This window comes from Martinezella sp. CNPSo 3890 (assembly GCF_057784455.1).
In genome coordinates this window covers 1-54,207 of sequence record NZ_JBXSOR010000016.1, presented here as the reverse complement: position 1 = coordinate 54,207, position 54,207 = coordinate 1, and the positions used below count along the sequence as shown (strand labels likewise).

General features: G+C 60.0%; 58 protein-coding genes and 5 pseudogenes (1 of these 63 only partly in view). 40 read left to right on the top strand and 23 right to left on the bottom strand.

All coding sequences use genetic code 11. The annotated features are described in order from the left end of the window. From AC13RC_RS27265 to AC13RC_RS27250, 4 genes and pseudogenes are all read left to right on the top strand, one after another. Positions 1-23, top strand: the final stretch of a protein-coding gene (locus AC13RC_RS27265; protein ID WP_488559095.1) for a type II toxin-antitoxin system Phd/YefM family antitoxin. Its footprint begins 268 nt before the window's first position; only the last 23 of its 291 coding nucleotides appear in the window; the start codon falls outside the window, past its left edge; it ends in the stop codon at positions 21-23. Then, a complete protein-coding gene (locus AC13RC_RS27260; RefSeq protein ID WP_069610762.1) occupies positions 20-397 on the top strand; it encodes a type II toxin-antitoxin system VapC family toxin in 378 nt (125 codons plus the stop codon). Before AC13RC_RS27265 ends, AC13RC_RS27260 begins: the two co-directional genes overlap by 4 nt. Positions 398-409: 12 nt before the next feature. Further along, positions 410-658, top strand: coding sequence for a type II toxin-antitoxin system Phd/YefM family antitoxin (locus tag AC13RC_RS27255; protein ID WP_113396292.1), 249 nt, complete (start codon positions 410-412; stop codon positions 656-658). Then, positions 655-1,163: pseudogene (locus AC13RC_RS27250) on the top strand (site-specific integrase). The gene AC13RC_RS27255 and the pseudogene AC13RC_RS27250 overlap by 4 nt, the downstream one beginning before the upstream one ends. 161 nt (positions 1,164-1,324) lie before the next feature. Here the strand turns inward: AC13RC_RS27250 and AC13RC_RS27245 are convergent. Beyond that, positions 1,325-2,230, bottom strand: a complete 906-nt coding sequence (locus AC13RC_RS27245; protein ID WP_488559146.1) for a LysR family transcriptional regulator — start codon at positions 2,228-2,230, stop codon at positions 1,325-1,327. 95 nt (positions 2,231-2,325) lie between these two features. On the opposite strand from AC13RC_RS27245, the gene AC13RC_RS27240 reads away from it, so the two are divergent. Then, positions 2,326-2,802, top strand: coding sequence for a nuclear transport factor 2 family protein (locus tag AC13RC_RS27240; protein WP_488559094.1), 477 nt, complete (start codon positions 2,326-2,328; stop codon positions 2,800-2,802). Then, on the top strand, positions 2,700-3,440 hold the full coding sequence (locus AC13RC_RS27235) for an SDR family oxidoreductase (protein WP_488559145.1): 741 nt from the start codon (positions 2,700-2,702) through the stop codon (positions 3,438-3,440). The genes AC13RC_RS27240 and AC13RC_RS27235 overlap by 103 nt, the downstream gene beginning before the upstream one ends. 22 nt (positions 3,441-3,462) lie before the next feature. Here the strand turns inward: AC13RC_RS27235 and AC13RC_RS27230 are convergent, their stop codons facing one another. After that, a complete protein-coding gene (locus tag AC13RC_RS27230) occupies positions 3,463-4,272 on the bottom strand; it encodes an SDR family NAD(P)-dependent oxidoreductase (RefSeq protein WP_488559093.1) in 810 nt (269 codons plus the stop codon). 47 nt (positions 4,273-4,319) lie between these two features. On the opposite strand from AC13RC_RS27230, the gene AC13RC_RS27225 reads away from it, so the two are divergent. Further along, positions 4,320-4,718, top strand: coding sequence for a winged helix-turn-helix transcriptional regulator (locus tag AC13RC_RS27225; RefSeq protein ID WP_488559092.1), 399 nt, complete (start codon positions 4,320-4,322; stop codon positions 4,716-4,718). 122 nt (positions 4,719-4,840) lie between these two features. Continuing rightward, a pseudogene (locus AC13RC_RS27220) lies at positions 4,841-5,026 on the top strand (hypothetical protein); the annotation flags it as partial. A 114-nt stretch (positions 5,027-5,140) separates the two neighbouring features. Here AC13RC_RS27220 and AC13RC_RS27215 read toward each other — a convergent pair. Then, the gene (locus AC13RC_RS27215; RefSeq protein WP_488559091.1) at positions 5,141-5,971 is read right to left on the bottom strand and encodes an alpha/beta fold hydrolase; all 831 of its coding nucleotides are present in this window, start codon (positions 5,969-5,971) and stop codon (positions 5,141-5,143) included. A 141-nt stretch (positions 5,972-6,112) separates the two neighbouring features. Between AC13RC_RS27215 and AC13RC_RS27210 the strand changes: the two genes are divergently transcribed. Together AC13RC_RS27210 and AC13RC_RS27205 are read left to right on the top strand one after the other, a co-directional pair. Continuing rightward, on the top strand, positions 6,113-7,129 hold the full coding sequence (locus tag AC13RC_RS27210; RefSeq protein ID WP_488559090.1) for a GlxA family transcriptional regulator: 1,017 nt from the start codon (positions 6,113-6,115) through the stop codon (positions 7,127-7,129). A 182-nt stretch (positions 7,130-7,311) separates the two neighbouring features. Then, positions 7,312-8,583 carry a cation:proton antiporter gene (locus AC13RC_RS27205; RefSeq protein ID WP_145651042.1) on the top strand — a complete coding sequence of 424 codons (1,272 nt, stop codon included), beginning with the start codon at positions 7,312-7,314 and terminating at the stop codon, positions 8,581-8,583. A gap of 127 nt (positions 8,584-8,710) precedes the next feature. Here AC13RC_RS27205 and repC read toward each other — a convergent pair. Next, a pseudogene (gene repC / locus AC13RC_RS27200) lies at positions 8,711-8,902 on the bottom strand (replication initiation protein RepC); the annotation flags it as partial. A 33-nt stretch (positions 8,903-8,935) separates the two neighbouring features. Here repC and AC13RC_RS27195 point away from each other — a divergent pair. From AC13RC_RS27195 to AC13RC_RS27170, 6 genes are all read left to right on the top strand, one after another. Then, positions 8,936-9,403: a hypothetical protein gene (locus AC13RC_RS27195; protein WP_488559089.1), complete on the top strand. Its 468-nt coding sequence runs from the start codon at positions 8,936-8,938 to the stop codon at positions 9,401-9,403. Positions 9,404-9,607: 204 nt separating this feature from the next. Then, positions 9,608-9,928 carry a hypothetical protein gene (locus AC13RC_RS27190; protein ID WP_488559088.1) on the top strand — a complete coding sequence of 107 codons (321 nt, stop codon included), beginning with the start codon at positions 9,608-9,610 and terminating at the stop codon, positions 9,926-9,928. Between the two features lie 118 nt (positions 9,929-10,046). Next, positions 10,047-10,358, top strand: a complete 312-nt coding sequence (locus AC13RC_RS27185) for an addiction module antidote protein (protein WP_069610771.1) — start codon at positions 10,047-10,049, stop codon at positions 10,356-10,358. Positions 10,359-10,502: 144 nt separating this feature from the next. Next, positions 10,503-10,979 carry a toxin-antitoxin system TumE family protein gene (locus tag AC13RC_RS27180; RefSeq protein ID WP_488559087.1) on the top strand — a complete coding sequence of 159 codons (477 nt, stop codon included), beginning with the start codon at positions 10,503-10,505 and terminating at the stop codon, positions 10,977-10,979. Then, complete coding sequence (locus AC13RC_RS27175; RefSeq protein WP_113354768.1) at positions 10,976-11,344, top strand: HVO_A0114 family putative DNA-binding protein; 369 nt, start codon at positions 10,976-10,978, stop codon at positions 11,342-11,344. The genes AC13RC_RS27180 and AC13RC_RS27175 overlap by 4 nt, the downstream gene beginning before the upstream one ends. A 683-nt stretch (positions 11,345-12,027) precedes the next feature. Continuing rightward, positions 12,028-12,348, top strand: a complete 321-nt coding sequence (locus AC13RC_RS27170) for a DUF736 domain-containing protein (RefSeq protein ID WP_069610847.1) — start codon at positions 12,028-12,030, stop codon at positions 12,346-12,348. Positions 12,349-12,428: 80 nt separating this feature from the next. Here AC13RC_RS27170 and AC13RC_RS27165 read toward each other — a convergent pair. Next, a pseudogene (locus AC13RC_RS27165) lies at positions 12,429-12,554 on the bottom strand (WGR domain-containing protein); the annotation flags it as partial. 118 nt (positions 12,555-12,672) lie between these two features. Between AC13RC_RS27165 and AC13RC_RS27160 the strand changes: the two are divergent. The 3 genes from AC13RC_RS27160 to AC13RC_RS27150 are packed head-to-tail and all read left to right on the top strand — an operon-like array spanning position 12,673 to position 14,503. Further along, a complete protein-coding gene (locus AC13RC_RS27160) occupies positions 12,673-12,930 on the top strand; it encodes a type II toxin-antitoxin system VapB family antitoxin (protein ID WP_113354767.1) in 258 nt (85 codons plus the stop codon). Next, the gene (locus tag AC13RC_RS27155) at positions 12,927-13,331 is read left to right on the top strand and encodes a type II toxin-antitoxin system VapC family toxin (RefSeq protein ID WP_488559086.1); all 405 of its coding nucleotides are present in this window, start codon (positions 12,927-12,929) and stop codon (positions 13,329-13,331) included. The genes AC13RC_RS27160 and AC13RC_RS27155 overlap by 4 nt, the downstream gene beginning before the upstream one ends. Beyond that, on the top strand, positions 13,328-14,503 hold the full coding sequence (locus AC13RC_RS27150; RefSeq protein ID WP_488559085.1) for a site-specific integrase: 1,176 nt from the start codon (positions 13,328-13,330) through the stop codon (positions 14,501-14,503). Before AC13RC_RS27155 ends, AC13RC_RS27150 begins: the two co-directional genes overlap by 4 nt. Positions 14,504-14,709: 206 nt before the next feature. Here AC13RC_RS27150 and AC13RC_RS27145 read toward each other — a convergent pair whose 3' ends face one another. Next, entirely contained in the window at positions 14,710-14,946 is a 237-nt protein-coding gene (locus AC13RC_RS27145; RefSeq protein WP_113354827.1) for a hypothetical protein, read from the bottom strand. Between the two features lie 443 nt (positions 14,947-15,389). On the opposite strand from AC13RC_RS27145, the gene traI reads away from it, so the two are divergent. The 12 genes from traI to trbI are packed head-to-tail and all read left to right on the top strand — an operon-like array spanning position 15,390 to position 25,529. Next, positions 15,390-16,013 carry an acyl-homoserine-lactone synthase gene (gene traI / locus AC13RC_RS27140; RefSeq protein ID WP_488559084.1) on the top strand — a complete coding sequence of 208 codons (624 nt, stop codon included), beginning with the start codon at positions 15,390-15,392 and terminating at the stop codon, positions 16,011-16,013. A 10-nt stretch (positions 16,014-16,023) separates the two neighbouring features. Beyond that, positions 16,024-17,004, top strand: coding sequence for a P-type conjugative transfer ATPase TrbB (gene trbB, locus AC13RC_RS27135; protein ID WP_145635157.1), 981 nt, complete (start codon positions 16,024-16,026; stop codon positions 17,002-17,004). Then, positions 16,994-17,377 (top strand): TrbC/VirB2 family protein, encoded by a 384-nt coding sequence (locus tag AC13RC_RS27130; protein ID WP_488559083.1) that lies wholly within the window; start codon positions 16,994-16,996, stop codon positions 17,375-17,377. Before trbB ends, AC13RC_RS27130 begins: the two co-directional genes overlap by 11 nt. Then, a complete protein-coding gene (locus tag AC13RC_RS27125; RefSeq protein WP_069610839.1) occupies positions 17,370-17,669 on the top strand; it encodes a conjugal transfer protein TrbD in 300 nt (99 codons plus the stop codon). The genes AC13RC_RS27130 and AC13RC_RS27125 overlap by 8 nt, the downstream gene beginning before the upstream one ends. A 10-nt stretch (positions 17,670-17,679) precedes the next feature. Then, positions 17,680-20,136, top strand: coding sequence for a conjugal transfer protein TrbE (locus tag AC13RC_RS27120; protein WP_488559082.1), 2,457 nt, complete (start codon positions 17,680-17,682; stop codon positions 20,134-20,136). Further along, a complete protein-coding gene (gene trbJ / locus AC13RC_RS27115; RefSeq protein WP_113396284.1) occupies positions 20,108-20,911 on the top strand; it encodes a P-type conjugative transfer protein TrbJ in 804 nt (267 codons plus the stop codon). The genes AC13RC_RS27120 and trbJ overlap by 29 nt, the downstream gene beginning before the upstream one ends. Then, positions 20,908-21,096 (top strand): entry exclusion protein TrbK, encoded by a 189-nt coding sequence (gene trbK / locus AC13RC_RS27110; RefSeq protein WP_145323691.1) that lies wholly within the window; start codon positions 20,908-20,910, stop codon positions 21,094-21,096. The genes trbJ and trbK overlap by 4 nt, the downstream gene beginning before the upstream one ends. Further along, positions 21,090-22,271 carry a P-type conjugative transfer protein TrbL gene (gene trbL, locus AC13RC_RS27105; RefSeq protein WP_113396282.1) on the top strand — a complete coding sequence of 394 codons (1,182 nt, stop codon included), beginning with the start codon at positions 21,090-21,092 and terminating at the stop codon, positions 22,269-22,271. The genes trbK and trbL overlap by 7 nt, the downstream gene beginning before the upstream one ends. Before the next feature lie 18 nt (positions 22,272-22,289). Next, positions 22,290-22,952, top strand: coding sequence for a conjugal transfer protein TrbF (locus AC13RC_RS27100; RefSeq protein WP_069610834.1), 663 nt, complete (start codon positions 22,290-22,292; stop codon positions 22,950-22,952). 16 nt (positions 22,953-22,968) lie between these two features. Then, positions 22,969-23,781 carry a P-type conjugative transfer protein TrbG gene (trbG, locus tag AC13RC_RS27095; protein WP_113396281.1) on the top strand — a complete coding sequence of 271 codons (813 nt, stop codon included), beginning with the start codon at positions 22,969-22,971 and terminating at the stop codon, positions 23,779-23,781. Between the two features lie 3 nt (positions 23,782-23,784). Further along, on the top strand, positions 23,785-24,222 hold the full coding sequence (gene trbH / locus AC13RC_RS27090) for a conjugal transfer protein TrbH (protein WP_152094498.1): 438 nt from the start codon (positions 23,785-23,787) through the stop codon (positions 24,220-24,222). Positions 24,223-24,233: 11 nt separating this feature from the next. Then, positions 24,234-25,529, top strand: coding sequence for an IncP-type conjugal transfer protein TrbI (gene trbI, locus AC13RC_RS27085; RefSeq protein WP_488559081.1), 1,296 nt, complete (start codon positions 24,234-24,236; stop codon positions 25,527-25,529). A 125-nt stretch (positions 25,530-25,654) separates the two neighbouring features. On the opposite strand, the gene pepT is transcribed toward trbI, so the two are convergent. The 7 genes from pepT to AC13RC_RS27050 form a co-directional block, all read right to left on the bottom strand. Next, entirely contained in the window at positions 25,655-26,899 is a 1,245-nt protein-coding gene (gene pepT / locus AC13RC_RS27080; protein WP_488559080.1) for a peptidase T, read from the bottom strand. Between the two features lie 96 nt (positions 26,900-26,995). Beyond that, positions 26,996-28,279 carry a CapA family protein gene (locus AC13RC_RS27075; protein WP_488559079.1) on the bottom strand — a complete coding sequence of 428 codons (1,284 nt, stop codon included), beginning with the start codon at positions 28,277-28,279 and terminating at the stop codon, positions 26,996-26,998. Between the two features lie 90 nt (positions 28,280-28,369). Then, positions 28,370-30,043 carry a dipeptide ABC transporter ATP-binding protein gene (locus tag AC13RC_RS27070; RefSeq protein WP_488559078.1) on the bottom strand — a complete coding sequence of 558 codons (1,674 nt, stop codon included), beginning with the start codon at positions 30,041-30,043 and terminating at the stop codon, positions 28,370-28,372. Further along, positions 30,040-30,915 (bottom strand): ABC transporter permease, encoded by an 876-nt coding sequence (locus AC13RC_RS27065; RefSeq protein ID WP_488559077.1) that lies wholly within the window; start codon positions 30,913-30,915, stop codon positions 30,040-30,042. Before AC13RC_RS27065 ends, AC13RC_RS27070 begins: the two co-directional genes overlap by 4 nt. An 11-nt stretch (positions 30,916-30,926) precedes the next feature. Then, positions 30,927-31,904, bottom strand: coding sequence for an ABC transporter permease (locus tag AC13RC_RS27060; protein WP_488559076.1), 978 nt, complete (start codon positions 31,902-31,904; stop codon positions 30,927-30,929). Between the two features lie 5 nt (positions 31,905-31,909). Next, a complete protein-coding gene (locus AC13RC_RS27055) occupies positions 31,910-33,499 on the bottom strand; it encodes an ABC transporter substrate-binding protein (protein WP_488559144.1) in 1,590 nt (529 codons plus the stop codon). A 266-nt stretch (positions 33,500-33,765) separates the two neighbouring features. Continuing rightward, on the bottom strand, positions 33,766-34,341 hold the full coding sequence (locus AC13RC_RS27050; protein ID WP_488559075.1) for a hypothetical protein: 576 nt from the start codon (positions 34,339-34,341) through the stop codon (positions 33,766-33,768). Positions 34,342-34,465: 124 nt separating this feature from the next. Between AC13RC_RS27050 and AC13RC_RS27045 the strand changes: the two genes are divergently transcribed. From AC13RC_RS27045 to AC13RC_RS27030, 4 genes are all read left to right on the top strand, one after another. Then, positions 34,466-34,711, top strand: coding sequence for a transcriptional regulator (locus AC13RC_RS27045; RefSeq protein ID WP_113346506.1), 246 nt, complete (start codon positions 34,466-34,468; stop codon positions 34,709-34,711). A gap of 47 nt (positions 34,712-34,758) precedes the next feature. Beyond that, on the top strand, positions 34,759-34,968 hold the full coding sequence (locus AC13RC_RS27040; protein WP_113389885.1) for a helix-turn-helix domain-containing protein: 210 nt from the start codon (positions 34,759-34,761) through the stop codon (positions 34,966-34,968). 360 nt (positions 34,969-35,328) lie between these two features. Continuing rightward, complete coding sequence (locus AC13RC_RS27035; RefSeq protein WP_488559074.1) at positions 35,329-36,804, top strand: Eco57I restriction-modification methylase domain-containing protein; 1,476 nt, start codon at positions 35,329-35,331, stop codon at positions 36,802-36,804. Then, positions 36,794-37,741 (top strand): hypothetical protein, encoded by a 948-nt coding sequence (locus AC13RC_RS27030; RefSeq protein WP_113389887.1) that lies wholly within the window; start codon positions 36,794-36,796, stop codon positions 37,739-37,741. Before AC13RC_RS27035 ends, AC13RC_RS27030 begins: the two co-directional genes overlap by 11 nt. 343 nt (positions 37,742-38,084) lie before the next feature. Here AC13RC_RS27030 and AC13RC_RS27025 read toward each other — a convergent pair whose 3' ends face one another. The 4 genes from AC13RC_RS27025 to AC13RC_RS27010 form a co-directional block, all read right to left on the bottom strand. Continuing rightward, entirely contained in the window at positions 38,085-38,597 is a 513-nt protein-coding gene (locus AC13RC_RS27025; RefSeq protein ID WP_183814193.1) for a GNAT family N-acetyltransferase, read from the bottom strand. 75 nt (positions 38,598-38,672) lie between these two features. Next, on the bottom strand, positions 38,673-40,076 hold the full coding sequence (locus AC13RC_RS27020) for a hypothetical protein (RefSeq protein WP_488559073.1): 1,404 nt from the start codon (positions 40,074-40,076) through the stop codon (positions 38,673-38,675). Positions 40,077-40,103: 27 nt separating this feature from the next. After that, complete coding sequence (locus tag AC13RC_RS27015) at positions 40,104-41,162, bottom strand: class I SAM-dependent methyltransferase (RefSeq protein ID WP_488559072.1); 1,059 nt, start codon at positions 41,160-41,162, stop codon at positions 40,104-40,106. Positions 41,163-41,366: 204 nt separating this feature from the next. Further along, complete coding sequence (locus tag AC13RC_RS27010) at positions 41,367-42,026, bottom strand: LuxR family transcriptional regulator (protein WP_488559071.1); 660 nt, start codon at positions 42,024-42,026, stop codon at positions 41,367-41,369. A 658-nt stretch (positions 42,027-42,684) separates the two neighbouring features. Between AC13RC_RS27010 and AC13RC_RS27005 the strand changes: the two genes are divergently transcribed. Further along, on the top strand, positions 42,685-43,389 hold the full coding sequence (locus tag AC13RC_RS27005; RefSeq protein ID WP_488559070.1) for an autoinducer binding domain-containing protein: 705 nt from the start codon (positions 42,685-42,687) through the stop codon (positions 43,387-43,389). Between the two features lie 3 nt (positions 43,390-43,392). Here the strand turns inward: AC13RC_RS27005 and AC13RC_RS27000 are convergent, their stop codons facing one another. After that, a complete protein-coding gene (locus AC13RC_RS27000; RefSeq protein WP_145323663.1) occupies positions 43,393-43,713 on the bottom strand; it encodes a transcriptional repressor TraM in 321 nt (106 codons plus the stop codon). Between the two features lie 236 nt (positions 43,714-43,949). Between AC13RC_RS27000 and AC13RC_RS26995 the strand changes: the two genes are divergently transcribed. Next, positions 43,950-44,171 (top strand): helix-turn-helix domain-containing protein, encoded by a 222-nt coding sequence (locus AC13RC_RS26995; RefSeq protein ID WP_069610815.1) that lies wholly within the window; start codon positions 43,950-43,952, stop codon positions 44,169-44,171. Positions 44,172-44,282: 111 nt separating this feature from the next. On the opposite strand, the pseudogene AC13RC_RS26990 reads toward AC13RC_RS26995, so the two are convergent. From AC13RC_RS26990 to traA, 5 genes and pseudogenes are all read right to left on the bottom strand, one after another. Next, positions 44,283-45,471: pseudogene (locus AC13RC_RS26990) on the bottom strand (ATP-binding protein). Between the two features lie 212 nt (positions 45,472-45,683). Beyond that, a complete protein-coding gene (locus AC13RC_RS26985) occupies positions 45,684-46,286 on the bottom strand; it encodes a TraH family protein (protein ID WP_488559069.1) in 603 nt (200 codons plus the stop codon). Positions 46,287-46,302: 16 nt separating this feature from the next. After that, on the bottom strand, positions 46,303-47,466 hold the full coding sequence (locus AC13RC_RS26980) for a conjugal transfer protein TraB (RefSeq protein ID WP_488559068.1): 1,164 nt from the start codon (positions 47,464-47,466) through the stop codon (positions 46,303-46,305). Next, positions 47,456-48,022: a conjugative transfer signal peptidase TraF gene (traF, locus tag AC13RC_RS26975; protein WP_113354740.1), complete on the bottom strand. Its 567-nt coding sequence runs from the start codon at positions 48,020-48,022 to the stop codon at positions 47,456-47,458. The genes AC13RC_RS26980 and traF overlap by 11 nt, the downstream gene beginning before the upstream one ends. Beyond that, positions 48,019-51,342, bottom strand: coding sequence for a Ti-type conjugative transfer relaxase TraA (traA, locus tag AC13RC_RS26970; RefSeq protein WP_488559067.1), 3,324 nt, complete (start codon positions 51,340-51,342; stop codon positions 48,019-48,021). The genes traF and traA overlap by 4 nt, the downstream gene beginning before the upstream one ends. A 251-nt stretch (positions 51,343-51,593) precedes the next feature. Here traA and traC point away from each other — a divergent pair, with 251 nt between their 5' ends. The 3 genes from traC to traG are packed head-to-tail and all read left to right on the top strand — an operon-like array spanning position 51,594 to position 54,046. Then, on the top strand, positions 51,594-51,902 hold the full coding sequence (gene traC / locus AC13RC_RS26965) for a conjugal transfer protein TraC (protein WP_113354738.1): 309 nt from the start codon (positions 51,594-51,596) through the stop codon (positions 51,900-51,902). Positions 51,903-51,906: 4 nt separating this feature from the next. Further along, the gene (traD, locus tag AC13RC_RS26960) at positions 51,907-52,122 is read left to right on the top strand and encodes a type IV conjugative transfer system coupling protein TraD (protein WP_069610808.1); all 216 of its coding nucleotides are present in this window, start codon (positions 51,907-51,909) and stop codon (positions 52,120-52,122) included. Then, positions 52,109-54,046, top strand: a complete 1,938-nt coding sequence (gene traG, locus AC13RC_RS26955; protein WP_488559066.1) for a Ti-type conjugative transfer system protein TraG — start codon at positions 52,109-52,111, stop codon at positions 54,044-54,046. Before traD ends, traG begins: the two co-directional genes overlap by 14 nt. The last annotated feature ends 161 nt before the right edge of the window (positions 54,047-54,207 follow it).

Genomic DNA, 54,207 nt, shown 5'->3' with positions numbered 1-54,207 from the left:
CCGAGCGCGAGCCCAAGCCGTGAAGGTGCTGCTCGACAGCCACGCCGTCTACTGGTGGACGATCGGCAGCGACCGGCTGTCGGGCACGGCCCGGGCACTGATCGAGGACAAGGCCAACACCATCCTCGTCAGCGCCGTCTCCTTCTACGAGCTCGACAACAAGATGCGCCTGAGGAAACTCGACCTGAAGCCGCAGGAATTGCGCGCCGCAGTCATCGCCAGCGGTTTGCAGACGCTCGCCATCAGCGATCTGCATGCCGAGCTGGCGGCAAGCTTCGACTGGGATCACCGCGATCCCTGGGATCGCATTCTCGCCGCCCAGACACGGCTGGAACACTGCACCTTCTTGTCGCTGGACGTGGCTTTCGACACGGTGCTGCACGAACGGGTCTGGTAAGGGGCAATAGCGATGAAGATTTATGCGGATATTCCCGAAGCGGCCGAACGATTCGAAGAGCTGGTGGATCTCGCACGGCGCAATGACGAGATCGTCATCTGCCGTGCCGGGCAGCCTATCGCTATTCTCACGGCGATCCCGAAGCTGGGTCAAAGCACGATGGATGATTTCCTGGCGCTGGCAGCCGCCGGTCGCCCGGCAAACGGTGATCAGACTTCGAACCACGACGATCTCTATGACGAGAACGGACTGCCGAAATGAGCGGCGCGTCATCAACTTCGGTTGAAAGGCGTGCCGAGGAACTCGATGCGCTCGACGCCATCCTGCCCTTCGCCCGCCGCGATCAGCTGGCAACGCTGCTGACGGACCAGGATGTCGCCACCCTCAAGTATCTGGCCAAGGAAGGCATGGGCGCCAATACCCTTCGCGCCCTTGCCTCCGATCTCGGCTATCTCGAAGCCTGGTGTGAGCTTTCCACCGGCGCTCCCCTCCCCTGGCCGGCGCCGGAAAGCCTGCTTCTCAAATTCATCGCCCATCATCTCTGGGATCCCGGATGGGGCACCGTCTCTCGGCATGCGCTCGATCCGCAGTCGGTCATGCGATCCTGAAGCAACGGGCCGAGATGGCTGGGTTGGAGCCTATGGAATTCTCGGCACACGGGCTGAGGTCTGGGTATCTGACAGAAGCCGCCAATCGCGGCATTCCCCTTCCAGAGGCAATGGAGCAGTCCAGACATCGCTCCGTTCAACAAGCCTCGAGCTACTAAAACAGCGCGACCCGGCGCAGCGGTCGGGCCGCGCGGCTTCTCTGATGGCCGAAATCACCCATGACCTGTCGCTGGCCGTCGGAAAATCGGGCGCAAAACCGCGGATTTTTGGGGTGAATGCCAAACGACCTCGGTGCCTCTGTCGCGCAGCAGGCTCAAGGCTACGCGAGCCGTCCGGCCGCGTAATCGCGCGCGAGCGCGATAAACGCCTGGAAGGCCGCGGAGGAATTCCGCCGATTATAATAATAGAGGCACAGCGGCGCGAGCGGCGGTGTCCAATCTTCGAGAATGCGCACGAGCCGTCCCGCCGCGATGTCTTCGCGGACATCGGCTTCCATGAAATAGCCGATCCCCACGCCGCTCGTCACCGCGATCCGCGCCAGAGATGCTTCATCAAGAGTGAGCGGCCCCTCGACGTCGAGCTGCAGTTTTTCGCTTCCCTTCTCGAACCGCCATGGGAACAATGCGCCATCGGGTAGCCGCACGCGAACGCAGGGGTAAGAGACCAGATCCTGCGGCACCTGGGGGATAGGCCTGTTTTCGAAAAAGGAGGGCGATGCCGCAACCGCCATGCGTCGCATCCGACCCAGCGGTATGGCGATCGCGTCGCTCGGCACCAGATCCGCGCTGCGCACGCCCAGATCGAACCCCGCGGCCACAACGTCAACAAGCCGCCCCTCGGTGACGATGTCGATATGAACCTGCGGATAGAGCTTCAGATAGCTCAGGACCAGCGGCGCCATGATCTCGCGGGCCGCCGTCGCGAAGGCATTGATGCGCAAGATGCCAGACGGCGTCTCCTGCTGCGAGCGCGCCGTATCCATCGCTTTTTGGATGCCCTCGAGCGCCGGTTTGATCTGTGCGACGAAGATCCTCCCCGCATAGGTGAGCGAGACGCTGCGCGTGGTGCGATTGAATAACCGCACGTCAAGATCCCGTTCGAGCTTGCCCACCGCGTTGCTGATGGCAGTGGTCGATATGCCGAGTTCGAGCGCCGCCGCTCGAAACGATCCGCATCGAACGATGGCAAGAATCGCCTCAAGTTCGATCAGCGAATGGCGAGTCATTGTCCCGATTTTCGTAATACCCCATGCCGATTTGTCTCGCTTATCGGGCGAAAAGTCCATCGCTAAGTTTGCTCATCACCATCAAGGAGATGAACATGTCAATGAACCTACCCAAGCCGATTGCCGAATATATCGAGGCAAACGCCCGTCTCGATATCGACGGCATGATGAAGCCCTTCCTGCAGAAGTCCGTCTTCATTGACAACGGCAAGCGTTACGAGGGGCTGGCTGATATCCGCAAGCTACTCAAGGAAGAAGCGATCGCGGTTAAGGCGATCTTTGAGCCCGACACTGGTCGGGAAGAAGACGGCGATGTCGTGCTCGAAGGTCCCGCTCACGGCGACTTCCTGGGCAGCCCGCTCCGCTTCACCTATCGCTTCACGCTGGAGAACGACGGCATTAAGATTCTGGAGACCACGGTATGGGCATCCACGCAGATCCCAACGAGTTCGCTGGCAAGCGCGTACTCATTAGCGGTGGCACCAAGGGTCTTGGCCGCGCCACCGTCGAGCGGTTCCTGGCCGGCGGCGCCCATGTCGTCACCGCCGCCCGCACGATCAAGGATCCTATAGGGGGCGTAGACTACGTGCAGGCGGACCTGACGACCGCGAAGGGTGGCGAAGCGTTTGCCAGGGCAGCGCTTGAGCGGCTGGGCGGTATCGACATCCTTGCCCATGTCATCGGCGGCTCGGCTTCGCCGGCGGGCGGCTTCGCCGCGCTGACAGACGATCACTGGCTCGCCGAGCTGAACCTCAACCTGCTGGCGACCGTCCGGCTCGATCGCCTGCTGATCCCGCAGATGCTGGAGCGGGGCAAAGGCACCGTCGTGCATATCACCTCAATTCAGTCCGTTCTGCCGCTGCCGGAATCCACGACAGCCTACGCCGCCGCGAAGGCGGCGCTCAGAACCTACAGCAAGTCGATCTCGAAAGAGCTCGGTCCCAAGGGCGTGCGGGTCAACTCCGTCTCGCCCGGCTGGATCATGACTGAGGCCACCGCGGACTTTCTCGAAATGCTCCGGAAGGCCAATGGCGGCACGATTGAGGACGCGCGGCAGTCCGTGCTTGATGCCCTGGGCGGTATCTCGATCGGGCGCGGAGCCGAGCCTGAAGAGGTGGCCGACCTTGTCGCCTACCTTGCCTCCGACCGTGCTGCTTCGATCCAGGGCGCCGAGTTTGTCATCGATGGCGGTACGATCAAAACGGTCTAAAGGCGGCTGACACCGCGAACAATCAAAGTCCCGGCCACATCCCGCCGTCGAGCCGTAGGTTTGCTCCCGTGATATAGCTCGCACGCGGGCTCACGAGAAAGGCGATCGCATCGGCGATCTCCTCAAGCGTTCCAACCCTCCCCATCGGGACTTCCGCAAACATCGGCAGCACGATCCTCTCGATTTCGGTCCATGGTGCGTCTGGCGCAAGGCCCTGCCCGGCGCCGACCTTTCTGAAGCTTTTCTCTAATCTGTCGCTGTGAATCGTTCCGGGCGATACCGTGTTCGCTGTAATGCCATTCATGGCGACCTCCTTTGCCAAGGAGGCTGTTATCGCAATCATAGCCGCCTTGGCGGCACCATAATCGGGCCTTTTCGCGGGGGCCATTATCGCCGCCATGCTGGAGATGTTGACGATTCTTCCCCATTTAGCGGCGCGCATGTTTGGTAGAAGCCGAGCGGTCACCCTTACAGCCGCCAGCACGTTTCGGTCGTACCCAGATGCCCATGTTTCCGGGCGAGTGGTGGTCCAGTCTTCAGGTTCACCGGAGCCGCCTGCATTGTTGATCAAGATTTCGACGGGCTTAACGAAAGCCTGCGCATCGTTGACGAGCCTTTGTACGTCATCGTCGTTCGTCAGGTCGCCAAAGACCGCATAGGCGCGCCCACCCTGGGTGACGATGTCGTGGGCGACTTCTTCGGTACTCGTTTTGTTACGACCATGGACGATGACGATAGCGCCCTCACGCGCCAAGCCCTTGGCAATTCCTTCGCCGATACCCTTGCTGCTTCCTGTGATAAGCGCAATTTTTCCATCAAGTTTCAAATCCACCTGGCAATTCCCGTGCTACTGCGATGTGCTGATAAGAGGACAAGACGATGAACGAGGCAATTACGCACGTTAAGGTGCCTGTCGAACGAGAACCGAGGGAGGCTTGCCTCGGCCCTGATGGATCGGTTGCACATGTGACCAGAATCCTTCGAATGATCACCGGTCGTTGGAAGCTGCCCATCCTGTTCCGGCTGTTTGCCGAGCCATCGATGCGAGCGTCACAGTTCATGCGAGACATCCCGGACATTTCTCAGAAAATGTTGACGCAACATCTTCGGGAGTTGGAGTACGACGGCCTTGTCGCAAGACGCGACTTTGGTGAGCAGCCGCCCCGAGTCGAATATGGTCTTACTGTTGCTGGCCGTGGGCTCATGCCGGTCTTGATGGCGATGCGGGAATTTTCGAGGCACTACCCGAAACGTCCAACTGACGATGATGAGCGCTGACGACCACAAATGGCGCCAAAGGGCAAAGCCTCTCGGCCCAATTCTGGCATAGTAGGTCGATCTCGGTTCAATTCAATCGAATCTCCCGAGCATTTGGAACACGAAGATTGGTATGGCAGTCGGGCTTGCGATCAGGCCATCTGACCGACGCCGCTAACCGCGGTATCCCTCTTCCGGAGGCGATGGAGCAGTCGCGGCATCGCTCCGTGCAACAAGCCTCGAGCTATTACAATAGTGCGGGCAGGCGCAGCGGCAGGGCGGCGCGAGTGCTTCGATCTTTGAAACTCCTTCTGAGCGAACGAGGCTAGCCGTTCTGCAGCATCCAGACGAGCGCACGGCTGCGTTCTCTTGAATTCTTCACGGTCCAAATCCGCAAGGGCGTCGCCACCTGCGGCGCCCTTGCGTTATGTTACCCAGGCCAGTTAGCCGGCAATGAAGGCAAGAAGATCCGGATTGATGATCTCCGGGTGCGTAGTGCACATCCCATGCGGCAGGCCTTCGTAAGTCTTGAGAGTGCCGTTTTTAAGCAGGGCCGCCGATTTCGGAGCTGAGTCCTTGTAGGGCACGATCTGGTCGTCGGTTCCGTGCATCACAAGCACCGGCACGTCGATCTTCTTCAAGTCTTCGGTGAAGTCGGTCTCAGAGAACGCCTTGATGCAGTCATAGTGTGCCTTGATGCCCCCCATCATTCCCTGGCGCCACCAGTTATCGATGACGCCCTGGTCCACCTTCGCACCCTCGCGATTGTAGCTGTAGAACGGCCCGGCGGGCACATCGATGAAGAATTGTGCCCGATTGGCGGCGGTTGCTGCACGGAAGCCGTCGAAGACCGTGATAGGCAGGCCTTCAGGATTGGATGCCTTCTGGACCATTACCGGCGGCACGGCGCCAATCAACACGGCCTTCGAGACACGCCCTGGCTCAGCACGGGCTACGTAATGCGCAACTTCGCCGCCACCCGTTGAATGGCCGATATGGATCGCGCCCTTGAGATCGAGTGCCCTGACCAACTCCGTGACGTCTGCCGCGTAGGTGTCCATTTCATTACCTTCCCAGGTCTGGCTTGACCGACCATGACCACGACGGTCGTGGGCGATGACGCGATAGCCCTTTTCGAGGAAGAACATCATCTGGTTATCCCAGTCGTCGGCGCTGAGTGGCCAGCCATGATGGAAGACGAGGGCCTGAGCATTCTTCGGTCCCCAGTCCTTAAAGAAAATCTCGGTACCGTCGGTAGTTTTGATAGTCGCCATATCCGTATCCTCCTTAGCTTTCAACGGGGGAAGCAATTCCGCCCCGTGGTTGAATAGTTACCGCAGCTGCGGCATGATCGGGATCGGCGGAACGGACATTTGGCAGGCCAAAACTGACAATCAGAAAGTCGAACTACTATCATGGACGAGGATATCGAACCCGCGCTTCAGGATCGGCAAGGCCCTTCAGTCAGGGCAGCTGAGGTCGGAATCTTGTTGTATGGCGGATGCCAAACAGCCATGGTCCATGGGCTTACTGATATGCTGATGACCGCGAGTAGCTTCTCCGGCGCACGCAATGGCCGAACTTTACGGCTGAGTCACTGGGCAGTCAGCGGGAAAAGTTTCGAGCGTACCTTCGATACCCATGCCGGTGGCGAGGGCCTCCCGGATATTATCGTCGCGCCTGGCAGGTTGTCGGGCCCAGTTACGGCCGCCGAAGCCGCTCCGCTTGCGCTCTGGCTTTTGGAACAACACACGCGCGGAGCCGTGTTGGCGTCGAACTGCGGTGGCGCGTTTGTCTTGGCCGAGACAGGCTTATTGCGGGGCCGCCCTGTAACGACGCATTGGCAGTTTGCAGATCTTCTTCAGACGCGCTTCCCCGATTTACGGGTCGAGCCTGAAAAAATCGTGATCGACGATGGTGATATCGTCACAGCGGGAGGATTGATGGCATGGACCGATCTAGGCATGCGGCTGATCGACCGTCTGTTGGGCCCAAGCATCATGGTCGAAACCAGCCGTTTCTTTCTGGTCGATGCAGGCGGACGGGAACAGCGCCACTATGGGAGTTTCGCACCACGCCTCACGCATGGCGACGAAGCCATTTTGCGCGTCCAACACTGGTTGCAGGCGAAAGGAGCACGCGCCATTTCTGTGGCCGATATGGCGCGCGAAGCCGGGCTTGAAGAGCGAACCTTTCAGAGGCGCTTCAAAGCCGCAACGGGCATCAAGCCCACGGAGTATGTACAGTGCGTCCGTGTCGAGAAGGCCCGCGAACTGCTGCAATTTACAAAACGTACGGTCGACCAGATCGCTTGGTCGGTTGGCTACGAGGACTCTACGGCTTTTCGACGAGTGTTTAATCGGCTTGTTGGGGTGTCACCGGGTGATTATCGTCGGCGCTTTGGTGCCGGCACAGAAAAGGCGGCCGCTTAGCACATACTAGCCTGCGGCCGTTCACTGCCTGCTTTGGGCCTTGGCTGATCACCAGCCGCAATCCAAAGGTTCTTTCTGCTTTCTGCGCCAAGATCCTCGAGGAATTTGAGGGAAGGAAAACATCCACAGCAGGCCCGCAGCGTCTGATCTTCCTCCGGCTGACAAGCCTGTAAGTAGAGGACATAATGGACTACGTCGTCACGCTGTTCATCTTCGGAGTGGTGGTTCTTCTGACGACATGGTTGCCGCTGGCCTTGAAGAGGATTCCGCTATCGCTGCCGATCTGCTGCATCGTTATCGGCATACTCCTCTCGCTGTCGCCGTTTACGCCGCTGCCGCAGAGGAACCCGCTGGAGAATGTCGGCTGGGCCGAACACCTGACGGAACTGGTCGTCATCGTCGCGTTGATGGGGGCTGGTCTGAAGATCGATCGTCCGCTGGGATGGAGACGCTGGATGGTGACCTGGAGGCTGCTTGGCGTTGCAATGCCGCTCTCCATCGCCGCCATCGCGTTTCTCGGCTGGGCTCTGTTGTCCTTACCCCCCGCTTCGGCGCTTCTGCTCGGAGCTGCGCTCGCGCCAACCGACCCCGTGCTTGCTGCCGATGTCCAGGTCGGGCCGCCGCAGACTGGCGAGGAGGACGATATCCGCTTTGCGCTCACCTCCGAAGCCGGTCTCAATGATGGCCTCAGTTTCCCCTTCGTCATGGCCGCGATCGCAATAGCCGGCGCGTCATCTCAAATCGACTGGATCGGCCATTGGCTCGTCGTCGACGTTCTTTGGAAGCTCGTCGCAGGCACGGGCATGGGCTGGCTCGCCGGGCGGGCGTTGGCCCATCTGACGTTCCGATTGCCCAAGGCCGGGCAGCTTGCGAAAACGGGCGACGGGCTCGCCGCCCTCGGCTTCACCTGCGTTTCATACGCTGCCACCGAACTGGTCGGCGGCTATGGCTTCGTGGCCGTCTTCATCAGCGCGTTGACCTTGCGCAGCGTCGAAAGGGGAAGCAGCTTCCACGGTGAGTTGCACGACTTCGGCGAACAGATCGAGCGGCTGCTGATGATGGTTCTTCTCGTCTGTTTCGGCGCTGTGCTTGCCGAGGGCACGCTCCTGGCTCAGGCCGATTGGCGTGTTGTCGTCGTTGCTGTCATCGTGCTGGCAGTCATCCGGCCGCTCGCGGGCTGGATCAGCCTGTTCGGCTGCCATCAACCAAAAGCGGAAAAGGCGATCATCGCCGTGTTCGGCATCCGCGGCCTCGGGTCGATCTACTATCTCGCCTTCGCAACCCAGAGAGCGAAATTCGAACACGTCGAAACCCTATGGGCGACTGTCTTCACGATCATCCTGATTTCTGTTGTCGCCCACGGGATCGCGGTCACGCCCATCATGCGCTGGATCGACCGCGAACGTGGCGTCGACAGCATGCGGCCGATGAAGGGCACCCGAGCAAATGATTGATCCCGCGTCACGCAAGAAGGTGCCAGCCGGAAACTTTTAGAATTCCACATGAATTCAAAGGCTTATTATATAACTTCGGTGACTGCACGGTCCCTCGTATTCGCGCGGAGGCTTTGCTTGGCACCGAATTCGCTCTCAAGAGAGCAAATAGCATCGGACCCAACGAAAATTCCCCTCGTCTCGCCTTTGCAGTGAGATCCCGGAGATAGCCGCCAGCCGAGTTGATGTGCCCGGCACGCATCGTAGATGCAGCTGATCGCAATTACTGCGCCAGCCTGCCCCATTATCTCCAGACCTCCTCATAGGCTGACGGGCTTATGCGCCCGATGATCTTGCCCGCGCTGGCGCTATCGTGTCGCTCGATTACAGCGGAAACCCTGTGATCTATCGCGGCTATGTTCGACCGGACGAAGCCAAGGGCGGTGAGAATGGTTCGGAGGACGCCGAGAATGATGCGGATGCGGCTCGGGCAAACGAAGCTGCCGCGCAGGCTCCCGTCGCTCCCGTGCTAATCCATTCCGCAACGCTGATCGAAGACCTGACGGCATGGAGCACCGCCGCGCTCCGGCTCGAATTTGCTAGCAACCATCGTGTCGCGCTGGCGAGCGTGGTTCACGCCCTGCTGCTGCAGACGGTTCTCACCCATTCGCGCGATTACAGCTGCCTCGAGATTGTACTCACCAGCAAGTCGCTGGAAGCCAGCATGAAGGCACCGCAGAACAACCTCGCGATCGCGGGACTGGCCGTACCGCTCGTTCAGCGAACGCGGAAACCCAACGCTCAAAACAACGTTGGCGGTGATGCGCGCTCTCGGAGTTGATATGACTGCCAAGGCTCACGGCGCTCGATAAACGTTTCTCGACGGATCGAAAAGCGTCACTTCTGCCGCATCGCAGCAAAACATTAGATCCCGAATGATCTATTTATTTCATATCGGTACAGGTACAGATTATCCATGCCAAGAGTGGTGAATATCTATGCCGTGCTATGGGTTGTCTGTCTCATCGTCAGTTCGGGAGCAAGTATGGCGGCAAGCAATCAACCTTTGGAGAGTTCTGATAATGGTACGCTCGCGGAATTGATGCGCCGGCCCAATCCCGACCACCCGGTCATTGTGGCTGTGCCGTCACTGTCTGCATTGCTGCTGAACGCGGAGAAGTTGAATGGAAAGCCACTGACCCAAAGTCAGGTGGAAGCAGTGCGCGACAGCGCTGCCGCCATTGCTGTGCTGACGAGCGCCGCGGAAGCTGTAGAAGAGAGGCGTGGCTACAAGGATGTTGATTTTTCCCATGTCTGGGAGGAATGGCAGGTCCTTCGCAGGCAGTTCGATCAATCTAAGCCGTGATATCGTTTGTATTTGACCTATACGGGCCGCACCTTGGTCATTCGTTTATGTGGCGGCGACAAGTCCTCGCAGACGCGCGATATCGCCTAAGCGAAGAAAATGGCGAAGGAGATCTGACATGGTGCTAGAAACGACCCGCTTTGATGTTCTGGATTACCTGAAAACGCCGGAGGAGCGCTTCGCTTATATCGAAGCGGCTTTTGAGGATGGCGACCCCTCCCTGATCGCTCATGCGCTTGGCGATGTTGCTCGTTCTATCGGCATGAGTGCTGTTGCCAAGGAAGCAGGTGTAACGCAGGAAGCGCTCTATAAAGCCCCGAGCGAGCACGGCGATCCGAAGCTTTCGACGCTGATCGGTGCCGCCAGAGCGCTCGGCGTGAAACTCTCCGTGTCGCTCGCGTCGTCGGACGAGCCATCGAAGGCGGCTTGATTACGAGGTGGCGTGAAGGTTTCCTTCGCCGCCGTCTCATAACGCTGAAGCCGCAGCCTATGCCGAGGCCCGGGCCATCGGCGCGGCTTTGCTCCCCTCCCTCATCCGCCCCGCCGTTTCCAGGCGGACGAAGGCAAGGGTGGTTTGCTGGCTGCCGAGGCAGATGAGTACAGCGACTACCATGCAACGGACATGATCAACGTCCCGAGGCGGCTGAGTAATCAGCCGTCGCCGGTCGCAGCGTCTCTCCGCTGCGACCGGCTTGCTTTCTCCATATCTTGCCCGTTGTCATTCTTGACAACGGTTTTAACTGATGGCATAAATGACAACATGATTGCAGCGACCTTGATCGAACGTTCCAAAACGGTTTTGCCAGCCGGCGCGATTGTCGAGATCGTTATCTGGAAAGTGCCTGAACCTGTTGCCGGAAGCATGCATCTGTTCAAGTATCGACTGTTCTACGGCAAGGATGGTCGCCGCATCGTCGGTTTCGACAATGAGCGGGGTAAGGGTGATCATTGCCATCTGGACGGTGACGAGCAGCCTTACCACTTCACGACGACCGATGCCCTCCTGTCCGATTTTCGGAAGGAGATCATCAAGAGGAGGCAGAAGCCATGAAAGAAGCCTTGATCCAAATCCGAGCTGATAGCGAAGCAGCTCTTGATGAAGCCTTTGACCGGGCGGCTAGCGCGATGCGGTCGGGAAAGCCCTCTGATCCCGTCGCCGTCTTCACTTTTTCCTCACCCGCCCAGCTCTTTTCGGTCATCACACCCAAACGATGGGAATTGATCGAACATCTTCAAAAGATCGGCCCGTCGAGCATTCGCGGCCTTGCCCGCTCTCTCGAACGGGACATCAAGCGGGTGCATGACGATGTGTCAGCCTTGTCTGATTGGGGTATAATCGAACAGACCGACGATGGGAAAATTCATATTCCCTACGAGGTGATCCACGCGAATTTCGATCTGCGAGCAGCTGCTTGATCATCATTGGGGCGAGGGGAACCCCCTTCGGCCCTTCCCCTCGTGCACCCCTGCCCGCCCGCAATGAAACGCAAGGTCGAAGGCAGGCGATGCCGCCGGCTTTTCGGCCGGATCGGTCCGATCGCACCCGGAGCACGACAGACAGGACTAAGACATCCCCGTCGGAAGCATACCGTTCGGTGCAATGCCGGGCGGCTTGGTTATCAAGTGACGGCTTCTCAAACAGCGCCGTTGCCGCTTCTGCTTCCTCCATATGCCGCCGATACCAGCATGTAGGCACGCCCAGGTGATCACCTTCGGGCTGTGGACCGAAACCTTGGCGTTGCTGTAGCGCATTCCCTATTCATCCGCTGTATTGTTGTTGCCGGATCACGCCGGCCAGCGAGATGTTTCCATTGAAGGGATTGAGACGAAACCTAAGCGCCGGACGTATCTTCCTAGATTGCGTTGCCTCAAGTTGATGGCTCATTGCGACCGGCCAGTCGGACAGCAACCGCCGCATTGACGAATTTCCCCTGACTGACGTCATTCCTCGCGAGGCAAATTCCTCCCAGCCGGCGCCGCTCCGCATGCGCTTTGCCCCTCGGGTGCAGTCCCCGCGGCAAATGCCCTGGCATTTGCGCTGACTGTCTTCCGGCCGCTTGATCGTGACCATCGGCAACGCAAACCAAGGAGACACTGCCATGACCGATCTCGTCAACTTCATCCGCGTCAACGAGGACAACACGCTCACCGGCAATGTCGCATCCCTCGCCTACGACCTCGACATTTTCGGGGAGGAATTCGATAGCCCCAACGCCAAGGCTCCGGTCTATCGCCTCTTCGTCAAGACACCTCGCGGACGCCGCGTCGAAATCGGCGGCATCTGGAAGAAGCAGAACCAGAATGGCGGAGACTATTTGACCCTCTCCGTCAACACCGGCTACGGCAGGCTCAACGCCAACCTCGGCCGCTATCCCGGACAGGATGGCGACGAGCTGATGGCCGTCATCCCTTGGGACTGACACCGCAAATCTCCCCCGGTCTTGCCGCCGGGGGCATCGTTCTGCCGTCGAACGTCAAAGAGGCCTGTCCCGCCGGGGGGTTATTTCGGCTGATAGCCGCGTCTGGTTTTCTGAGGTGCCAGCGCATCGATGCCCTTCGAGGGATCGACATCCTTCTCGATCAGTTCCAGCTTTATCTGACCGTGCGTGGCGATCCGGCCCCAACGCCGCTCAAGCCAGACTTACCAAGTATCGATAGCGAGCCATCTGAAGGCGTTCGCTTGCTATCTTCCCAGCAAAGCACTATCTTTGCGGGCCATGATATCCGCGCCAGGAGTGCTCAAAATGCCCGCACCGCGGCTTTCCATCCGCAGCAGCAAGGCACGCGATCTGGCGCACGCCCTGGCCAGACGCACCGGCCAACCAATCAACAAGCTCGTCGAAATTGCGCTCGAGCATTACGACCAAGAACTGCGGCAAAAACCGACACAGACGCCAGCCGACACGCTTTGGGAGTTGATGGCGGAGGGCCGACGGTCCGTGCCGGCCGGCACCACCTACGCCCACGATGATCTCTACGACGAAAACGGTTTGCCGAAGTGATCGCTGTCGATACGTCGGTAATTGTGGCTACATCACTGGGAGAGCCCGAAGCTGAACGGTTTCATGCGCTCGTCTCCCGCGAGGATGTCGTCATTGGCTGGCCGACCTTGCTTGAGGCACGAATGGTGCTCACCGGCAAGAAGTTTCCTAACGCTGCAATCATCATTTCACAGCTCGTCGCTTTGCCAAATGTGATTGCGGTGGCCTTTGGCGAGCGGCATCATTATGTTGCCGAGAAGGCCTTCGACCTGTTTGGCAAAGGTCGCCATCCGGCCAGCCTTAACATAGGCGACTGCTATTCGTACGCCGTTGCCGCGATCGCAAAGGCCCCTCTCCTCTTCAAGGGGAATGATTTCGGGCGGACGGACGTAAAGTGCCATCCCGCATCGGCTACTCAATGACAAGCAAAGCTGTCGTCCGGCCCTCCCCCGCTGATCCAGTGCTGCTCCGCGCCGAGGAGCTGGACGCCCTTGATGCTATCCTGCCCTTCGCCCGCCGCGATCAGCTGGCGGCGCTGCTGACCGATGACGACGTCGCCACCCTTAAGCATCTCGCCAAGGAAGGCATGGGCGCCAATACGCTTCGCGCACTCGCCTCCGATCTCGGCTATCTCGAAGCCTGGTGCGAGCTTGCCACCGGCGCTTCCCTCCCCTGGCCGGCGCCGGAAAGCCTGCTTCTCAAATTCGTCGCCCATCATCTCTGGGATCCCGCCGAGCGTGCCGAGGATCCCACGCATGGTATGCCGGCCAACGTCGAGATCGGATTGCGCGCCCAGGGTCTACTGCGTGTCGATGGCCCGCATGCGCCAGACACGGTACGCCGGCGGCTGACGTCCTGGTCGATCCTGACGCGCTGGCGCGGGCTAACGGGATCATTTGCCGCGCCTTCCCTGAAAACCGCATTGCGCCTGTCTGTGCGCGCCACGCCGCGACAACGCCGCCGCAAGAGCAGACGAGCCGTCACCGGCGATGTGTTGGCAAAGCTGCTGGCCGCTTGTGCTGGCGACCGCCGCGTCGATCTTCGCGACCGCGCCCTGTTGCTGACTGCCTTTGCCTCCGGCGGCCGCCGGCGCTCCGAAGTCGCTGACCTGCGAGTAGAGGATCTGGTCGACGAGGAGCCGGTGCATGCCGATCCGAGGAATGCCGCCTCCCCTCTCCTGCCGTGTCTCACCATCACTCTCGGCCGCACCAAGACGACGACGGCCGACGACCGCACGCACGTCGTTTTGATTGGTCGGCCAGTCGAAGCGCTCAAGCGGTGGCTGATGGAGGCCAGGATCGACGCCGGACCGGTGTTCCGGCGCATCGACCAGTGGGGCAATGTGGATCGGCGGGCGCTGACGCCACAGTCGGTCAATCTGATCCTGAAGACACGCTGCAGCCAGGCCGGTTTGGATCCGGAGCTGTTTTCGGCGCATGGACTGCGCTCCGGATATCTGACGGAAGCCGCCAATCGCGGCGTTCCTTTGCAGGAAGCCATGCAGCAATCCCTACACAAGTCCGTGGCGCAGGCGGCGAGTTACTATAACAATGCGGAGCGAAAGAACGGACGGGCGGCTAGGTTGGTAATCTAGTGGCCGCCCGAACTCAGAATTATGCCCTTTTTGAGCGGTGTGGTGACTTTTCAGCGATGCTGGAAAGGTCGACCTTCTTGCCGGCGACATCGGCGATGATTTTCAAGCTACCACCTAGAGATTCAATGTAATCTCGGAGTGTCCACAGCTGCGCATGGTCGAATAGCGTAACAATTACAGAGATGGAAATCCCGGCCACCCGCTTGTCAACGATCAAGCAGGAGCCGGTCGAGTTTGCTGCTCGGATTCCCGAACACCAGATCCTTGAACAATGCGGAAACGATCCGCGGGCGCGAACCTGTTCTCTCATCGATCAACACCACCGAGAGCCTCTTGATCTCGATGGTGATTGTGCGTGCATCGTCACTGCGACGATACCTCCATGCATCGAGCAAATCGAAACCGTTCCGTGCGGCCCATGCCGCGACAATCTGCGCCGTCATGACGTGTCCTTCGGATGAGACGGCCACCATGTCCGCTCAAATCATCCTGCCCTATCGAAATAACTCGAACGGAGGAAAGGGATCCAGCGCCGGCTGGGCCAAGCGGTCGATTGTCGAAAACTGTTGCAGCTTGGACTCACACTTGAGGTGCGAGGTCGATCAACAGCAACCTTTGCATTGCTCACCCCCAGCATGGCCCGAACGACCACCGTGGCCGCCATCAGTTCGCGCCCATGCGAAATCCGCCACAAATCGCATGGCTCGAAATTTGCGGGCAGGCTCTGGTACCACATTCAACGGAAACGCTGTTGAAATATTGATCTTCCAGCATCTTTCCCAAGTCACCCGACCCAGGCCGCTACCGATTTGTAGGATTCTACAACTGCCACACGATTCCAATCTGTGCTGATTTCTCCGCGGAAGAAACAACGACGGAGAAGTTCATGCGAGTTGTCGCGTTCTCGACGCCCCGGACGATCCAGGAGACGCATCTCCTCCACATGCATCACAAACTCCGTGCCCGCGTGTTCTCCGGTCGCCTGGGTTGGGACGTCAAGGTAACCGCGGAATGCGAGTCCGATGACTTTGACGCTCATGGGCCAACCTACGTCCTCGCAATCTCCGCCTGTGGCCAAGTGGCCGGATGTGCAAGGCTGCTCCCGGCCCTTGGTCCGACCATGGTGACCGAGGTCTTTTCCTCGCTTCTCCCGAATGGCCGGCTAAATGCCCACCGCGCAATGATCGAAAGCTCGCGCTTTTGCGTCAACACCGCACTTAAGGAGGGAAGGGAAACGGGTTCAGTGCATGAAGCAACGCTGACCATGTTCGCGGGAATCATCGAATGGTGCATGGCGAACAACTTCTCGGAAATCGTCACGGTGACCGACGTCCGCTTCGAGCGGATCCTCGCTCGTGTCGATTGGCCGCTCCAGCGCCTCGGCCGACCCAGGAAGATCGGTGGTACCATGGCGGTAGCCGGCATCTTACCTGCCAATGAGGAGATGTTTCAGAAGCTCCGCCCTTCCAACTACCAGTCGGAATTCACCCCTAGCAACCATGCAGTGTAAGGAGAAATCGGTGAACCAGCTTCGCTCTCACCCCCGGCTTGTCCGCAAACTTCAAGAAGCCCTCGGCGATCAGCTCTGCGTCGCGCTAGATGATCCGACCGTCGTCGAGATAATGCTCAATCCGGACGGAAAGCTCTACATCGAACGGCTTGGGCACGGTATCGCTCCGGCCGGCGAGATGTCGTCGGCCGCCGCCGAAATGGTGATCGGCACGGTTGCCCATGCCCTCCAGTCCGAAGTCGACGCCGAGCAACCCATCATCTCCGGAGAGCTACCGATAGGCGGTCACCGGTTCGAAGGTCTGCTGCCGCCGGTGGTCGCCAAGCCTGCCTTCACGATTCGCCGACGCGCTTCGCGTCTAATCCCGCTCAACGATTATGTGTGCTCCGGCGTTATGACACAGGACCAGGCCTTCACGATTCGAAGCGCGATCTCCTCCAGGCTGAACATCATCATTTCGGGTGGTACCGGGTCTGGCAAGACAACGCTCGCGAATGCGGTGATCGACGAGATCGTGAAATGCGCACCAGAGGATCGGCTCGTCATTCTGGAGGATACGGCCGAGATCCAATGTACGGCGGAGAACGCCGTTCTTCTTCATACCAGTGACACTGTCGACATGGCACGGCTCTTGAAGAGCACCATGCGCCTGCGTCCCGATCGGATTGTTGTCGGCGAAGTCCGCGACGGTGCCGCTCTCACCTTGCTCAAGGCATGGAACACCGGTCACCCGGGTGGAGTGGCAACCATTCACTCGAACACCGCCCTGTCGGCGCTGCGTCGTCTTGAGCAGCTCACGGCGGAAGCAAGCCAGCAGCCCATGAACGAGGTGATCGGCGAAGCCGTCGATCTCGTTATCTCCATCGAACGGACAGCGCGCGGGCGGCGCGTTCGCGACGTCATCCAGGTCGAGCGCTTCGTCAACGGCCGATATGAAATTGAATCCGACCAACTTAGCGAAGAACAGGAAGAAGCACATCATGTCGTGTAAGAACTTGAGTTTCATCGTTGCGCTGCTTGCCGCATCCTTCGCTCTTGCTAGCGTTACCCCAGCGTTCGCCAGTTCTGGCGGCAGCCTGCCCTGGGAAGGTCCGTTGCAGCAAATCCAGGAATCGATCACCGGTCCGGTCGCCGGCGCCATTGCACTGGCCGCCGTGGCCATCGCTGGCGGAATGCTGATCTTCGGCGGCGAGCTCAACGATTTCGCGCGGCGCTTGGTCTATGTCGTCCTCGTCGCCGGCATCCTGCTCGGCGCCGCCAACATCGTCGGCCTGTTCGGCGCGACCGGTGCCTCGATCGGATTGCCGGACGCGCAGCTAACATCGAACGGACAACGCTTGGACGGGGAGAGGACTCATGACTGAGCCCGTATCTGGCCTGCAGCGCAACCGCATTCACCGTGCGCTCTCGCGTCCGAACCTCCTGATGGGCGCCGACCGCGAACTAGTGCTGCTCACCGGTCTGGCCGCGGTCATCCTGATCTTCGTTGTGCTGACCGTCTATTCCGCGCTCTTTGGAGTCGCCGTTTGGATCGTCATCGTCGGACTTCTCAGGATGATGGCGAAGTCCGACCCATTCATGCGGCAGGTCTATATCCGGCATATCTCGTACAGACCCTATTATAAGGCGACCACGTCGCCTTGGCGCCGGTATTGAGGAGACGGCTATGGCGGCACTCAAACGCTTCCGCGCGACCGGTCCATCCTTCGCCGATCTGGTTCCTTATGCGGGCCTCGTCGACAATGGCGTTCTCCTGCTGAAGGACGGGAGCCTGATGGCCGGCTGGTACTTCGCCGGTCCGGACTCGGAAAGCGCGACCGATCTTGAACGCAACGGCCTTTCGCGGCAGATCAATGCGGTCCTCTCGCGGCTTGGAAGCGGCTGGATGATCCAGGTCGAGGCCATCCGCATTCCGACGGTCGATTATCCGTCGGAAGAGCGCTGCCATTTCCCCGATCCGGTCACGCGCGCGATCGACGCGGAGCGCCGGGCGCATTTCAAGCGGGATCAGGGGCATTTCGAGAGCAAGCACGCCCTCATTCTCACCTACCGGCCGCTTGAGTCCCGGAAGACCGCTCTCAGCAAATATATCTATTCGGATGAAGAGAGTCGGAAGAAGTCTTACGCGGACACGGTGCTCCTTGTTTTCAAGAATGCCATCCGTGAAATCGAGCAGTATCTCGCGAACACATTGTCGATCAGGCGAATGGAAACCCGTGAGACGATCGAGAGGGGAAGGCAAAGGATCGCCCGCTATGACGACCTGCTGCAGTTCGTGCGATTCTGCATCACGGGCGAGAACCATCCGATCAGGCTTCCGGATATTCCCATGTACGTCGACTGGATCGCGACGGCCGAGCTTGAGCATGGCCTGACGCCAAAGGTCGAAAGCCGCTTCCTAGGCGTTGTCGCGATCGATGGTCTGCCGGCGGAGAGCTGGCCAGGCATTCTCAATAGCCTCGACTTGATGCCGCTGACCTATCGATGGTCATCCCGCTTCATTTTTCTCGATGTGGAGGAGTCGCGGCAAAAGCTGGAGCGCACGCGCAAGAAATGGCAGCAGAAAGTCCGGCCATTCTTCGACCAGATATTCCAAACACAAAGCCGGTCGATGGACCAGGATGCGATGGCCATGGTGGCCGAGACCGAGGATGCCATCGCACAGGCCTCATCGCAGCTGGTTGCCTATGGCTATTACACGCCGGTCATCGTGCTGTTCGACAGCGACCGCGAGGCACTGCAGGAAAAGGCTGAGGCGATCCGCCGGCTGATCCAGGCCGAAGGTTTTGGCGCTCGGATAGAGACACTCAATGCGACGGACGCGTTTCTTGGCAGTCTGCCAGGCAATTGGTATTGCAATATCCGCGAACCACTGATCAACACCAGCAATCTCGCGGACCTCATCCCGCTCAACTCGGTGTGGTCGGGAGCTCCGATCGCCCCCTGCCCCTTCTACCCACCGAATTCGCCGCCCTTGATGCAGGTCGCGAGCGGATCCACCCCGTTCCGGCTCAACCTGCACGTCGATGATGTTGGCCACACGCTGATCTTCGGGCCGACGGGATCGGGTAAATCGACACTTCTGGCGCTGATCGCCGCGCAGTTCCGCCGATACGGCCAAGCTCAGATTTTCGCGTTCGACAAAGGAAGCGCGCTTTTGCCGCTGACGCTCGCGGCCGGCGGCGATCACTATGAGATCGGCGATGACGCCGAAGGGAAGGACCGGGCGCTGGCCTTCTGCCCCTTATCCGAACTCGGAAGCGACGCCGACCGTGCGTGGGCGACGGAATGGGTCGAGATGCTGGTCCGCCTCCAGGGTGTCACCATCACGCCCGATCATCGTAATGCCATTTCCCGTCAGATCGGACTGATGGCGAGTGCTTCTGGGCGATCGCTTTCGGATTTCGCCAGCGGCGTGCAGCTGCGCGAGATAAAGGACGCACTGCATCACTACACCGTCGATGGGCCCATGGGGCAGCTCCTGGATGCCGAGGAAGACGGGCTGACCCTTGGCGCCTTCCAGACCTTTGAGATCGAGCAGCTCATGAGCATGGGCGAGCGCAACCTCGTCCCGGTTCTGACCTACCTGTTCCACCGGATCGAGAAGCGCCTGGACGGGTCTCCCAGTCTGATCGTGCTCGACGAGGCCTGGCTGATGCTCGGTCATCCCGTGTTCCGCGACAAGATCCGCGAATGGCTGAAGGTACTGCGCAAGGCCAATTGCGCGGTGGTGCTCGCGACCCAATCCATCTCGGACGCCGAGCGGTCCGGGATTATCGACGTCCTGAAGGAGTCGTGCCCGACCAAGATTTGCCTTCCCAATGGTTCCGCTCGACAGCCGGGCACGCGGGAGTTCTATGAGCGAATGGGCTTTAACGAGCGGCAGATCGACATTGTCTCCACCGCGATCCCCAAGCGCGAATATTACGTGGCGACGCCTGAAGGCCGACGCCTCTTCGACATGTCGCTCGGACCGGTCGCCCTTAGCTTCGTCGGCGCTTCCGGCAAGGAAGACTTGAAGCGCATCCGCGCGCTGAAATCCGAACATGGCCATGACTGGCCGATCCACTGGCTTGAATCGAGAGGAGTTCACAATGCCACATCGCTACTCAAGTTCGAATAGATGGTTCGCCTGCCTGGCGGCCGCGGCCCTGACGATCGGAACCGCGCCTTTAGCTCGAGCGGGGACCGCCACCGGTGCCGCGACGGAGTGGACGCAGCTCGCCAACAACGCGCAATTGGTGGACCTGCTCAAGAGCTCGGGCATCCAGGTCGACAACCAGCTGACGCAGATCAGCCAGCTTGCGGATCAGATCGAAAACCAGCTCAAGATCTACCAGAACATGCTGCAAAACACGGCTCGGCTTCCCGATCATATCTGGGGACAAGTTGAAAGCGATCTCAATCAGCTGCGCGGTATCGTCAACCAAGGTCAGGGCATCGCCTTTTCGATGGGCAATGCCGACGATGTTCTTCAGCAGCGTTTTCAGAGTTATGCCGATCTCAAAACCAACCTGCCGGACAACGCGACGTTCTCCTCGACCTACCAGTCCTGGTCAAACACCAACCGCGACACCATCGCCAGCTCCCTGAAGGCGGCGAGCCTGACGGCCAGCCAATTCGACAGCGAGGAGGAGACGATGTCGTCCTTGCGATCGATGTCGGAGACGGCCGATGGGCAGATGAAGGCCTTACAGGTGGGCCACGAAATCGCCGCCCAGCAAGTCGCGCAGATGCAGAAGCTTCGCGGTCTCGTCTCACAGCAAATGACGATGATGGGAACTTGGCTCCAGACCGAGCAGACCGACAAGGATTTGGCCCAGGCGCGACGCGAAAAGTTCTTCGACGCCGAGGTCAAGAGCATTCCCGAAGGTCAAAAAATGGAGCCTCGCTGGTGAGCCGCGCTGCCCTCGTTGCCCTGTTGCTCGCCGTCACCGCCGCGAGCCTGTTGATCGCTGGTTTCCGGGGCGGAGCCAAACCTGTTCTCAGCGAGGAGCAGCGTGCTCTTCGGGAGAAATTCTTCGGCTCCGGCGGGGAGCCGCCACCGATCAAGGACGGACAGGAGATGCGCCCAAGATGGTGAAGAGCAATTTTGAGCGCCCGTTCCTGATCGCAGGACTTGCCTGCCTCGCCTGCGCCGCCCCCGCGTTAGCGCAGGAAGGACAGGTTCTCACCGAGCTGGAAAACCAAGTATCGGCCGCGGCGAAGGGATGGGAGACAACTATCATGGACGCGGCGAAATCGCTGTTCTGGATCCTCGCGACGATCGAAGTCGGTATCGCGGCGGTCTGGCTCGCCGTCCAGGCCGCGTCGCTGGATAGTTGGTTCGCCGAACTCGTACGGCGGATCATGTTCATCGGGTTCTTTGCGTTCGTCCTCACGCAAGGGCCGACGTTTGCACGCGCGGTGATCGACAGCCTGTTTCAGATCGGCTCGGGCGGTGGCTCAGCCTCGCCCGCCGAAATATTCGACGCCGGTATCCGGGTCGCCTCGCAAATGTCACAACAGGCGAAATTCGGGGTTTTCGAGGACAATGCCCTGGCGATCGCGGCCATACTAGCGATGGGCGTCGTCGTCATTTGCTTTTCGCTTGTCGCGGCGATCTTCGTATCGGTGATGGTCGAGATGTATGTTGGTCTGCTGGCCGGCATGATCATGCTAGGGCTGGGCGGCTCATCCTACACGAAAGACTTCGCCATCCGTTACCTCATATACGCCTTCGGCGTCGGCATGAAGCTGATGGCGCTGGTGATGATCGCGAAGATCGGATCGCAGGTCCTCTTGGGTCTGGCGAATGCTCCGACCGCATCCTCCGATCGATTTGTCACCACTTTGTCGATCGCCGGCATTTCCGTCGTGGTCTTCATTATCGCCATGTATGTACCGAGCATCCTTCAGGGTGTTGTCCAGGGAGCCTCCGTCAGCGGCGGTATGGAGACGATCCGCCATGGTGGACAGGCGGCATCCTTCGCCACCGGCGCCGGGTTCCTCGCCGCTGGCGCTGCCGGCGCGGGCTTCGCGGCGGCCCAGGCCGCACGAGCCGCGGGCTCTTCCGTCGCTGGCGCCGCTCTTCGCGGTATCGGTGTGGGTTTCGGTTCGGGCGCGCAAGCAGCCGGCTCAGCCGCCAAGGAAAAGGCGATCGGCTCCCCCGGCGCCTATGCCGGCTCCATTCTCGGACTTGCGAATGCGAAGCTCGATGAACAGCGTGGCGGTCACGGCGCGCCAAAGCCGCCCCCGGAACGCAACGACAGATCATAAATCACAAGGGAAGAACAAATGGCAGCGAACCGCGCACCTGATAATCCGTATCTCGCCGCACGTCTTGAATGGAACGAACGCTATGGCTCCTATGTGAAAGCCGCCGCCGCTTGGCGGATCGTCGGCATCCTTGGCCTGGCAATGGCCGTGATCGGGTTCGGCTACGCGATGTATCTGAGTACCCAAGTGAAGCTTGTCCCCTATATCGTCGAGGTCGACAAGCTTGGAACCGCGGTAACAGCCGGCTTCCCCGAACAAATCGAGTATGCCGATGCGCGGGTGGTACGCTCGACGCTCGGCAACTTCGTCACGAGCTTCCGTTCTATCACGCCCGACGCCGTGGTACAGAAGCAATATATCGACCGCACCTACGCCCTGCTGCGCACCTCCGATCCGTCGACCGAGAAGATCAACACTTGGTTCCGCGGCAATTCACCCTTCGAGAGGGCGAGATCCTCGACGGTCGCGATTGAGGTCAACAACATCGTGGCGCTTTCGAAGCAGACCTATCAGATCGACTGGACGGAATACGAGCGGGACCGGAAGGGCAAGGAAACCGGGACCCGTCGCTTTCGTGGCATCGCCACGGTCGCGCTTACCGCGCCGCAGGATGAGGCGACGATCCGCCTCAATCCCATCGGCCTCTATGTCCGGGATTTCGACTGGACGGCTCAGCTTTAAGGATAGGGATATCTCAATGCGAAAAAGAGGATTGATCGCGGCCGCCGGCTGCATGGCCGGACTCGCCTTTGTGGCGTGCGCGCAGGCGCAAAGCATGACCACGAATGAAGTGAGGGGAACGACTATTTCCCGGAAGTGGCGTGGGGCACCTGGCCTGGTCACGACAGGACCGGATGGCAAGGTCATCTTCCTGTTCGGCGAGACCCAGCCCTCGGTCGTCTGTTCGCCGCTGCAGGTCTGCGATATCGAGCTGCAGGGTGGTGAGATCGTCCGTGACGTGCTGGTGGGCGACACGGTGCGCTGGAAGGTGGAACCCGCGACATCGGGGGCCACCGGAGGCCAGGCGATCCACCTGATCGTCAAGCCTTCCGAATCTGGTCTTGTGACCTCGATGGTGGTCACGACATCGCGACGCACCTACCATATTCAGCTCAAGTCTCACCCCAGCCAATACATGGCGCGTGTCGGCTTCGAATATCCGGAAGATGTTTCGACCAAGCTCGCGGATATCAATGCCCGTCTCGAAACAGGCGGCATTCCCGGCACGACGCCGGATAAGCTGAACTTCTCCTATTCCGTGAGCGGCAGCGCGCCCTGGAGGCCAAAGCGGGTCTATTCGGACGGTGTGAAGACCTACATCCAGTTCCCGAAGTCGATCTCGGGTCAGGACGCACCGGTACTGTTCGTCGTTTCCGGCGGCCAAAATCGCATCGTGAACTATCGGATGAAGAATAACATGATGACCGTCGACTATGCCATCGACAAGGCGATCCTCGTTTCCGGCGTCGGTTGGCGACAGCAGAAGATCACTATCCGGCGGGGAGGATGATCGATGGGCAAGCTTTTCGGATTCCTGCTCGTGGTCGTGCTACTTTCCGGTTGCCAAACGGCGGATGACGCGCTGACCACGAGCTCAACTCCCGTCGCCGTCACCGGGCCCGCCGCAAGCGCCATTGCCGGTGACATGGCAAGCCGGCTTGCCGAGCAGATCGGTCCGGCCGGTGTGGCGACGATCAAGATGGAGAACGACACCTCGGAGTTCGCGACCGCCCTCGAGGCGGCCCTGAAGGGGTGGGGCTACACGGTCGTCACGGACGGCAAGGTTGCGAAGGACGTCAAGCCGGTTGAGCTTGCCTATGCAATCGAGCGGTTCGATGGACAGGTTTTCGCGCGCCTGTCGACGCCTTCGATCGCTCTTGGCCGTGCTTATACGCCGACGGGATCCGGCGCCGCGCCGGCCAGTCCACTTTCGATCATGCGGCGCAACTGAGGGAGATCGAAATGGGCCAATCACTCCAGCTTGGCACGTCAGGCCAAGCCGACGATCAGACCGGCATGCGCCGGCTCAACCGCCTGCCGATCATCGTCGCCATCATCGTCATCACGCTGTTCGTGGGAATCGTCGTCATCGGTCTGTCGCTGCGCGGTCTTTCCTTCCAACGTGGCGACATCGTGGAGGCGTCTAACAGCCCCGCGACCAATTTCGGCGACCAGCTCAAGAGAGGTGTAACCGATGGCATTATCGGTGAGCCGGAAAAGCAGGAGTCGTTTCAACCAACTCCCGTGATCGTAGAAAAAACGGAGAAGCACGAACCACTCGTCGAACGTCAGCCACTGGAGCGACAAGATCGTCGACAAAGGCTGGAGTCGGAAGAGGAATGGAAGGGGCGGTTGAAGCGGGAGCAGGACGAGCAATATATCCGTGAAGCACAGCGCCAACGGATGGCGCGCCTTCAGGCCCGCGCCACGGCGCTCGATTCGCCGCTGAAAGTCGACATCTCGGATGTCGAGAAGGCGGCGAGCTCCACCAATGAGCCTGGTCGCCGGGCGCCGAATGCCGCCGCGAACAGTGCTTCGGACCTCTACGCCACCGCCATGAAATCCGGGCTTATCGGCCAAAACGTCGACCAGAACGGCCAGGCGTCGAAGGAGGATTTCTTCAACCAAGATATCAAGGATCTCGGCTACCTGCCGAACCAGGTCGTGCCGCGGATGTCGCCTTATGAACTGAAGCGCGGCTCGGTCATTCCGGCAACCTTGATCACCGGCCTCAACTCCGACCTGCCTGGGCGCGTGACCGCGCAGGTCAGCCAGAACGTCTATGACAGCGCGACGGGCTATCGCCTCCTCATCCCGCAAGGCGCCAAGCTGTTCGGTCGATATGACTCGAAAGTTTCCTTCGGCCAGGAGCGGGTACTAGTCGTCTGGACGGATCTTATATTCCCAAACGGGTCTACCTTGCGGATCGGCGGCATGGCCGGCACCGACGCCGAGGGATATGGGGGCTTCCGGGACAAGGTAGACCGCCATCTCTGGAGGACATTCGGTTCAGCGGCGCTGGTGGCGATTATCGGGACTGGGATCGACATGTCGATGCCGGAAAGCTCTACGCTTGCGACGCAGGACACGGCGTCGGATGCCGCGCGACGAAACTTCGCCGAGAGCTTCGGCCGGGTCGCGGAACAGACGATCTCGAAGAGCCTCAATGTTCAGCCGACGATCCAAATCCGGCCGGGCTACAAATTCAACGTCCTGGTGGACCAGGACATAATCTTCCCGGCCCCCTATCAGGGATAGGAGAAGCTTCGACGGAGCGTCAAGCGGAACATCAATGATTTCGGTGGATCCGTCTCGTTCCTACGTCGCTGAATTTTCCGTAGAAGGTGCCGATGCCAAACGAGGTCCCGCGAGTCCCGATTCCTTCAGCTGCCGTCCGATCCATTTTCCCTGGCGGCCAGCAGGCATATCCCGCGGGCAACATCCAATGATCGTTCGAAGGCCGGCAGAGGTAGAAACTCGAAGCGAGAATGAAAGTTGTGCGCGCCGGTGAAGAAGTTCGGAGTCGGTGTTCCTCGAGCGGAAAGCACAGCGCCATCGGTGCCGCCGCGCATTGGCAGGAGCTTCGCTTGGATCCCGAGCTTGCCGAGAACCTCGAAAAGCAGCTCAGCGGCACGGTTATCATCGCAAAGGCTGCTGGCGATATTTTGGTAGGTATCGGTCAGCTGGCAGCGAACATCGCCAGTCGGATATCGCGAGTTGACCAAATCCGCGATCTCCAAGATCCGACGTTTGCGTTCATTGAATCCGATCTCATCGAAGTCCCGGATCAGGGCGATCAACGTCGCCTGGCTGTCATTTGCTATCAGATCCTTGAACCAGAAAAAACCCTCCCGGCCCTGAGTGCATTCCGGTGCATCGCCACGGTCGAAGTGGCCGATGAAGTCCATGGCCATTAGCAGGGGATTGACGAGGGTGCCCTTCGCCGACATGGGATGAGCACTGACACCCGTGAAGACGATTTCACAAGATGCGGCGTTGAAGGTCTCAAGGACTACTTCGCCTAGCTCGCAGCAATCGATCGTATAGGCGAAATCGCATGGGAAGCGGGAGAGATCGAGCGCCTTGGATCCCCGCAGCCCGATTTCCTCGTCCGGCACGAAGGCAACGAAGATGTCTCCGTGCTCGCCTTTTGCATCGAGCCGGGCAAGGAGTGTCATGATGACCGCGATCGCCGCCTTGTTATCCGCGCCCAGGACGCTGGTGCCGTCGCCGAAGATGATCTCCTCGCCTGCCCAACGGAGAATTTCCGGATGTTCGTCGACGCGCAGCCAAATGTCCTCGCGAGGATTGAGGCAAAGATCCGCTCCCTCGAAGCGAAGAACCCGCGGTCGGACGATCGGCGAGAGACCGACGTCGACTGTATCAAGATGGGCTATGAAGCCAACTTTTGGAGCCTTCGGTCTGCTCCCGCGCTTCACCCCCGTCACCATCGCATGCTCGTCGACCTGGACATCATCGAGCCCGAGCGTACACAACTCCTCTGCCAGCAAGACGGCGAGCTCGAGTTGTCCGGGTGATGATGGCAGCGATTGGGAACGGCCGTCGCTCTGGCTCTCGATCGCGGCATAACGAAAAAATCGACTGACGAGCTCGTCTCGAACTTGCATGTTTTTCATCCCATCCAGGCTGGCCCAAGGAGGTGCCGTCGAAATCCTCGGCATTCTCATTCGTGGCACGGCCGATCGCTGCATTCGGGCATGGCGTCAGATAGCGAAGCGATCGCGCATGACCTCCGACCCTGATGTCCTCGACTCGAGCCGCACGACGCCGATGTCGCCCTCGACCACGATATCGACGCCAAGGCTGGCCGATTGTTGGGAAAACCGCCACAAGATTCTCTCGGCGCTTTTCCCGGTTGCCAGATGTGGCACCAGCCGGCGCTCCAGCAGTCGGTCCTTCAGTCCCTCGTCGCCGCCGATGATGACGGGATGAAGCGTTATGGCGGTAAGATTGTTGTCACCGTCGAAAGAGCACGAGCCGATCACGCTCTCCCAGACCTCGGGTGCCGTCCAAGTCGATTTTTCCGAACGAACATGGAAGATGAAATTGCCAAGACTGTAGAAGATCGGCTTGGCCCGATAGATCTCCAGGGGCTGGAGAACCGGCGCGCCGTGGCTGACGAACATGGCGGCTCCCGCGTCGATGCACTGCCGGGCGACGCCGCCGACCCATTCGGGAACCTGGTACCAGTCCGAGGCCCAGTGATGATGGTGCAGATAGGCGACCACCAAGGAGCCGTCGGCCGCGGCGGAGCCGATCGCCGCGAGATTTCTTGCCATGTCACCCTCTTCGATCGTCACGCCGCGGCCGAACCTGTTGGATCGCGTGAACACGGCGCGCCCGATACCGATCTCGCGATCTGGAGAGAGACGCCGTGGGTCGTCCGGCTGACTGTCATTGGCAAGGTCGATCGGCGTATAGCCGACCCTGTCCCGGATGACGCTAATCCGTCGGAACGACTCTTCGTCCACCTCGATCACCTGTGACAGTCCGAGCCGGTTCACGCCGGGGCGCTCGGGACGGCCGTTGTCCGCATCCGCCGCATACATGAAATCCGGGCCTGGACCGCCATCCATCGCGACGATCGCGACACGCCGGCCCTTGATTGTCCCGACACCCGCACGCGAGGCCTCCTGAAGGTTGCGACCAAGACCGGCATGGAGGAAGCCTCGCTTCTCCACCTCTTCCAGCGTCGACAACACGCCCGGCGGGCCAAGATCGAAGGCATGATTGTTCGAGAGCGAAAGCGCGCCGAACCCCATGGATCGGAGGGCGTCCAGGACGGCTGGTTTGCTGCATCCGAAGAACGAACCCTTGAGCGGCCAACCGCCGTGATTTCCAAGGATCGTCCCCTCGAAATTGGTGAACGAGAGATCGGCTTGCTGAAGCAGCGAGCGAACCTGCCCGAAGGCTGGAGCGCTCACATCGTGGATGTCGTGCTTTATGAGCGATTGGCCTGTGACGGCCAACGTGAAGCTGTTGTTCATGTGTCACCTTTCATTGCTGCGAATGCCGCCAATTTCCAAAAATCAATATTGAAGCGCGCACCCACGCTCAGCCGTTGCAACAATCGAGGCTCAGGCCATAAACCGGTGAGGCCGCGCGCCAATGAGCGTTTGCGTGTAGGGATTGCGGGATCGCGAGAAGACGGCATCGCAAGGGCCGGCATCCTCCACTTGGCCATCCCTGAAGATGTAAAGGGAATCGCAGAGCTGCTGCACGACGGCCAGATCATGGGAGATAAAGATCATGGTGATGTCCCGCTCGGTGATGGTGTCCTTCAGCAGCGTCACGATCTCCGCCTGCACGGAGACGTCGAGAGCCGATGTCGGTTCGTCCGCCACGATGATTTGCGGCTTAGCCAGCAGGGCTCGCGCTATGCAGGCGCGTTGCTTCTGGCCGCCCGAAAGCTGGTGCGGATATCGGCCGAGCAGGCTTCGGGCGAGGCCGAGGCGATCCATCATCCTCACGAGATCGTCGGGCTCGCCATCGTGACGCGAAACTCCGCCAAATCGGATGCTTTCGAGCAGCGTCTCCTCGATCGTCATCTTGGGATTGAGCGACATGGCCGGGTCCTGAAAGATCATCTGCACGCGGCCGAGAAGACCGCCGTGCCGGCCATTCCTCGAAGGGCCATAATCCCTTCCGTCGATGATGATCCTGCCTGTTTGTGCCGTGTCGAGGCCAGCGACGATACGGCCAAGAGTCGTCTTGCCGCTCCCGCTCTCGCCGACGATGCCGGTGATGGTGCCGCGCCGCAGTTGGACATTGACGTCACGCAGCGCGAACTTCGGGCCGTTCCGGCCAAGGCGCCACGCCAGGCCCGGCGGCGGGAAGGTTTTGGAAAGACCTTCAACTACGAGAAACATGTCTCGCTCGTTATCGTTCTCGACGGAAACAATCCCACCTGTGTCATTATCAGTCTTCACAGCCGTCACGGCGATCCGCAGCCGCGGGACGGCCGCGAGCAGGTTCCGCGTATAGTCATTTCGCGGCACGTCCAGGATAGCCGTGGTACGATCCTGCTCGACCACTTGGCCCTTTCTCATGACAAGGACTCGGTCGGTGATCTCGGAAACCACGCCCATGTCATGCGTGACGAGGACGACCGAGACGCCGGTTTCATCGACGAGGGTTCGAAGCAATCCGAGAATCTGCTTCTGGACGGTGGCATCCAGCGCCGATGTCGGCTCGTCGGCGATGATGATGTCCGGAGAGCCGGCAATCGCGATGGCGATGACAATCCGCTGTCTTTGGCCACCCGAAAACTGATGCGGGTAATCGCCATATCGCCGCTCCGGGTCGGGAATTCCAACTCGGCCCAGCAGATCGATCGCACGCGCGCGGGCCTGGCGCCGAAAAAGAGAGGGGTCGATCGCCAGGATCGTCTCCTGGATCTGCGTCCCGACGCTCATTAGCGGATCGAGCGAGGATGTATGATCCTGAAAAATCGCCGATATCCGCCGTCCGCGAATGGCATCTCGCTCACTCATTGTCATGGCGCCGATGGACTTGCCATCGAATTCGATCGTTCCGGTCGATTGCTGGAATTCCGGTGCCAGCAGGCCGAGCACGGCATTACCCAGCGTGGATTTTCCCGCTCCCGACTCGCCGATGACACCGAGGATCTCGCCACGATCGAGTTCGAAGCTCACATCGGTCAGGATTGTGACCGGCCCGGACGCCGAGCGGTAACGAAGGCCAAAATTGCGCACCCGAAGCAGGGGAGTCTTCATATTTTCTTCGCTCATGCCGCGCGGCTCCTCGGGTCAAGACGGCGGCGAATATCCTCGCCGACCAGATTGATGCCGGCGATCAGCCCGAATAGGGCGAGGCCGGGGAAAAGGCTGATCCAGTATTGGCCGGTCAGGAGATACTGAAAGCCGTTCGCGACGGTGGAACCCAGGGATGGCTTGTCGAGCGGCACCCCAAGGCCAAGAAAGGACAAGGTCGCCTCGAGCGCCACGGCGTGACCGATCTCGATCGGTATCAGGGTCACGGCGGGCGCGATGCTGTTCGGCAGCAGGTGGCGAAAGATGATCCGCGACGTCGGCATTCGCAGCAAGCGTGCGGCATCCATGTAAGGCTTGCCCGTCTCGCTCAAGGCGACGCCGCGCGCGAGCCGCGCATAGGTCGCCCACTGCGCGATGATCAGGGCCAGGATGATCCGGTCCATTCCGGGTCCGAGCGTGACGATGGCGATCAGGGCGATGAGGATCGTCGGAAGGCTAAGCTGCAGGTCGACCAGCCGCATGATCGCGATGTCAACCCACTTGCCGAAAAAGGCAGCACTAACGCCAGCGGTGAGCCCGATCAACGCGGCGATAGCGGCGCTGGTCACCGATACGAGGAGGCTGATGCGCAATCCGTAGAGGATGCAGCTGACGATATCCCTGCCGAGCCCGTCCGTGCCGAGCAGGTAAAGATAGCCGCCACTGCCCGGTGTGCCCGGCGGAGAGGATGCCTCCCAGCCGTAGATCTGCAGCGGATCATAAGGGTTTTGCGGCGCGATCGCCGGCGCGGCGACCGCGACGAGGATGTAGCCAGCGAGCACGATATTGGCGGCGGTCAGGACTTGGAGGCGCGGACGCCTCTTCAGCGCGTTTAGGATTTCAGTTCTCACGATGGATCACCTTATGAAGACAAGCGCACGCGCGGGTCGAGCACGGCCTGGAATAGGTCGACAAGGGCGTTCAGAACGACGAAGGCGGCGGCGATGAAGGTCAGGGTGGCCATCACGACCGGCCGGTCGAGGAGCTGGATGGAATCGATCAGCAGCTTGCCGACGCCCGGCCACGCGAAGATGGATTCCACCACCACCGCGAAGGCCAGCATGCCGCCGAACTGCAGGCCGATGATGGTCACGATCGGCACGCTGATGTTGGGAAGCGTGTGGCGAAACAGTATCCGTCGCGGGGAAAGGCCCTTGGCGCGACAGAACCGGGTGAAGTCCAGGTTTTCGACTTCGATCGTGCCTGCTCGCGATAGCCTGGCGATCAGCGCGATATTCGGGATGGCGAGCGCCAGGGCGGGGAGGGCGAGATGCCACAGGCCGTTCGCGGTGAACACGCTCCAGTCCTCGCCGAGGACGACCACGGTCGAACCCCGGCCGCCGGACGGGAACCAGCCCGTCAGGATGGCGCCGGTAAGGATCAGCATCATGCTCAGCCAGAATGATGGAACGCTGAGCGCGAACACGCTTGATCTCAAGATGGCCTTATCGAGCGACGTACCCTTCTTCCGGCCGGCGAGGAGCCCCACTCCTACGCCGACCGGAGCCGCGATGAGCATCGCCACGCAGGCGAGTTCGAGCGTCGCGGGAAGCTTGGCTATGACCAGCGCGAAGGCCGGCAGGTGATAGATGTAGGACGTGCCGAAGTTTCCATGCACGACATTGTCCAGAAACAGGAGATACTGACGCCAGATCGGTTGATCCAGCCCGAGCGCGATGGTCGCGCGCCGGATATCCTCGGGCGTGGCGGTTTCCATGTTGACGATGCTGAACACCGGGTTGCCGACGCTGTGAAGCCCGATGAAACCGATCAGCGACATTGCGAAGAGGAGAAGGAGGGCTTGAGAAAGCCTTCCGAATGCGACTGAAACCAAGGCCATGATGCTTACTCCGTCGCCGCGAGCGCCTGCATCGCGGTCGTCCAGCCACGGGGATGCATCACATAGGAGGCGATACGCGGCCCGTAACCGACGATGTGATGGAAGTGGTAGAGCGGAATGATCGGCTGGTCGGCCATGACGAACTCCGTCGCGGCGGCAAGTGCCTTGTTCCGCTCCGGCCCATCCTGCATGCTCTCCGCCTTGGCGAGCATCGCGTCGAAGGTCTCGTTACGATAAAGCCCAAAGTTCAGGGCTCCGGTTCCACGGTCGGGATTTGGGGAGGCAAGCAGCGCATCGAGGATGACATCCACGGTCTCGCCCGAGCTGCCGCCATACCACAGGGCATAATCGCCCGCCGCCCTCTGGGTATTGAACACCGAGAACGGAGAGGCGACCGGCCGGACGCTGACGCCGATGCGAGCCCAGCTCTGGGCGATGGCCTGAAGGCTCTCGGCGTCGCCGGGATAGCGGCCGGCGGGTCCGGCCAGAACGACGTTGAAGCCGTTCGGAAAGCCTGCCTTCGCTAGAAGCGCTTTCGCGTCATCATAATTCGGCGCCTCGGGCTTCAGGGTCGCGGATGTGCCCGGCAGGCCCGCCGGAAAGACTTGCGCGGCGGCCGTGCCGTAGCCCGAGAGGATCTTCTCGACCAGGATACCGCGATCGGTCGCCATGGCGAGCGCCCGGCGGACGGATGGGTCCTTGAAGGGGTTGGGAATGGGTTCGCCGGACTTTCCGGTAACGCCCGGGAGCGTATCTCTGTCCACGTCGAACTGCAGGAAATTAATGCGCGCGGCGCCAATGCTGGCGATCCGGACGCCGCGATTTTTTAGGGAGGCGACATCGCGTGCCGGAATGGCGTCCGCCACGTCGACATCGCCGGTGGCCAGCGCCGCCACGCGCGCGGCGGGGCTTTCGATGACCCGAAACGTCACCGCGGACCAGGCGGGCCATCCGCCCCAATAGCCATCATTCCTGGAAAGCTTCAACGTCTCGCCGGAACTCCAGCTCTCGAACTTGTAGGGTCCCGTGCCGACCGGACGGCCAGTATTAAGTTCCTCGGTGGTCTGGAACCCCTGCGCCGGCCGATGCATCACGAAGATCGAGGAGAGGGACAAAGGCAGGCTCGGGAGATTGCCGTCCGTGTCGATGACTACGGTAAGGGGATCTCTTGCCACAACCGACTTGATTCCGGTCAGATAGGACCGAAAGCCGCCGCTCGGCGGCTTCAGGACATCGCGGATGCGTTCGATCGTATAGACGACGTCGTCCGCCGTGAAGGGCGAGCCGTCATGAAAGCGGACATTGTCGCGAAGCTTGAATTCCCATTGCGTGTCGGAGACGGCGCGCCAGGAAACCGCGAGCTCGGGCCTGAGGTCAAGATGCTCATCCTGATAGATCAGCCGTTCATAGATATGGGACAGCAGTGATGTGTTCTCGTTGAGGTTCGCGTAATGCGGATCGAGCGTCATCAGCTTGTACGAGGTGGCGATCCGCAGCTCCTGCGCCTGTGCCGGCCCGGCCAGCAGGCTCCACGCCGCAAGCAGCATCAGCGGCGCGGACAGGAAGAGCCGACGCAATGGATTTCCGAGTTTCATCATGAAGTTCCCTTTTCTTAATTTTGGCGCGGCCGAGGCCGTCGCGGTGGAAGCGATCCCACCACGCATGTCTATTAGGATGATTTCCTCAAGCGTCCGGTTCGCACCCTTTGGCCTTACCGGCCCTCTCGACGATGAGCCCCGAAGCGCAATCCTCCGATTACAAGAGGCAGAGGCATCTCTGCGTCAGCGGAGGCGAACGAAAACCGATAGATTCCAAGAGAGGAATCGAAACGGTGAACCTGACCTGCGGCAGACGCGCGGTGCTAGACACCGTGAACGGCTCCCTGCATCGCCGCCGTCACCTGACGACGTACGCTCCCACGAGACGTTATTTCGTCGTCGATCTTCAGCAAATCGGTGATGACCGAACGCAGCTGTGGCCAGGGATACTCATCGCTCGAAGCGGATGGTTGCCATCTGCCGAGCATGGCATCGAGCTTGAGGCTCGCGCCGACGATTGATTCCGCGGGCGTATCCCACAGCCTTTCTGCCAACTCGTCTTCAATGGCAGCCGCGCGTTCCTCTTCCCGAACCGCCGCGCTATATCCGATCTCTCGGTCGGCCGCCTTCCACGCCTCAGGCGCGTCGGACGGCGTGCCAACCATCTCAAACAGCCTCTGTTCGAGATCCTGCTGCCGCACGCATGATTCGATTAACCGGTGCCGAGCCGCACACCATTGCTCCCAAATGGCAAAGGCGAGATCGTCATTTTGGATCTCCAACGGCCCCATAAGTCGGGCTGCAAGCCCAGGATGTGTGGGAAAAGACGCCGACACGAAGGAATGGAGGTCTCCCTGCGTGACCATAGACAAAGTTCTGCTATTGTCGGAATCAGCCATGATCCGAGCTCCTGACAGCTTAGGTTGTGGTCAGGCTGGATCGGGTGGTGCGAACACCCAGTCCAGCCGCGTGATGTTTTAAGTACCATGTGGTGTCATATTTTACAATGAGAAATCGAAAAAAATGAGCGGAATAACCGGTGGTCAAATCCGAGCGGCGAGGGCGCTCCTCCGCTGGACCGCGCAAGATCTTGCAAAAACAGCGAGTATTGGAGTCATGACGGTGCGTCGCGCCGAGGCCGAAGACGGCCAACCATCTATTACAGCCGCAAATTTAAAACTCATCAGGATAACCCTGGAAGATGCTGGGATTGAATTCATTCCCAGCAACGGCGGCGGTGTCGGAGTGCGATTGAAGAAATCGGAATGAGGCACCATGAGGCTTATACCCAAGTAATGCCGTGGGGGGCCTTGACTATGTTAGGCTGGAGCCAAGCAGAGCTTGCGAAAGCGGCGAACGTGTCTCGGCAAACGATCGCTGATTTTGAACGCGGCGCTCATATGCCTATCAACAATAATATCGGCAGCATCATCGCCGCATTTCAGGCGGCCGGAATAGAATTTATCCCAGAGAACGGTGGTGGAGTTGGTGTTCGCTTCAGGAAGCCGGGGGGCGTAGACCGTTAAAACACAATCGGCCGAACACATCGCTGCAGCCCGTCGCCCTTACGATTGCCGCGGCTCACTTTTGGCGCTCGGCACACGAGCAAGCGGCGCGGCTGCCTCCGAGCCATACAACACCGGGTACCACACACCGGCAGATGTGTTTGCCGACCTGCAGAAGGATTATACCGGTTTCCCCAACCCTGGACCTTCCTCTCAACATATCTCTGCCTGAAGCAATGATCTGTCTGGAAGAAAGATCGGGTGAGCTTGCGGACTCGCCATCAGCAGCCTTTGCATCTCTTCAATGTTCTTTGTATGTTCTGCCCATCGCGGGCGACATGCTCAGTTGAAACAGCGGATGGGGTGGGACAAGGTAGGGCGATGATAAAGGGTGAGTCGGCTATTTTTAGCCAGAAACAATCTGGCGCGTATTTCACGCCAAGCGATGTCGCGCAGGCTCTCGTGAGTTGGGTGCTTCGTCGGCCGTCCGACCGGCTGATAGATCCGTCATGCGGCGACGGCCAATTCATTTCCGTCCACCATAAATCCGTCGGCATCGAGCAAAACCCGCTTTCCGCTCAAGCTGCCATTGCGGCCGCACCCTGGGCGCTGGTTCATAAAGGCGATTTCTTCGCTTGGGCTTCCGAAACGCGCGAGCGCTTCGAATGCGCAGCGGGCAATCCTCCATTTATTCGGTATCAAAGTTTCAAGGGGGACGTCCGACGCCGCGCGTTGGATCTGTGTTCGCAATATGGCGCGCACTTCTCCGGCCTGACATCGTCCTGGGCGCCGTTCCTGGTGGCAACCGCCTCGCTGCTGAAGCCGGACGGACGGATGGCTTTCGTGGTGCCAGCAGAAATCGGGCATGCGCCATATGCCGCCCCTCTCCTGGAATACCTTGTCGGCTCCTTTGCTGAGGTTCACATCATCGCCATCCGGCGAAAGCTATTTCCATCGCTTTCGGAAGATTGCTGGCTGCTTTATGCCGAAGGCCACGGCGGTTCAACGTCCCGCATTGGCCTGACAGTGTGCGAGACATTCAAGCCCGACAAACACAGGCCGAAGCCTGATATCTTCGTCGACGTCGATGAATGGCGCACAACCTGGTCGCGTCGCCTGAGACCGTACCTCTTGTCGAAGAATGTTCGCGACATCTATGCGACGGTCATCCAGGATCCGACAAGCAAACGGTTCGGCGATATAGCCTCCATTGGTATCGGGTATGTGAGCGGAGACAATGACTTTTTCCATCTGCGGCCATCGGAGGCCAAGCGACTGGGAATTCCGGCTGCATTTCTTCATCCCAGCCTGCGCAACGGCCGGGCGATGCCGAGCAGCCAGATTACCGAGGCAACTGTCGAAGGTTGGATCAAAAGTGATGATAAGGTTCTTCTCCTTCGACTGACGCGCGAACAGGAACTGCCGTCGAGCGTGCAGCGCTATCTGAACAGCAGTGCCGGCCGTGAAGCCCGCCTCGGCTACAAGTGCCGCAATCGCGCCCCGTGGTATGCCGTGCCGGATGTGCAGATACCGGACTTCGTCCTGAGCTACATGTCGGGTCGATCCGCGAGCCTCGTGCAAAACCTCGCCGGTGTGACCTGCACCAACAGCGTTCATTCGGTGCGTGTCCGTGATCGTGCGCTTGCAGCCAAGTTGCTGCCGCAATGGACAACCCCATTCCTGCGGCTGAGTTGCGAGCTTGAAGGGCACGCGCTCGGCGGCGGAATGTTGAAGCTGGAGCCCCGGGAAGCTTCGCGCATTCTCTTTCCAGTGGAGGCCAGAGCCGCTGAAGCCCACAACGACGCATTGGAAGATGCGATCAACACGCTTCATCGCTGGAGGCATTATGCCGAGTAATCTGGAGGCGAAGACCTGCCAATGGACCAATCAGTCTGATGCCTTGGCGGCTTTTGCCGAGTTCACTGGCAAGACCCAGAGCGCCAGCCACATCAAGCCGCTGCATTGGTATGTAGCCTGTCGATTGGTCATCGAAGGCGGCTTTGATCCAGACGATATCGTACCCCGCCCACCATTTCGTATAAAGCGCCGTTCCGGAAAGCCCCCTCTTCTCGAATACGAACCGGCTTCGGCAGGAGGTGGCGAGCGGACCGTCCTTGGCGGCTTGAAGACCAAGAACGTCGACGTCGTGGTGACGCGTGAGGGTATTGGCCCGGTTCTGGCCGTTTCATGCAAGGGAGTGACCGGTGCATTCCGAAACCTGACGAACCGCATGGAAGAGACGATCGGTGAGTGTACCAATCTGCACATCACGTATCCGGCACTGGTTCTAGGCTACCTCGTCCTGCTACGTGCAAACCGAATGATTGAAACTGCACTTGACGATGCCGCCGAAGTCGCCGCAGATGCGGAGCAGGCAAGCGAAGGTGCCAAGGCGCTTGCCGCCAACGACATCGCTATGACGGAAGGTGGCGAACCGGTTGCCGGTATCGTCCGCTTTCATAATGCGCTGCGCGAACTCGTCGGCCGGCGCGGCATTCGCGACGATGTAAGCCGTTACGAGGCGATAGGCTTCGGTCTGGTCGAAATGCACGGGACTGGACGAAACAGCCTGCTCGATAGTTTTCCTGGTCCCGATAGCCCGCTTCGATTGAGCGGCTTCTTCGACACTCTGTATGCTCGCTATGATGAGCGTTTTGTGGTCAGCGCTCCCGATCTCTCGCGCACTACGAGACGACTGGAATGGGATCCGGCATCACCGGCCTTTAAGGTGCCGGATCTGGACTATATGCCGCGAGTGGGTGGAGAGATCGCGCCAGTCGAAAGTTCTGATTAAAATTCGCACTACTGGCAAGTATATAAAATGCTGCTTCTCTCAACGGGGAGCTCGACGCGCGTAATCGCCGCGATGGGACCTGATGGTGGCAGGAGATCTCTGATCTTCAATAGCGGCATTCAACTGGTCGGTTGCCTAGCATCCGACGACGACGTTCCCATTTCGCGCGAGGTATTTGATGAAAAATGGCTCGGCGCGAAAAATATTGGCCCCTGACCTTTGCCCCGTTTCTTTAAGGCTAGACCAGCATTTGCTCCATCACGTGAGCTTCGAAGTCCATCTTACGTGAGAAGATTTGCCGCGGGCCTGCCAGCCAGCTGGTCGAGGGTGGCCTGAGGGGTGCTCATCCGCCCAGTCGCGACACCATGATGATGTCGTCGATTGCCCTGCCGTCGTCGAGCACTCCGCCGGGAATTCGACCAACCTCGACAAAGCCATGGCGCCGATAGAATCGCGCCGCGACCGTATTCTCGGCGTTGACCGCGAGTTCCAACTGCAGAATTCCAAGACTTCTTGCATAATCTGAAACCGTGGTCAGAAGATCGGCCGCGGCGCCGGATCCGCGCGCACTCTTTCGCACATAAACACTCACGAGGGTTGCGCGATGCGCCAATTTCCTCGGACGATGACGTGAGAGGCCCATCATCCCAACCGGCTCCTCATTGATGAAAGCGACGAAAGCCGGCTCGTTCAACCGGTTGCGCCACTCCTCGTCCGAAAGATCTACCCAATCTTCGTGGACGCTCGCAAATGCGGACGGTTCGCAGGAAAGTGCCTCCAGGCGAATGCGGCGGAAGACTTCGACATCGTCGATTGTTAGGCGCCTGATCATTAGCCTCCGTGCGTTCGACGACATATCCATCTCCAGTAGGGTAGGGCCAGTTATAACGGGTGAGGGGGCCGTATGTTTCAGTTTCTCCGAGGCGGTTTGTTACGACCACCGTGCCCACTGCCACTCCGGCGGCGGAGCATGAAGCCCCCTGTTTCTCGCGCGCTCTGTCAGTTCCGCCCAAATCGGATCGCCGGTAAAACTCGCGAGATCACCGCATGCGTCGGTAAGCGACTGTTTACCATAGATCTCCAGCAGACCCATCACGGTCTCGTTCTCCAAGGCCGCAAAGGGAGAACCGTTATGTGGTTTCAGCGCGCGATGTCCCCATACTCCTGGACAGGCGTCGGCGCGGAGGGAGTTCAACAGATCAGTTTCACCTGTCTTCCCGAGCGCTGTCGCAAGAACATGGCGCATGAGGGGATAGTAGACGACCTGACGACATCCACCGAGAACGCGTGTTCCTGGCAGGATTGAGATCACCAGAAACGCGACAAACAAGCTGGGCACGATTCTGCGTTCCCGAAGCGCTTCCGCGATACAGCTGGGCTGGAATGGCACGTCGGAGCGGGATCCCTTAATGTCCGACAGATCGCCATTTTTCAACTGCAAGGGATAGATCTTGCCGTCTGCCAATCCCCAGAACAGGTCTGTCGTTCTGCGAATCCATCCTGTCCATGGCCCGGTGTCAAGTTCATCGATCGCCTCCAGGATGGCGAAAGCCCATGCGCCATCTCCACCGATGCACTTCGAAAGCCATGAGCCCGTATCTTCAAGGTGATCTGCCACGAGATCCGCGACATCGATGTCGTCAATCTGAAGCAACTGAATCGGCTCCGGAAAAAACCGCGTCCATAGTGCCTGATTCCCGGCTTTGATCGCCTCGGCGGCCGATGCGAAGCCTTCGCTCGGCAGGATCGCTTTCAACCTCGCCGCAGACGGATTGGCCGCTTCGCTCCTTTCGATTCCCGACAACACGAAATTGTAGGCGCCATTCGATCCACATAGGCTGTAGGCGTCCATTCGGCTTCGCGGCAGGCCGAACACATTGATCGTTTCGTTCTCAAGATTGAGCCACCCGGGCCCCTTCTTCGCCTTCTCGATGAATTTGACGGTGGAGGCGCCATACCAGATATGCCATCGAAGCCGATGGGCGCTAAGACCAAGCAGGCTGAACAGATGTGTGTAAAAGCTATCGGGCTCTATCAGCAGATGGCAATGTGGTCCGGTTTGCATGACAGGAGCCGCGGCCAATTGATCCGCAGCCTCTCGCGCCCGCGCGCGATCGGCACCTGACCTCAGTGCCGCCCGTTCGACACACGCTTTCAGCCGGATCATGGCATCGTCGCGGATAGCGCAATCGGCGCGGTGGCGCTCGACCTCGTAAACAGCTCTTGCGTAATCGTTAAGCTTGCGGCTCCAGAACTGGTCAAGGCCTGGCATCACATGTGACAAGGTCCTCTTCAGGTCCGCCGGGGTCAAATGGCCGTCGCCGCTCGCATCCATGCGTGTCCGTTTCCTTGTCTTGACCCCTCATATGGCACTGTCAGAATCCACCGCAGGGCGAGCAGTCCGCCACGCCCACCGCTCATCGAGCGGCGGCGCTGTCTCGTTCGCAAAAATAAGAGGCAGTTGCTCGTAGCAAAATTCCTCTGGAATCGCCGGCTTCACCATCGAGGTGACGAACTCTCGCAGTGACGCGGCCGAATTGGACGAAACGATCGTGTAGAAATTGCCGCTATTCCAGGTGACGACGGAATAGCTGAAATAGGATCCCAGCGCGGTGATCGACGTCTCCAGGTCCACCTGGAACTTCGTCATGGTGTCGAGAACCTCGTGCTTCTTGGCCACGATCTCGGTTTTCGAGAAATAGCGCGACTTGAATTGTTCGTCCTTCTGGCGCTCGCGTTCCAGATAGGCATCGACGTCCGGATGCGCGATCTTTTGCACCTGTATAAGCAGGCCGCCGGGTCTGATCCGAGGCGCGATGACGGCGAGTTGCTCCTTCCGGTCACGACCGTACATTTGAAAGGTCGTATCTTCGAAAAGTAGATCATAGCCGTCCCGGAATGGCTGGAGATTTTCATCGGTCGCATATCGTTCGTCGTCGAGCTCGAAGAACGGACCGTGATGGAAATGGGCATGCTCGCTTCCGCGCCGCGCGAAGAAACTGATGCGATTTCCGTCCGTGGGACTGCAGCAGAGCGTTTTCAGCCTCCCGTCGCCGAGCCTTGCCAGCGATCTCGAAAGCGTGCCGGCTCCGGCCCCGAGCGTATAAACGGCAGCGGCTTGCCGCCTGCGTCCCCATGCGTGCAGGGCAAGGACGAGCATCGCGGCGCCCAATCGGCACTCCTCTTCCAGGCGATAGGGAATGCTCGCGAAATAATGGTTGTCGAAATTCCCCCAAAGGCGGCGGTGCGTGTCCCAGAACGCCATGCAGTCAAGATCGAATTCCAGGAGCGATAAGTCGGGTTCGGGAGTGGCGAGGTCAGGCATTCCGCCAAGACCTCGAGCGGTTCGCTCAAAAAACGGCGCGAACGCGTTCAGGCGGGGCGCCTTTCGCCAAGCCTCGATCGTTTGCCTATCAACCATGTTTCAAATCCTTCCCGTCGGGTCGAAAGGAGCAGCCGCGTCACGATGCGATCACGGCTTTGGACTGGGTCGTCGTCAGCAGGCTGAAACGGCGGCTCCGTGATGCACAGATGTCATCGAGGTGGGATGGCGGAGCAATCGGCCGATTTTGTTAGATTGACGAGCAAGCGAAGGCTGTCGGATTGGCGCCGAGTGGCATTTGGCTCATACATCGATCATCTCCAGGAAACTGGCCCTGGCGACCGCCTGATAGAGCGTCCTGGCGCCGAGCTTGCGCCTGGCCAGGCGCAGATAAAGTCGTACCGTGCCTTCGGAAATCCCCAGCGTGGCGGCAATGCGCTTGGGAAGCTCACCGAGCGCGACAAGCCGCAGGCACTCGCGCTCGCGGCGGGATAGTACGTCGTGCTCGCGAAAGGCGCGAAGGCCGGAGACAGGTAAAGCCTTGTCATGCAGATAATGGGACAGGATTTGCAATTCGTGGATGCTCGAATCGCGAAGTCTCCGCCAGTCCGACCGGCTCGCATTTGACGTTACCGAAAAGAGGGAACGCTCTCCGCGTGACCCTCTCACGGGCACGGAGAGGCCATGTCTGCCGACGCCAAACGCTCTCGCGTCCCTCAAGAACGCCTTACTTTTTTCGGACGGCACGCGCAGGGCATGCCAGTCGACCGGAAGAAGGCCGGTACGGCTGATCGCGATGACAGGATCGATCTCGAAATGGTTTTCTCGCAAATAGGTGTCCGTCCATTCGGGCGGATAGGTCGTGCGAAAGTACGGATAGCAAAGGGGAGAAATCCCGGCACGGACGACAAGGAATGTCGCATGCGCGAAGTCATAGGCCTGGCGGATTTCCGCGAGGACCAAGTCCAACTCGTCACCGTGCCGCACATGCTTCAGTGTTTTCAGTGTCGACGACAACCGGCCTCGAACGAAAGATGTTTCCTCCGCGCCCGACCCCGTCATCGGTCCATGGCTCGGGCGGCGCGGCGTTTGACGAAGCCCCTTCTCAGTTCGTCGCTTTCCAATGGCTTGTCGCTTACCAATGATCTTCCTTGTCGCGATCCAAATCTTCTCGAATCCGGCGATCGGACGTGCCGAGGGCCCTGAATGAGCCTCATCCAAGTCCGACGGAATGCCTGATCGCCAAGATCGCCGCCCAAGGGAGCGTGGGCAATATGAGGATTCACCAAGTCCCCTCCGAGGACGACGGACAGCTGCCGCAGGTGGCGCAAGCGTCGGGCTTCGTGTTGCTTGGGACCATGCAAGGAGCCGAGCCACGAGCGAACCGCTTTCCGTGTTCAACCGTCGGGGCCGAGGTTTGGTTCAGGACACCGCCGAACTTGAAACGAAAAAATCACTACCCGTTAAGCGCGAATGACGTTATCATAAAACGTTCACAAACACCGGGTGATGCGAGCACGGCGGGAGGCCGTGGTCGCCGCGATGATCTGGCGTTGCGGTACCCGGCGCCGTGCGAACAGACAAAAGGGAGGACTGACCCAATCGGACTGGAGACAACTTCATGGATAGTGATCTTCGCTCTCTCATCGACATGACTGAGATCGCCCACGACGAACGCATGATCAAGAGCGCCCTGAAGACATTTGCCCATTCATGTGGCTTCGAGCGCTTCGCGTTTCTGCGGAAAGAGGGCCTGCAAATCCGAACATGCAATTCGTATTCGGAGGAATGGCAGGGCGTTTATTTCAAAAGCCGGTATTCGTTAATCGATCCCGTCATCATCGAAGCCAAACGTCGCATGGACATGTTTAGCTGGAGGGCAGATGATTGGCCGGCGCGTGGATCCTCTGAACTCAGGCGCTTTCGAGACCAGGCAATCAAACACGGCATTCGCAGCGGCGTGACGATACCCGTCGAAGGAAGCTTCGGCTCCACGATGATGCTGACCTTCGCGTCCTCGGCACAATCGGCCGACATTTCGAAACTCCGGGATCCGCGAAAGGCGGTTCATGCGGTGCTCGCGGTCCACTACGGCCTGAAAATCATCGCCGCCTCTACCATTCTTCCACCAAAGCGATTGCTTGCTCCCCGGGAAGCCATGTGCATGATGTGGGCCGCGAAAGGCAAAACCGCTCCAGAAACCGCCAGGCTGACGGGGATCAAGGCGAGAACGGTCCAGAATTATCTTGATAACGCCCGTCGCAAGCTCGGGGCCGCGACTGTTCCACAACTCGTCGCGATCGCGAAGGATCACGGATTGGTGTAACCGTCACGTCTCCTCGTCGAGCGGAACCTCGGGAACATAACCCAGAACGTCGATGATTTCCGAAAGCTCTCGCTGCTGTGCCTCGGCTTTCTTCTGGCGCGCGAGATATTCGTCTTGCAGACTGGCAAGGACATCGGCGGAGACCGACGGGTCCGCCGACGCACGGGTCCATTCTTCGTAGACAGCCTCGTCCGCGACGAGAAGGCGACGGTGTTCAAGGATCGCGGAAACGGCCAATGCTTCCAGCTCCGATTCTTGCATCGACCGGTAGCGAGATTCACGGGCGGCCTGTTCGCCTGCCTCGGATGAGCCAGCCTCAATCATCCTTGTTTCCTCCTGCTTCATTTTCGCGGTCGCCAGGAACCGAGGCTTAGTGGCATCATGCATGCTTGCGATCGATTACCAATTTTCTGACAGTCGAGGGAAATTGATTTTTCTGTCGTTCACCGCCGAACATAAGCACCATTTGGCGCCGCGCAGGGCCTTGATTCCACATGTGGAACCGCTTTGTAGAGTATACTCCGTGGTGAAATACTCCACAAGCGGTTGCTCTCTCGATCATGGAGATTCGAGAGGTGTTCGCACGAAATCTGAAAGCTGCGCGTCTGGCCAAGGGCCTGTCGCAAGAAGAACTCGCGCATCGAGCAGGAATCGACCGAACCTATATCAGCTCCCTGGAACGCGGCGTATACAAGGCCAGTATCGTCGTGGTGGATCGCTTGGCGAGGGTCTTGGAAACAGAGGCGTCCGATCTGCTGAAACGGTTGCCGGAGGAGAAGTGAACCCGCGATCTTGACTGACGAAAATCTCGCGGGACTTTACGATAGACATCTGCTGAGAAGGAAGGAATGCCCGCGGCAGCGTCTCGGCGAGAGACGCCGCTTGCTCGCGGCTCACATTGTCCATAGGAGAGATAGCGGTGCTGCCTGGAGCTTTTCTCCAAATGGCGTCACTCGGTCGTGGTCGTGTAGGACGAGCCCTCGCACGAAACGATCACCGACCGCCTCTTGTAACTGGCGCAACCCGCGAAAATCGTCAGATTTCACCGTTGCTGACGCCTTAACTTCTATCCCAACAACCCGGCCGCGCCGATCCTCAATGATGATATCGACTTCATCTTGGTCTCTCGTCCGGTAGTGGGAAAAGGAAAAACGCCGGCCTGACCATGACGCCAGCTTCCGCAGTTCTGAAACCACGAAGCTTTCAAGCAGAGCGCCAAATCGACCCTTGTTGTCACGTAACGCATCCGCGTCGTCTTCTCGCAAAGTCGCAAGCAAGCCTGTGTCCAGAAAGTGAAGCTTTGGTGTCTTGACGAGCCGGCTCAAGCGGTTGTTGGACCATGGGACAAGTGATTAGAAAGAGACACTCGAGGATCACGACGTATTTCTGTGCGGTGATGCTCGACAATCCAAGCGCCGCACCGAAACTGCTGTGATTGACCAATTGTCCAGCATGCTCCGCTAGAACTTCGAGCAACCGCGGCAACCGGTCCAACTGATCGATGTTGGCGATCTCACGTACGTCGCGGTCGAGGATCAGTTTCACATAATCTTCCAGCCAAGCGGTTCGCCGGTCGGCCGTCGGCCGACGCAAAGCTTCTGGGTAACCGCCCTGCAGCACTATCGCCATCAGGTCGTCACCAACCACCGTGTCCTCGCCGGCGGAAGGCTCCTCGCCGGCGAACAGCCGATCCAGCAGACGACCCGGGGCGGACCGGATCTCAGATTGGGCAAATGGCAACGGTGGGACAACGGCCATACGGCCGGCGAGCGAGTCTGCAATCGCCGGAACGGTGGCAAGGTTGGCGAGCCTGTAAGCAAGAACCGTCCGGGTTCGTCATCGCGGTCAACACTTTCTTTGATAGCCAGTATCAGTTCGGGCGCGCGTTGCACCTCATCGACGACAGCCCGTTTGATGCCTCGGATAAAGCCGATCGGGTCGGTCTTTGCTGCATTCAGCGTACCAACGTCGTCGAGGGTGATAAATGGACGATCTGAGCCAGAGACCTGTCGTGCGAGAGTCGTCTTTCCGGCTTGCCGCGGGCCGGCAATTAGCACAACAACACGTGTCAGCCAGCGCCATTTCGACGATCGGTCGGCTAATTTAAGGCGTATGTCTGACTGATTTTAATTTAAAGCACGGCTGATTCATAGCCTCGGCCAATCTCCGTAGATGGCGCCTCTCAAATTATAGGGGGTTCGTCGCGCAGGGACATCAAGGGACGACACCAAGTTAATGCGTTTGGATCACACAAATTTTCTGCCCGACTTGAATAATCGTCCCCCCGCCGAGCGCTAACGCTGCCCATCGATCCGCGAAAGGTCGATCCGAATACCAGCGTCCTTCAGGTTCGATTGAGAAGTTGCCGGCTCGACAGGTTGATCGGCCGTCGTCGCTTCTCGCTGGCTGGCACGAGTGGGCTGCTCTGCTGCCACGCCGCCCGGATCCTCGGCCTGAAAGACGCTCTCTCCCTCAAATTCGCCCGTCTTCCAGGCATAGACCGCGTCCTCGAATATCTGCGGGAAAACCTCGTCGCTCTTAGGATTGCCGTACCACTTGGCAACGATCCTCAGAACCTTGGCAAACATCGCAGTTCCCTTGCGAAGGTTTTCGCAAGGCTCCACGAGGTCCGGTTGCAAGTTGGCTGCATCCTTGATGCCGACGCCAGCGGGAAATTGCGTCAAGCCGACGCGAACCACCGCCTGGCCGACATATTGCCTCACGATCGCCATCGCCTCGTCGGCCGACTTCGCCTTCGGAACGAGGATCAACCGGCGCCCGGATTTGATCGTCACGGCGAGGGGATCCGTCGAGCCGGCGGCCGCCACAAACTGCTCGACGACAGCGGGCCTGAGTGAGGGATCGGCGCATTCCTTGATAAACGCAGCATCCAACATGACGTCTCCTCGGGCCTCAGGTGTTGAAGGAAAAAACAAGCGGCTTGGCGAAGAGCCTTGCCCAGGCGATCGTGCTTGCCCGTTGGATTGCGACGATCGACGTGCCTTTGGTCCACCAGCCGTTTCCGACGGCGATGATCAGGTCGGGGTCATCCAGCATCGATTGCAGCACCGGCCAGACGACCAGTTGCTCGTAGCAGATCAGGGGAGCGCCTCGCGCATTCCCAAGATCGACAACGGGATTTGCGAAGAAGTGCGCTCTAGCTCCGCCGCTCTTACCGAACCATGACTGCCAAGGCTGCCACATCGAGCCCGGCACCGGCATCCGTTCGCGATAGAGGAGCCTGCCGCCAGTTGCGGAGACGGCAATGAGGACGTTGTCGTAGCCAGCCGCGTCCACGGTGGCCGCGCCAGCGACGACGGTAATGTCCGTATCCTGAAGAGCATTGACCCAGAGCCGATCGACCGTCGGCGTCCAGAAACCCAAGGCGCTCTCTGGGAGCACGATCGTCGGGCGGTCATCAGCTCCACGACCCTTCACCGTCGCAATCAGATCACGGTGGCGTTGAATGCTAATGTCACGGCCGAGCGAAGGTCCCATTTCGAGATCGACGCCTTGCCAACCATCGGGTAGATGCGGCTCGGTCCAGGTAGCGGCGGACCACAGCCAGAAGCCTGCGAAGGCGATTGCGACAGCAGGCCACATGCGGGTTACGAGGCCCATGAGACCGGCTGTGATTGCAAGCAAACCCGCCCATCCCCAACCGGGAAACAGAACCCCGGCGGATGTCATAGGATTTGCCCAGCCGGCAATGCCGCAAGGTGGGATCGCCAATAGGGCAGTCGCCACCAGATAGCGCAACGGGCGAGGACCAGAGCGCTTCGTCCAGAGCGCCGCATGCACGCCAACAAAACTCCCCGACGCACACAGCCATAGCAACAGGCCGGGCCAGATGTCCGATGAATAGAAGGCGGCGACACCCTGTGGCAGACCACGTGATGCTGCCAGGAAATACCCGGCTGAAACAAGCGCCGCCACCAATCTTGTTTGCGCCCGCGCCCAAAGAATCGGGAACGCCAGTGCTGTCGGGAGCAGCAGGACATGACCACTCCATCCGATTGTCCCCGCGACGATCGCTCCAATGATCAGCAGCGTTGGTTCGAAATGATCACGGCGCATAGGTCAGAACCTGTTGCGCGAGACCCAGGATGCCGGCAGCGGGAACGGGACCGAAATAGCGCGAATCAAATGATCCAGCGAAAGCCGAATGAAGGAAGACGCAGCTCGCTGGCACGATGCCTCCGACGAAAGGCATCAGCGGCCGTCCCTCGCCATCTCGCTGGACAATGGTGGAGAAGGGAACCGGACGGCCATCCACAGTCACACTGGCGCCGATATCGACCCGTTGTCCCGCAACGGCCATAACCATCTTGATGAGCGGTGCCACGCCGCCTGGGCACAAGCCGGAGCGCAGATAGCCGCGACTGCGCGCCTCCTGCATGGCTGGCGTTCGAGGCGGGCAGATGAACACGAGATCGCCGACGGCGGCCGCACGATCGAGCTTGACGATACGCCAGAGACCGAGTGGTTCGCTCGGCGTGAGATTGATCCGATAGTTGCCAGACCAGGCGACCAAGGTCGTTCCCAGCAAGGCCATTGGGATCATGGCCAAGCCAAGTTGGATGAGTTTGTTGTGTCGCCTTGCTGGCGCCATCTTCAAGACGGGCATGATCATGTCAGCGACATCCCCTGGGTCTTGCTCTGGCGAAGCGTCTCGGCCTGTTTGAGTGCTTCGACCGTCCGCTCATGGACGCTGAGTTGCTGCGCCGCGCGCATCAGGCTCCAGGCAGATTGGACTTCCTCCTTCTGAGCAGAGTTCATGCCCCCAGTGACCGTCTTGAAGGTTTCCCCGTTCGTATCCTTGGCGGCCAAGGGCAGGAAGGTCCGTTCGCCGAAGCGCTCCGTGACCGCCTTGGCAAATCCCTCCAGTTCCGCCTTCACCATTTTGTCGGCAAGCGCGAACTCGAGCGCCGACGGAAGATCGTTTCGATCAATGGCGTCGCGCACCCGTTCAAGCGTCTGACGCGCACTTGGCGACAGCGCCGGAATGTCGATCGAGACCTTGCGACGAGCCGCCATTTCATCCGCCTGATAGCGCTGTTCTGCGTGGCTGCGCTGACGCATGTAATCGCTGAGACTCTGCGCCAGGGCTGGCACATTGCGCTCAGCCCGCTCACGGTCCTGCTTGTCGGCGCGGCTGGCGAGCAAGCCCGATTTCCCGTTGAGGGGGCCAAAACTATCCGGTTGGTTGGCGATCTTCGCAAGCGTCGTTTTTGCGATCGCTTCATCCTTCAGCAAGGCGTCCACATTGACTGATCTGAATGCGGCTTCCGGCTGCGCGTAGACCAGATGGAAGCGGGTCGACACGTCATCCCATTGCTTCTTCAAGCCGGGATCGGCTTCGACCTTTTCGGCAATCGCCTGCTCGACGGTTTTCGTGGATGTCGCGATGCCGGCAACCATAGGGCTGGCCTCCTTGCTGCTTTGGGAGTGGGTCGGTTTGGTGCTGGCACCAACGCCGAGTTTGGCGCCGACGGTGAGGAGCCGGTGGGCAAGATCGGCCAGTTTCTGTTTCTGGCGGATCGTCCATTCGAGCCGGTCGCGAACAACCGTTCTGGCGACGTTGACGATATGCAGGCCGCGTCCTTCGGCAAAACGCAGTGCTTGGCGATAGAGGCTGCCCTTCTCGTAATCGAGCGTGGCTTCCTTGGCTTGTCTGCGTGATAGGATCTCGACGAGGCCGCCGGCGAATGCGAAGGACCGGGTGCCGTAATAAATGCGGAGATCCTCGCGATGACGCGTCATCGCTACATAGGTCAGATGCCGATCGAGGGAGAGTGACGCGAGCACCTTCACTCGGTCGACGGTGGCGCCCTGGCTCTTATGAATCGTCGTGGCATAGCCATGGTCGAGATTGCTGTAGAAGCGCTGTTCGACGGTAATCCGCCGGCGATGCTCACCTTCGCCGGTCTCGGCGACAATGCGGTTTTGAGCGGCTTCGACAACCTTGCCGAGCATGCCGTTCTTGACACCGAGCGATCCTTCATTCTTCAGGAAGACGATCTGGTCGCCGCTCGCGAAGTTGCGGTGCCCATCCTCCGTCCGGAATGCAAAACCTTCGCCAAGGATGCCACGCTCGACGAGCTCGGCCCGTGCCATGCCGTTCAGTTTTCGCACATCACGCCGGAGGTGGGCGAGGATCAATGTCGTCTTCGTCGGGTCAAAGTCCCGACTCCAATCGGCGATAAGCCTATCGGCTGCCTCGTCCTTCAGCGTCAAACCGATCATTCGATCATGAGCGGTATAGGCAGCGATAGCCTTGCGGATATTGCCGCGAGCGAGATTGAGCGACGCATCGCGCATCCATTGCTCGCGCTGGCGGTAGATGGTCTCGAGCTCCGCATAACCGATACGGTCGGCGATCGCGCGAAACGCGGCTCCCGCTTCGATTGGCTGAAGCTGTTCGGGATCGCCGACCAGGACAAGCTTGGCGCCGGCCTTCGTCACCGTCTCGACCAGCTGCGCCATCTGCCGCGACGACACCATGCCGGCCTCATCGAGAACGAAGACCGTCCTTGCGTCGAGCTGGTTTCGGCCTCGGCTCCAGCGAAGCTCCCAGGACGAAAGCGTGCGCGAGGCAATCCCAGCTTCCTTCTCCAGCCCTTCGGCGGCCTTGCCAGCAAGCGCGCCACCGACGACACGATAGCCGGCGGCTTCCCACGCCTCGCGCGCCGCCTTCATCATCGTCGTCTTGCCGGCGCCAGCACGGCCGATGACAGCTGTGATCCCCTCGGATCCAGCGACATGCTCGATCGCGGTCCTCTGCTCCTGCGACAGTCGGGAATGGTGCTTGAACGTCGCCGCCAACACGGCTTCCCGAACACCATGCGAGGATCGTGCCGACAGCCACATGGCACGGCTGGCCATCTCGGCTTCCAGCCGGATCAGTTCGCGCGTCGTGTATTTGGCCGGCACCCGGGCGCCGCTCGCAAACGCGATCCGCTCGCCTTCGAGACAGAGCGCTTCGGGGCTCTGCAGGACACGAACCATCAGAGTCTGGAACAGAACGGCATCATCGATATAGCGATGCAGGATCTTCGCGACATCCTGGCTGTCGAAGACGCTCTTTTCCCGGGTTATCAGCTCGAGGACGATCTCCGGCCGGCGCTGGATGCGTCTTGCGTTCTCACTTCGCCGCACCTCCTGCAGCTCGATCCGTTCGAGCTTTGGCGACCTTGGCGATGATTGTGCTTTCGCCCGCTCCGCCTTCCGGTCAATGGCCATCGCGCCGACGCCGACATGGATAGTCGGCTCCACTTCGACACCCTGTTTTTCGAAGGAACGGCCATCGACGCGAATGTCGAGGCCGGCCATCGCCAGATGCCGGTTCTGGCAGGCGAACCATCCGTCGCGAAAGGAATTGAAGTCATCGAGGCTTCCGGCCCAGAGTTCGTAGACGATCTTGCCAGAGTCGTTGCGGATCGGATTGCCGTCTGGCCCGAGAACCGCGACCTTCTTGGCACCGAACCCTTCTTCGGTCAGCGGCCTCAACGTCGTCATAAGATGTACGTGCGGATTGCCCGGCGCATCATGATAGACCCAATCCGCCACCATTCCCTTGGCGGTGATGTGCCGTTCGACGAAATCGCGAACAAGCGCGATATTGCGCTCGGCCGTGAGTTCGATCGGCAGCGCGATCGTGACATCCTTGGCGAGCTGGGCATCGGAACGTTTCTCGAAATCCTCGACCTTGTTCCAGAAGGCTTCCGACGCGCCCGACACCGAGCGATCGGCGATCATCGACCGCAACCATTCCGGTGCGTCGGTTGGAATGACGAACTCCTCATGCAGGAGGCCCTGCTTGCGGGTATAGTCGATCGTCCGCGCTTCCCGCTCGTATTCCATTTTCGCGCAGTGGCGATAGGCCGCCGACAGCACCGCGCTGCGGCCGGAGCCGCGGGCGACGACGCTGACGGAGAAATGAGGCACGGCCACGACGGTCTGGGCTCCCGGTTGCGGACAAAACCAATGCTTGCGTCGGGAGCGGGCCTCGCCGGGGCGAAAAGCTAAGCGTCGCGACAGCGACGTATAATTGCGCCCTTGGAACCCGCTCCTTCGGAACGGCAGGGATCATTCACCAAAGCATCGCCCTTGGCGATTGTAGGATTCACAGTAGTGCCTTCGCTACTCGAGTTCCGGAAACTGGCCTTGAAAGACACGCTTTCTCAGCCAGGAGACGATCGCAAATGAAGAGACCTTCCTCGAAAATCCGCGACGAAATCGCCAGACTCCAAGAACAGCTCAAGGCCGCGGAAACCCGCGAAGCCGAGCGGATCGGCCGAATTGCCCTCAAGGCTGGTCTTGGAGAAACCGAGATCGATGAAGCCGAGCTACAGGCGGCCTTCGAGAATATCGCGCAACGTTTTCGCGCAGGCCAAGATGGCGGGAATGGGGCCACGACCGGCGGCGAAAAAGGCGATGGAAAAGGCACCACGGGTACGCCGACCGCGATGGTCCCGCCTGGCGCGGCTCAGGGCGGCGGTCGCGAGGCTTGATCGAATGGCGAGAACGACGACATCCGATGCCCGCAAGAAGGACACACGCGAGAAAATCGAACTCGGCGGCCTGATCGTCAAGGCTGGCTTGCGATATGAGAAACGCGCGCTTCTGCTTGGAGCGTTGCTCGAACTGAACGCCCGGCTGAGGTCGGACGAAGGCGAGCGGGCGCGGCTGATCGCGATCGGTGTGAAAGCGTTCAGCGATGACGGCGAATAAGCTTGCTCTCCTCGCCGCGCCGGTCGTGCTGATGATGCTCGCCGTCCTCGGCACGGCCGGTATCGAGGATTGGCTATCGGCCTTTGGAAGGACGGAGGCCGCGAGGTTGGCATTGGGTCGCGTGGGCATCGCGACGCCCTATGTCACCGCTTCGGCCATCGGCCTGACCTTCCTGTTCGCGAGCACGGGCGCGACCGGCATCAAGTTCGCGGGTTGGGGCGTCGCCGCCGGGAGCATGGTGACGATCCTGATCGCGGCGATACGCGAGACGACACGTCTCATGTCATTCGTCGGTCAGGTTCCGGCGGGTGGGTCCATCGCCGCGTATCTCGACCCCGCAACGATGATCGGCGCGGTGGCCGCATTGATGGTGGGAAGTTTCGCGCTGCGGGTGATGCTCATCGGCAACGCCGCCTTCGCCCGCGCCGAGCCGAGGCGTATCCGAGGGCGCAGGGCGCTGCATGGCGAGGCCGACTGGATGAACATGCGGGACGCGGCGAGGCTTTTTCCCGACACCGGCGGCATCGTCATCGGCGAACGCTACCGCGTCGACAAGGATAGCACCGCGGCGCGTCCCTTCCGCGCGGGCGACGCCGAGAGCTGGGGCGGCGGCGGCAAGGCATCGCTGTTGTGTTTCGACGGTTCGTTCGGATCATCGCACGGTATCGTTTTCGCCGGTTCGGGCGGTTTCAAGACAACGTCCGTGACAATCCCGACGGCCCTTAAATGGGCCGGCGGCCTTGTCGTGCTGGACCCTTCGAACGAGGTCGCGCCAATGGTGCGCGGGCATCGCGAAGCCGCCGCGCGCTTCATCCGCCTTCTCGATCCAAAGGAACCCGAAACCGGGTTCAACGCGCTCGATTGGATCGGTCGGCATGGCGGAACCAAGGAAGAGGATATCGCCTCGGTCGCATCGTGGATCATGAGCGACAGCGGCGGCCCGCGCGGCGTCCGCGACGACTTCTTCCGCGCATCGGCGCTTCAGCTGTTGACCGCGCTGATCGCGGACGTCTGCCTATCCGGGCATACCGACACGGCGAACCAGACCTTGCGCCAGGTTCGTTCGAATCTGGCGGAACCGGAGCCGAAACTGCGCGAGCGACTGCAATCCATTTACGAGAATTCCAACTCGGATTTCGTCAGGGAGAATGTCGCCGCCTTCGTCAACATGACCGCGGAAACCTTTTCTGGCGTCTATGCCAACGCGGTCAAGGAAACGCACTGGCTGTCCTACGCCAACTATGCCGCGCTCGTGTCGGGTTCGACTTTCTCGACCGACGCGCTCGCGGATGGCAAGACCGATGTGTTCATCAACATTGATCTGAAGACGCTCGAGACGCATGCCGGCCTTGCGAGGGTGATCATCGGATCGTTCCTCAACGCGATCTACAATCGCGACGGCGCGCTGGAGGGCAGGGCGCTCTTTCTCCTCGATGAGGTTGCCCGCCTCGGCTACATGCGAATCCTGGAGACCGCTCGCGATGCCGGCCGCAAGTATGGCATCACGCTGACGATGATCTACCAGTCGATCGGGCAGATGCGCGAAACCTATGGCGGCCGCGACGCCGCGAGCAAGTGGTTCGAAAGCGCGAGCTGGATCTCCTTCGCGGCGATCAATGATCCCGAGACCGCCGACTATATCTCGAAACGCTGCGGCATGACCACGGTCGAGATCGATCAGGTCAGCCGCGGTTCCCAAGCGAAGGGTTCATCGCGAACGCGTTCGAAGCAGCTGGCCGCCCGGCCGCTGATCCAGGCGCATGAGGTTCTTCGCATGCGAGCGGACGAGCAGATTGTGTTCACGGCCGGGAACGCGCCACTTCGGTGTGGCCGTGCGATTTGGTTCCGGCGGGATGACATGAAGGCCCGCGTCGGCGCGAACAGGTTTCATCGCGACGGGAAGACGTTCGAAAGACCTGACTGATCGAACCGACGCGCGGTCCAAGAAGCAAGGCCGATCCCCAAAAAAATGAAGAGCATCGGAGAAATCAGCAGGGCGCCGGCCGCCGGCCGGGATTTCGGGAATTCTCGACGCGCGAGGAGCGGACAAAGGGCAGCCGTGGGAGCTTCAACATCGTGGCCCGA

Excerpts from the sequence above, each read along its gene's own strand:
- AC13RC_RS27025 (WP_183814193.1), bottom strand. The coding sequence starts at position 38,597 with ATGTCGTCGAACGCACGGAGGCTAATGATCAGGCGCCTAACAATCGAC.
- AC13RC_RS27035 (WP_488559074.1), top strand. The coding sequence starts at position 35,329 with ATGATAAAGGGTGAGTCGGCTATTTTTAGCCAGAAACAATCTGGCGCG.
- AC13RC_RS27210 (WP_488559090.1), top strand. The coding sequence starts at position 6,113 with ATGGACGAGGATATCGAACCCGCGCTTCAGGATCGGCAAGGCCCTTCA.
- trbL (WP_113396282.1), top strand. The coding sequence starts at position 21,090 with ATGGTGAAGAGCAATTTTGAGCGCCCGTTCCTGATCGCAGGACTTGCC.
- AC13RC_RS27045 (WP_113346506.1), top strand. The coding sequence starts at position 34,466 with ATGAGCGGAATAACCGGTGGTCAAATCCGAGCGGCGAGGGCGCTCCTC.
- AC13RC_RS27245 (WP_488559146.1), bottom strand. The coding sequence starts at position 2,230 with ATGACTCGCCATTCGCTGATCGAACTTGAGGCGATTCTTGCCATCGTT.
- AC13RC_RS27005 (WP_488559070.1), top strand. The coding sequence starts at position 42,685 with ATGGATAGTGATCTTCGCTCTCTCATCGACATGACTGAGATCGCCCAC.
- AC13RC_RS27215 (WP_488559091.1), bottom strand. The coding sequence starts at position 5,971 with ATGGCGACTATCAAAACTACCGACGGTACCGAGATTTTCTTTAAGGAC.
- AC13RC_RS27050 (WP_488559075.1), bottom strand. The coding sequence starts at position 34,341 with ATGGCTGATTCCGACAATAGCAGAACTTTGTCTATGGTCACGCAGGGA.
- trbJ (WP_113396284.1), top strand. The coding sequence starts at position 20,108 with ATGCCACATCGCTACTCAAGTTCGAATAGATGGTTCGCCTGCCTGGCG.
- traC (WP_113354738.1), top strand. The coding sequence starts at position 51,594 with ATGAAGAGACCTTCCTCGAAAATCCGCGACGAAATCGCCAGACTCCAA.
- AC13RC_RS27015 (WP_488559072.1), bottom strand. The coding sequence starts at position 41,162 with ATGGTTGATAGGCAAACGATCGAGGCTTGGCGAAAGGCGCCCCGCCTG.
- AC13RC_RS27225 (WP_488559092.1), top strand. The coding sequence starts at position 4,320 with ATGAACGAGGCAATTACGCACGTTAAGGTGCCTGTCGAACGAGAACCG.
- AC13RC_RS27170 (WP_069610847.1), top strand. The coding sequence starts at position 12,028 with ATGACCGATCTCGTCAACTTCATCCGCGTCAACGAGGACAACACGCTC.
- AC13RC_RS27185 (WP_069610771.1), top strand. The coding sequence starts at position 10,047 with ATGGTGCTAGAAACGACCCGCTTTGATGTTCTGGATTACCTGAAAACG.
- AC13RC_RS27190 (WP_488559088.1), top strand. The coding sequence starts at position 9,608 with ATGGCGGCAAGCAATCAACCTTTGGAGAGTTCTGATAATGGTACGCTC.
- AC13RC_RS27030 (WP_113389887.1), top strand. The coding sequence starts at position 36,794 with ATGCCGAGTAATCTGGAGGCGAAGACCTGCCAATGGACCAATCAGTCT.
- AC13RC_RS27125 (WP_069610839.1), top strand. The coding sequence starts at position 17,370 with ATGACTGAGCCCGTATCTGGCCTGCAGCGCAACCGCATTCACCGTGCG.
- AC13RC_RS27020 (WP_488559073.1), bottom strand. The coding sequence starts at position 40,076 with ATGGATGCGAGCGGCGACGGCCATTTGACCCCGGCGGACCTGAAGAGG.
- AC13RC_RS26985 (WP_488559069.1), bottom strand. The coding sequence starts at position 46,286 with ATGTTGGATGCTGCGTTTATCAAGGAATGCGCCGATCCCTCACTCAGG.
- AC13RC_RS27160 (WP_113354767.1), top strand. The coding sequence starts at position 12,673 with ATGCCCGCACCGCGGCTTTCCATCCGCAGCAGCAAGGCACGCGATCTG.
- traI (WP_488559084.1), top strand. The coding sequence starts at position 15,390 with ATGCGAGTTGTCGCGTTCTCGACGCCCCGGACGATCCAGGAGACGCAT.
- AC13RC_RS27055 (WP_488559144.1), bottom strand. The coding sequence starts at position 33,499 with ATGAAACTCGGAAATCCATTGCGTCGGCTCTTCCTGTCCGCGCCGCTG.
- AC13RC_RS27150 (WP_488559085.1), top strand. The coding sequence starts at position 13,328 with ATGACAAGCAAAGCTGTCGTCCGGCCCTCCCCCGCTGATCCAGTGCTG.
- AC13RC_RS26995 (WP_069610815.1), top strand. The coding sequence starts at position 43,950 with ATGGAGATTCGAGAGGTGTTCGCACGAAATCTGAAAGCTGCGCGTCTG.
- AC13RC_RS27100 (WP_069610834.1), top strand. The coding sequence starts at position 22,290 with ATGGCAGCGAACCGCGCACCTGATAATCCGTATCTCGCCGCACGTCTT.
- AC13RC_RS27060 (WP_488559076.1), bottom strand. The coding sequence starts at position 31,904 with ATGGCCTTGGTTTCAGTCGCATTCGGAAGGCTTTCTCAAGCCCTCCTT.
- AC13RC_RS26980 (WP_488559068.1), bottom strand. The coding sequence starts at position 47,466 with ATGCGCCGTGATCATTTCGAACCAACGCTGCTGATCATTGGAGCGATC.
- AC13RC_RS27255 (WP_113396292.1), top strand. The coding sequence starts at position 410 with ATGAAGATTTATGCGGATATTCCCGAAGCGGCCGAACGATTCGAAGAG.
- trbG (WP_113396281.1), top strand. The coding sequence starts at position 22,969 with ATGCGAAAAAGAGGATTGATCGCGGCCGCCGGCTGCATGGCCGGACTC.
- AC13RC_RS27000 (WP_145323663.1), bottom strand. The coding sequence starts at position 43,713 with ATGATTGAGGCTGGCTCATCCGAGGCAGGCGAACAGGCCGCCCGTGAA.
- AC13RC_RS27075 (WP_488559079.1), bottom strand. The coding sequence starts at position 28,279 with ATGAACAACAGCTTCACGTTGGCCGTCACAGGCCAATCGCTCATAAAG.
- AC13RC_RS27240 (WP_488559094.1), top strand. The coding sequence starts at position 2,326 with ATGTCAATGAACCTACCCAAGCCGATTGCCGAATATATCGAGGCAAAC.
- traD (WP_069610808.1), top strand. The coding sequence starts at position 51,907 with ATGGCGAGAACGACGACATCCGATGCCCGCAAGAAGGACACACGCGAG.
- AC13RC_RS27145 (WP_113354827.1), bottom strand. The coding sequence starts at position 14,946 with ATGACGGCGCAGATTGTCGCGGCATGGGCCGCACGGAACGGTTTCGAT.
- AC13RC_RS27175 (WP_113354768.1), top strand. The coding sequence starts at position 10,976 with ATGAAAGAAGCCTTGATCCAAATCCGAGCTGATAGCGAAGCAGCTCTT.
- traG (WP_488559066.1), top strand. The coding sequence starts at position 52,109 with ATGACGGCGAATAAGCTTGCTCTCCTCGCCGCGCCGGTCGTGCTGATG.
- AC13RC_RS27040 (WP_113389885.1), top strand. The coding sequence starts at position 34,759 with ATGTTAGGCTGGAGCCAAGCAGAGCTTGCGAAAGCGGCGAACGTGTCT.
- traF (WP_113354740.1), bottom strand. The coding sequence starts at position 48,022 with ATGATCATGCCCGTCTTGAAGATGGCGCCAGCAAGGCGACACAACAAA.
- AC13RC_RS27120 (WP_488559082.1), top strand. The coding sequence starts at position 17,680 with ATGGCGGCACTCAAACGCTTCCGCGCGACCGGTCCATCCTTCGCCGAT.
- trbH (WP_152094498.1), top strand. The coding sequence starts at position 23,785 with ATGGGCAAGCTTTTCGGATTCCTGCTCGTGGTCGTGCTACTTTCCGGT.
- AC13RC_RS27070 (WP_488559078.1), bottom strand. The coding sequence starts at position 30,043 with ATGAGCGAAGAAAATATGAAGACTCCCCTGCTTCGGGTGCGCAATTTT.
- pepT (WP_488559080.1), bottom strand. The coding sequence starts at position 26,899 with ATGCAAGTTCGAGACGAGCTCGTCAGTCGATTTTTTCGTTATGCCGCG.
- AC13RC_RS27130 (WP_488559083.1), top strand. The coding sequence starts at position 16,994 with ATGTCGTGTAAGAACTTGAGTTTCATCGTTGCGCTGCTTGCCGCATCC.
- trbI (WP_488559081.1), top strand. The coding sequence starts at position 24,234 with ATGGGCCAATCACTCCAGCTTGGCACGTCAGGCCAAGCCGACGATCAG.